The organism is Hoskinsella mucinilytica (genome assembly GCF_045223415.1).
Classification (GTDB): domain Bacteria; phylum Bacillota_I; class Bacilli_A; order Erysipelotrichales; family Erysipelotrichaceae; genus Hoskinsella; species Hoskinsella mucinilytica.
Map to the genome: position 1 here is coordinate 1 of NZ_JBEQZJ010000020.1, position 57671 is coordinate 57671.

General features: G+C 37.3%; 59 protein-coding genes, 1 riboswitch and 2 other annotated features (1 of these 62 running past the window's edge). Of the genes, 55 read left to right on the forward strand and 4 right to left on the reverse strand.

Annotated features, from left to right (window positions below):
* Positions 1 to 73: 73 nt before the first annotated feature.
* The 42 genes from mnmA (at position 74) to ruvB (ending at position 42326) form a co-directional block, all read left to right on the forward strand.
* On the forward strand, positions 74 to 1234 hold the full coding sequence (gene mnmA / locus UGRO018_RS08560) for a tRNA 2-thiouridine(34) synthase MnmA (protein WP_416326065.1): 1161 nt from the start codon (positions 74 to 76) through the stop codon (positions 1232 to 1234).
* 147 nt (positions 1235 to 1381) lie between these two features.
* Complete coding sequence (gene recD2 / locus UGRO018_RS08565) at positions 1382 to 3556, forward strand: SF1B family DNA helicase RecD2 (RefSeq protein ID WP_416326066.1); 2175 nt, start codon at positions 1382 to 1384, stop codon at positions 3554 to 3556.
* Positions 3557 to 3600: 44 nt separating this feature from the next.
* Positions 3601 to 3777 carry a hypothetical protein gene (locus tag UGRO018_RS08570; protein WP_416326067.1) on the forward strand — a complete coding sequence of 59 codons (177 nt, stop codon included), beginning with the start codon at positions 3601 to 3603 and terminating at the stop codon, positions 3775 to 3777.
* Between the two features lie 23 nt (positions 3778 to 3800).
* Positions 3801 to 4901 carry an AI-2E family transporter gene (locus tag UGRO018_RS08575; RefSeq protein ID WP_416326068.1) on the forward strand — a complete coding sequence of 367 codons (1101 nt, stop codon included), beginning with the start codon at positions 3801 to 3803 and terminating at the stop codon, positions 4899 to 4901.
* 43 nt (positions 4902 to 4944) lie between these two features.
* Positions 4945 to 5145, forward strand: a binding site (T-box leader).
* A 36-nt stretch (positions 5146 to 5181) separates the two neighbouring features.
* The gene (alaS, locus tag UGRO018_RS08580; protein ID WP_416326069.1) at positions 5182 to 7809 is read left to right on the forward strand and encodes an alanine--tRNA ligase; all 2628 of its coding nucleotides are present in this window, start codon (positions 5182 to 5184) and stop codon (positions 7807 to 7809) included.
* A 60-nt stretch (positions 7810 to 7869) separates the two neighbouring features.
* On the forward strand, positions 7870 to 8127 hold the full coding sequence (locus UGRO018_RS08585; protein ID WP_416326070.1) for an IreB family regulatory phosphoprotein: 258 nt from the start codon (positions 7870 to 7872) through the stop codon (positions 8125 to 8127).
* Complete coding sequence (ruvX, locus tag UGRO018_RS08590) at positions 8127 to 8540, forward strand: Holliday junction resolvase RuvX (protein WP_416326071.1); 414 nt, start codon at positions 8127 to 8129, stop codon at positions 8538 to 8540. Before UGRO018_RS08585 ends, ruvX begins: the two co-directional genes overlap by 1 nt.
* A 36-nt stretch (positions 8541 to 8576) precedes the next feature.
* Positions 8577 to 8837, forward strand: a complete 261-nt coding sequence (locus tag UGRO018_RS08595; protein WP_416326072.1) for a DUF1292 domain-containing protein — start codon at positions 8577 to 8579, stop codon at positions 8835 to 8837.
* Positions 8815 to 9885 carry an endolytic transglycosylase MltG gene (mltG, locus tag UGRO018_RS08600; protein ID WP_416326073.1) on the forward strand — a complete coding sequence of 357 codons (1071 nt, stop codon included), beginning with the start codon at positions 8815 to 8817 and terminating at the stop codon, positions 9883 to 9885. The genes UGRO018_RS08595 and mltG overlap by 23 nt, the downstream gene beginning before the upstream one ends.
* Before the next feature lie 9 nt (positions 9886 to 9894).
* Positions 9895 to 10527, forward strand: a complete 633-nt coding sequence (gene udk / locus UGRO018_RS08605) for a uridine kinase (protein ID WP_416326074.1) — start codon at positions 9895 to 9897, stop codon at positions 10525 to 10527.
* A gap of 29 nt (positions 10528 to 10556) precedes the next feature.
* A complete protein-coding gene (greA, locus tag UGRO018_RS08610) occupies positions 10557 to 11033 on the forward strand; it encodes a transcription elongation factor GreA (RefSeq protein ID WP_416326075.1) in 477 nt (158 codons plus the stop codon).
* 74 nt (positions 11034 to 11107) lie between these two features.
* Positions 11108 to 11572: a ComEA family DNA-binding protein gene (locus UGRO018_RS08615; protein ID WP_416326076.1), complete on the forward strand. Its 465-nt coding sequence runs from the start codon at positions 11108 to 11110 to the stop codon at positions 11570 to 11572.
* The gene (locus UGRO018_RS08620; RefSeq protein WP_416326077.1) at positions 11569 to 13512 is read left to right on the forward strand and encodes a ComEC/Rec2 family competence protein; all 1944 of its coding nucleotides are present in this window, start codon (positions 11569 to 11571) and stop codon (positions 13510 to 13512) included. The genes UGRO018_RS08615 and UGRO018_RS08620 overlap by 4 nt, the downstream gene beginning before the upstream one ends.
* Before the next feature lie 10 nt (positions 13513 to 13522).
* Complete coding sequence (gene holA / locus UGRO018_RS08625) at positions 13523 to 14476, forward strand: DNA polymerase III subunit delta (RefSeq protein ID WP_416326078.1); 954 nt, start codon at positions 13523 to 13525, stop codon at positions 14474 to 14476.
* Positions 14477 to 14482: 6 nt separating this feature from the next.
* Positions 14483 to 15688, forward strand: a complete 1206-nt coding sequence (locus UGRO018_RS08630; protein ID WP_416326079.1) for an L-serine ammonia-lyase, iron-sulfur-dependent, subunit alpha — start codon at positions 14483 to 14485, stop codon at positions 15686 to 15688.
* An 18-nt stretch (positions 15689 to 15706) separates the two neighbouring features.
* Positions 15707 to 16213, forward strand: a complete 507-nt coding sequence (locus UGRO018_RS08635; protein WP_416326080.1) for a flavodoxin family protein — start codon at positions 15707 to 15709, stop codon at positions 16211 to 16213.
* A 10-nt stretch (positions 16214 to 16223) separates the two neighbouring features.
* Positions 16224 to 17051, forward strand: coding sequence for a hypothetical protein (locus tag UGRO018_RS08640; RefSeq protein WP_416326081.1), 828 nt, complete (start codon positions 16224 to 16226; stop codon positions 17049 to 17051).
* A gap of 110 nt (positions 17052 to 17161) precedes the next feature.
* Positions 17162 to 20104, forward strand: a complete 2943-nt coding sequence (locus UGRO018_RS08645) for a chromosome segregation protein SMC (RefSeq protein WP_416326082.1) — start codon at positions 17162 to 17164, stop codon at positions 20102 to 20104.
* On the forward strand, positions 20104 to 21081 hold the full coding sequence (gene ftsY, locus UGRO018_RS08650) for a signal recognition particle-docking protein FtsY (RefSeq protein ID WP_416326083.1): 978 nt from the start codon (positions 20104 to 20106) through the stop codon (positions 21079 to 21081). The genes UGRO018_RS08645 and ftsY overlap by 1 nt, the downstream gene beginning before the upstream one ends.
* Positions 21074 to 21388 (forward strand): YlxM family DNA-binding protein, encoded by a 315-nt coding sequence (gene ylxM, locus UGRO018_RS08655; RefSeq protein ID WP_416326084.1) that lies wholly within the window; start codon positions 21074 to 21076, stop codon positions 21386 to 21388. The genes ftsY and ylxM overlap by 8 nt, the downstream gene beginning before the upstream one ends.
* A 14-nt stretch (positions 21389 to 21402) precedes the next feature.
* Positions 21403 to 22599, forward strand: coding sequence for an acetate/propionate family kinase (locus UGRO018_RS08660; RefSeq protein WP_416326085.1), 1197 nt, complete (start codon positions 21403 to 21405; stop codon positions 22597 to 22599).
* On the forward strand, positions 22599 to 23543 hold the full coding sequence (locus UGRO018_RS08665) for a DHH family phosphoesterase (RefSeq protein WP_416326086.1): 945 nt from the start codon (positions 22599 to 22601) through the stop codon (positions 23541 to 23543). The genes UGRO018_RS08660 and UGRO018_RS08665 overlap by 1 nt, the downstream gene beginning before the upstream one ends.
* Positions 23544 to 23580: 37 nt before the next feature.
* On the forward strand, positions 23581 to 24225 hold the full coding sequence (locus UGRO018_RS08670) for an HAD family hydrolase (RefSeq protein WP_416326087.1): 645 nt from the start codon (positions 23581 to 23583) through the stop codon (positions 24223 to 24225).
* A gap of 109 nt (positions 24226 to 24334) precedes the next feature.
* Positions 24335 to 27406: a DNA polymerase III subunit alpha gene (gene dnaE, locus UGRO018_RS08675; RefSeq protein ID WP_416326088.1), complete on the forward strand. Its 3072-nt coding sequence runs from the start codon at positions 24335 to 24337 to the stop codon at positions 27404 to 27406.
* Entirely contained in the window at positions 27406 to 27891 is a 486-nt protein-coding gene (locus UGRO018_RS08680; protein WP_416326089.1) for a GNAT family N-acetyltransferase, read from the forward strand. Before dnaE ends, UGRO018_RS08680 begins: the two co-directional genes overlap by 1 nt.
* A gap of 82 nt (positions 27892 to 27973) precedes the next feature.
* Positions 27974 to 28047 (forward strand) — a sequence feature (ribosomal protein L21 leader region).
* 14 nt (positions 28048 to 28061) lie between these two features.
* On the forward strand, positions 28062 to 28373 hold the full coding sequence (rplU, locus tag UGRO018_RS08685; RefSeq protein WP_416326090.1) for a 50S ribosomal protein L21: 312 nt from the start codon (positions 28062 to 28064) through the stop codon (positions 28371 to 28373).
* Between the two features lie 5 nt (positions 28374 to 28378).
* Positions 28379 to 28693, forward strand: a complete 315-nt coding sequence (locus UGRO018_RS08690) for a ribosomal-processing cysteine protease Prp (RefSeq protein WP_416326091.1) — start codon at positions 28379 to 28381, stop codon at positions 28691 to 28693.
* Between the two features lie 2 nt (positions 28694 to 28695).
* Positions 28696 to 28980, forward strand: a complete 285-nt coding sequence (gene rpmA, locus UGRO018_RS08695) for a 50S ribosomal protein L27 (protein ID WP_416326092.1) — start codon at positions 28696 to 28698, stop codon at positions 28978 to 28980.
* Positions 28981 to 29047: 67 nt separating this feature from the next.
* A complete protein-coding gene (gene obgE, locus UGRO018_RS08700) occupies positions 29048 to 30337 on the forward strand; it encodes a GTPase ObgE (RefSeq protein ID WP_416326093.1) in 1290 nt (429 codons plus the stop codon).
* Positions 30338 to 30437: 100 nt separating this feature from the next.
* On the forward strand, positions 30438 to 31190 hold the full coding sequence (locus tag UGRO018_RS08705) for an exodeoxyribonuclease III (RefSeq protein WP_416326094.1): 753 nt from the start codon (positions 30438 to 30440) through the stop codon (positions 31188 to 31190).
* Between the two features lie 47 nt (positions 31191 to 31237).
* Positions 31238 to 31340: riboswitch (purine riboswitch) on the forward strand.
* 55 nt (positions 31341 to 31395) lie between these two features.
* Positions 31396 to 32709 (forward strand): uracil-xanthine permease family protein, encoded by a 1314-nt coding sequence (locus UGRO018_RS08710; RefSeq protein ID WP_416326095.1) that lies wholly within the window; start codon positions 31396 to 31398, stop codon positions 32707 to 32709.
* A complete protein-coding gene (locus tag UGRO018_RS08715; RefSeq protein WP_416326096.1) occupies positions 32699 to 33217 on the forward strand; it encodes a nucleoside-triphosphatase in 519 nt (172 codons plus the stop codon). Before UGRO018_RS08710 ends, UGRO018_RS08715 begins: the two co-directional genes overlap by 11 nt.
* Complete coding sequence (locus UGRO018_RS08720) at positions 33214 to 34212, forward strand: ABC transporter substrate-binding protein (protein ID WP_416326097.1); 999 nt, start codon at positions 33214 to 33216, stop codon at positions 34210 to 34212. The genes UGRO018_RS08715 and UGRO018_RS08720 overlap by 4 nt, the downstream gene beginning before the upstream one ends.
* Before the next feature lies 1 nt (position 34213).
* A complete protein-coding gene (locus UGRO018_RS08725; RefSeq protein WP_416326098.1) occupies positions 34214 to 35182 on the forward strand; it encodes a FecCD family ABC transporter permease in 969 nt (322 codons plus the stop codon).
* The gene (locus UGRO018_RS08730; RefSeq protein WP_416326099.1) at positions 35179 to 35994 is read left to right on the forward strand and encodes an ABC transporter ATP-binding protein; all 816 of its coding nucleotides are present in this window, start codon (positions 35179 to 35181) and stop codon (positions 35992 to 35994) included. Before UGRO018_RS08725 ends, UGRO018_RS08730 begins: the two co-directional genes overlap by 4 nt.
* The gene (locus tag UGRO018_RS08735) at positions 35951 to 36724 is read left to right on the forward strand and encodes an FAD binding domain-containing protein (protein WP_416326100.1); all 774 of its coding nucleotides are present in this window, start codon (positions 35951 to 35953) and stop codon (positions 36722 to 36724) included. Before UGRO018_RS08730 ends, UGRO018_RS08735 begins: the two co-directional genes overlap by 44 nt.
* Complete coding sequence (locus UGRO018_RS08740; protein WP_416326101.1) at positions 36721 to 37185, forward strand: (2Fe-2S)-binding protein; 465 nt, start codon at positions 36721 to 36723, stop codon at positions 37183 to 37185. Before UGRO018_RS08735 ends, UGRO018_RS08740 begins: the two co-directional genes overlap by 4 nt.
* Complete coding sequence (locus UGRO018_RS08745; protein ID WP_416326102.1) at positions 37182 to 39458, forward strand: xanthine dehydrogenase family protein molybdopterin-binding subunit; 2277 nt, start codon at positions 37182 to 37184, stop codon at positions 39456 to 39458. Before UGRO018_RS08740 ends, UGRO018_RS08745 begins: the two co-directional genes overlap by 4 nt.
* Positions 39459 to 39462: 4 nt before the next feature.
* Positions 39463 to 39999 carry a nucleotidyltransferase family protein gene (locus UGRO018_RS08750; RefSeq protein ID WP_416326103.1) on the forward strand — a complete coding sequence of 179 codons (537 nt, stop codon included), beginning with the start codon at positions 39463 to 39465 and terminating at the stop codon, positions 39997 to 39999.
* A gap of 81 nt (positions 40000 to 40080) precedes the next feature.
* Positions 40081 to 40641 carry a hypothetical protein gene (locus UGRO018_RS08755; RefSeq protein WP_416326104.1) on the forward strand — a complete coding sequence of 187 codons (561 nt, stop codon included), beginning with the start codon at positions 40081 to 40083 and terminating at the stop codon, positions 40639 to 40641.
* Between the two features lie 86 nt (positions 40642 to 40727).
* Positions 40728 to 41309 (forward strand): Holliday junction branch migration protein RuvA, encoded by a 582-nt coding sequence (gene ruvA, locus UGRO018_RS08760; protein ID WP_416326105.1) that lies wholly within the window; start codon positions 40728 to 40730, stop codon positions 41307 to 41309.
* Between the two features lie 3 nt (positions 41310 to 41312).
* The gene (gene ruvB / locus UGRO018_RS08765) at positions 41313 to 42326 is read left to right on the forward strand and encodes a Holliday junction branch migration DNA helicase RuvB (protein ID WP_416326106.1); all 1014 of its coding nucleotides are present in this window, start codon (positions 41313 to 41315) and stop codon (positions 42324 to 42326) included.
* Here ruvB and UGRO018_RS08770 read toward each other — a convergent pair.
* Entirely contained in the window at positions 42323 to 42679 is a 357-nt protein-coding gene (locus tag UGRO018_RS08770; protein WP_416326107.1) for a DUF3792 family protein, read from the reverse strand. The two genes, ruvB and UGRO018_RS08770, sit on opposite strands and share 4 nt — an antisense overlap.
* Before the next feature lie 61 nt (positions 42680 to 42740).
* Here UGRO018_RS08770 and UGRO018_RS08775 point away from each other — a divergent pair, with 61 nt between their 5' ends.
* On the forward strand, positions 42741 to 43403 hold the full coding sequence (locus UGRO018_RS08775) for a DUF421 domain-containing protein (RefSeq protein WP_416326108.1): 663 nt from the start codon (positions 42741 to 42743) through the stop codon (positions 43401 to 43403).
* Here the strand turns inward: UGRO018_RS08775 and UGRO018_RS08780 are convergent.
* Complete coding sequence (locus UGRO018_RS08780; protein ID WP_416326109.1) at positions 43384 to 44685, reverse strand: oligosaccharide flippase family protein; 1302 nt, start codon at positions 44683 to 44685, stop codon at positions 43384 to 43386. The two genes, UGRO018_RS08775 and UGRO018_RS08780, sit on opposite strands and share 20 nt — an antisense overlap.
* A 187-nt stretch (positions 44686 to 44872) precedes the next feature.
* Between UGRO018_RS08780 and UGRO018_RS08785 the strand changes: the two genes are divergently transcribed.
* The 7 genes from UGRO018_RS08785 (at position 44873) to UGRO018_RS08815 (ending at position 53182) form a co-directional block, all read left to right on the forward strand.
* Entirely contained in the window at positions 44873 to 45163 is a 291-nt protein-coding gene (locus UGRO018_RS08785; protein WP_416326110.1) for a post-transcriptional regulator, read from the forward strand.
* The gene (gene secD, locus UGRO018_RS08790) at positions 45160 to 47448 is read left to right on the forward strand and encodes a protein translocase subunit SecD (RefSeq protein WP_416326111.1); all 2289 of its coding nucleotides are present in this window, start codon (positions 45160 to 45162) and stop codon (positions 47446 to 47448) included. The genes UGRO018_RS08785 and secD overlap by 4 nt, the downstream gene beginning before the upstream one ends.
* A 113-nt stretch (positions 47449 to 47561) precedes the next feature.
* Positions 47562 to 49172 carry a single-stranded-DNA-specific exonuclease RecJ gene (locus UGRO018_RS08795; protein ID WP_416326112.1) on the forward strand — a complete coding sequence of 537 codons (1611 nt, stop codon included), beginning with the start codon at positions 47562 to 47564 and terminating at the stop codon, positions 49170 to 49172.
* Positions 49173 to 49226: 54 nt separating this feature from the next.
* Entirely contained in the window at positions 49227 to 49742 is a 516-nt protein-coding gene (locus tag UGRO018_RS08800; RefSeq protein WP_416326113.1) for an adenine phosphoribosyltransferase, read from the forward strand.
* Positions 49743 to 49783: 41 nt separating this feature from the next.
* Positions 49784 to 51985 (forward strand): RelA/SpoT family protein, encoded by a 2202-nt coding sequence (locus UGRO018_RS08805; protein WP_416326114.1) that lies wholly within the window; start codon positions 49784 to 49786, stop codon positions 51983 to 51985.
* Positions 51982 to 52491 (forward strand): GNAT family N-acetyltransferase, encoded by a 510-nt coding sequence (locus tag UGRO018_RS08810; protein WP_416326115.1) that lies wholly within the window; start codon positions 51982 to 51984, stop codon positions 52489 to 52491. The genes UGRO018_RS08805 and UGRO018_RS08810 overlap by 4 nt, the downstream gene beginning before the upstream one ends.
* A gap of 172 nt (positions 52492 to 52663) precedes the next feature.
* Positions 52664 to 53182 (forward strand): helix-turn-helix domain-containing protein, encoded by a 519-nt coding sequence (locus UGRO018_RS08815; RefSeq protein ID WP_416326116.1) that lies wholly within the window; start codon positions 52664 to 52666, stop codon positions 53180 to 53182.
* Positions 53183 to 53217: 35 nt separating this feature from the next.
* Here the strand turns inward: UGRO018_RS08815 and UGRO018_RS08820 are convergent, their stop codons facing one another.
* Positions 53218 to 53784, reverse strand: a complete 567-nt coding sequence (locus UGRO018_RS08820; RefSeq protein ID WP_416326117.1) for a YdcF family protein — start codon at positions 53782 to 53784, stop codon at positions 53218 to 53220.
* Positions 53781 to 54857 carry a tRNA(Met) cytidine acetate ligase gene (locus UGRO018_RS08825; RefSeq protein WP_416326118.1) on the reverse strand — a complete coding sequence of 359 codons (1077 nt, stop codon included), beginning with the start codon at positions 54855 to 54857 and terminating at the stop codon, positions 53781 to 53783. Before UGRO018_RS08825 ends, UGRO018_RS08820 begins: the two co-directional genes overlap by 4 nt.
* A 101-nt stretch (positions 54858 to 54958) precedes the next feature.
* Here UGRO018_RS08825 and UGRO018_RS08830 point away from each other — a divergent pair, with 101 nt between their 5' ends.
* The 5 genes from UGRO018_RS08830 to nusA all read left to right on the forward strand — a co-directional run.
* Complete coding sequence (locus UGRO018_RS08830; RefSeq protein ID WP_416326119.1) at positions 54959 to 55891, forward strand: alpha/beta fold hydrolase; 933 nt, start codon at positions 54959 to 54961, stop codon at positions 55889 to 55891.
* A 150-nt stretch (positions 55892 to 56041) separates the two neighbouring features.
* Positions 56042 to 56560, forward strand: coding sequence for a YceD family protein (locus tag UGRO018_RS08835; RefSeq protein WP_463667555.1), 519 nt, complete (start codon positions 56042 to 56044; stop codon positions 56558 to 56560).
* A gap of 15 nt (positions 56561 to 56575) precedes the next feature.
* Positions 56576 to 56746 (forward strand): 50S ribosomal protein L32, encoded by a 171-nt coding sequence (gene rpmF, locus UGRO018_RS08840; protein ID WP_416326121.1) that lies wholly within the window; start codon positions 56576 to 56578, stop codon positions 56744 to 56746.
* Positions 56747 to 56944: 198 nt separating this feature from the next.
* Positions 56945 to 57412: a ribosome maturation factor RimP gene (locus UGRO018_RS08845; protein WP_416326122.1), complete on the forward strand. Its 468-nt coding sequence runs from the start codon at positions 56945 to 56947 to the stop codon at positions 57410 to 57412.
* 15 nt (positions 57413 to 57427) lie between these two features.
* Positions 57428 to 57671, forward strand: the 5' end (the start) of a protein-coding gene (gene nusA / locus UGRO018_RS08850; protein ID WP_416326123.1) for a transcription termination factor NusA. 1424 nt of this gene lie beyond the right edge of the window; the window shows 244 of its 1668 coding nt (coding positions 1–244); the start codon lies at positions 57428 to 57430; its stop codon lies beyond the right edge, outside the window.

Genomic DNA, 57671 nt, shown 5'->3' on the forward strand with positions numbered 1-57671 from the left:
TCATTATGAGAATAAAAAAAATCTTTAGTTTCTTTTTTTTATTGAATAGGATATAATAAGCAAGGTGATAAGTATGAAACAAAAAGTATTGTTAGGTTTATCAGGTGGTGTGGATTCGGCTGTAGCTGCCTATATATTAAAAGAACAGGGATATGATGTTTCCTGTGCCTTTATGCGTAATTGGGATTCTTTTGCGAACAATGATATTCTTGGAAATCCAACAATTCAAGATGACATTTGTCCACAAGAACAAGATTATGCAGACGCAAAAGCAGTAGCGGATGCTTTAGATTTACCACTTTATCGAGTGGATTTTGTAAAAGAATATTGGGATCATGTCTTTACTTATTTTATCGAAGAATATAAAAAAGGAAGAACCCCAAATCCAGATATTTTATGTAATAAATATATAAAATTTGATGCTTTTTTTCAATATGCAAAAAATATGGGATTTGATACTGTTGCGACTGGTCATTATGCGCAAGTAGAGCATGGTGAAAAGGAAAGTAAGCTGTTAAGAGGTGCAGACAATAATAAGGATCAAACATATTTTCTTTGTCAGATGTCAAAAGATGCTTTGCGTCATACCTTATTTCCAATCGGAAATTTAGAGAAACATGAAGTAAGAGCAATTGCAGAAAAACTACAATTATCAAGTGTAGCGACAAAAAAAGATTCCACTGGTATCTGTTTTATAGGAGAACGTAATTTTAGAGATTTTCTAAAGAATTACATTCCTAGCCAAGATGGAGATATCATTGACATTGAAACACTGGAAAAAGTAGGTCAACACATTGGGGTCATGTATTACACGATCGGACAACGAAAAGGACTTGGTATTGGTGGAACAAAGGGACCTTGGTTTGTTGTTGGTAAGGATGTAAATCGAAACATTCTTTATGTTACCAATGGAAATGAGAGTGACTGGTTGTATACTGATAGCTGTATTGTTAGTGGTGTTAACTGGTTTCCATCAGAGAAACCAAAAGGTGCTTTGCAATGCACTGCGAAATTCAGATATCGCCAAGCGGATAATGAAGTATCATTAAGATTTATAGATGATACGACTGTCTTTTTAAGTTATCCTCAAGGGGTTTCTAGTGTGACATGTGGACAAGAAGCTGTTTTTTATATGAATGAGGAATGTTTAGGTGGCGGCGTCATTGAGGATGTTTTTAAAGATAAGGAAAGTATGCAACAAAGAATCTTAAACAAAGGAATTCAACATTCATAAAATTTTATTTTATCATAAATTTGATAAAGCTAGAAATAGGTTGTCCAACCGTCTATGATAAACAACATACGTTTGGAAAGTCAGCTATATTTTTTGTATTCTAATAGATAAAGTACAATGTTATGATAATAGGAAAAGGAGGCTGTAATGGAAGAAAAACTTGTGTTAGAAGCAAAACATTTATTTACCATTTTTCGCAATGAAGATAATGGATATACGGTCGCTAAATTTGTAACTTATGATTCCAAAGAGGAAGAATTTACAGCCACCGGAATTTTCAAGGAGTTAGTGGAAGAGGAGCGATATCGTTTAAAGGGGGAATATAAAGAACATGCACGTTATGGAATGCAGTTTCAGGTATTTGGATATGAAAAAATGATTCCTAACGATGAAAGTAGCTTGATACGGTATTTTTCTAGTAGCCTTTTTCCTGGAATCGGGAAAAAAAGCGCAAAACAGATTGTGGATGTGTTAGGCGAGGATGCTTTGGAAAAAATAAAAGCAGATATTCATGTTTTGGATCAAGTGCCTCAAATGAACGAAAAAAAACGCAATGCGATTATGCAAGGAATCAGAGATCATGGAGATTTAGATGATTCCATCGTCTTTTTTTCACAACACGGTATCGGAATCAAGCATATCATGAAAATAGAAGCGGCATATGGAGAAGATGCGGTATCTGTGATAAAAGAAAATCCTTATCAAATGGTCGAGGATATCGATGGTATTGGGTTTCAAACAGCAGACAAACTTGCCATGGAACTATCTTTTTCATCCGATCATCCTTATCGTATTAAAGCTGCTGTTTTATCCAGCATCTTAGATTTGTCAATGTCTAGTGGAGATACGTATACAAACGAAAAAAGTATTCAAAAGGAATTGAAAAAACGATATGGTGTTGAAGTATCTTGTTTGTCTGATCATCTAGAGGCATTACGTCAAGAACGTCTTATTTTTATTGAAGAAGAGCGTATCTATCATGCAAATCAATATGATGCAGAAAAAGGTATTGCACAGTTTTTAAGTGATTTTCCATATGAAGAACAAGAGCAAATAGATTTACATCATCTATCTGATGAAATCGTTAAGATGGAACAATCATTACATATACAGTATGAAGAAAGACAAAAAGAAGCAATTTTAAGTTTTTTTCATCATCCGTTTTCTATCATAACAGGAGGGCCGGGGACAGGCAAAACAACCATCGTACAAGGGATTCTTTCTTTGTATCAGCAATATTATCCCAATGACATCATTAGCCTTTGTGCTCCGACAGGACGAGCAGCAAAGCGTCTCAGTCAACTTAGTGATGGACGTGCAACTACGATCCATGCGCTTTTGAAATGGGATCTGGAAAGTAATACTTTTTTGGTGAATGAAGATGAACCTATTCAAGCTGATGTGTTGATCATAGATGAATTTTCTATGGTAGATCAATGGCTGTTTTATAATCTTTTGCTTGCTTGTAGAGATGTGAAAAAAATCTTGTTGATTGGAGATGAGGATCAGCTTGCCAGTGTCGGACCTGGGTGTGTGTTAAAAAATCTCATAGAAAGTGAATGTTTCCCATTGATTCGCTTGGCAAAAATTTTCAGACAAAAGCAGGGAAGTGGCGTTGTCACTTTGGCACATGATATCAAAGATGAAATAGAGCCCGATTTAGATTCATTACAAGATGTGGCATATTTTCAATGTGAAAATTTCGAGGTCAGGACTTTGGTAAATCAGGTTGTAGCCAATGCGCTACAAAAGGGCTATGAGGCCAAGGATATTCAGGTATTGGTACCAATGTATCAAGGAGTTGCGGGAATTGATGCTTTAAACAATGCACTTCAACAAATGATCAATCCACCTGATCCATATAAAAAAGAATTAAAAATCGGCTATCGTACCTTTCGAGAAGAGGATAAGATCCTACAGTTGAAGAATCAACCAGATGATCAAGTGAGCAATGGTGATATCGGCGTATTGAAAGAGATCATTTATGCAGATGAGGATATTCAGGGAAAACATCGAATTAGAGTAGAATTTGATGATCATATCGTGGAATATAGTGGAGATTCCATGTTTCATATCACACATGCCTATTGTATTTCCATCCATAAAAGCCAGGGAAGTGAATATCCTATCGTAATTATGCCAATTGTAAAAGATTATCGCTATATGTTACAAAAGCGCTTGATTTATACAGCGGTTACACGTGCGAAAAAAAGTCTGGTCTTACTTGGAGATAAGGAATTATTTTATCATGCCATCCATGTAGAGGATCGCCATATCAGAAAAAGTACTTTGAAACAAAGAATTCTATCTGTTTTTGGATAATTTGTGTATATCATTCCATGCTAATAGCGATAGGAGTGATATATATGAATAAATACATGGTATCGGCTGCCTTAGGTATGGTTCTGGGAATTTATATCGGGTATAGCCAAGAGGAAGAGCTAGAAGATTTTTGTCATAAATCAAAGAAAACGAAAAAGAAAATGATGAAAAAACTTCACCATGCAACAGATACGATTTGTGATTGCATGGATCTGGATTAACCCCATACAGGGGTTTTTCTTTTATGAAACTACTTGAGTGTTTGCGTATTTATGCAAAAAAGCTTCTTCCTCTTTTTATATGTTGTCTTGTTTTGATTTTGATTTTAAAACAGACGCAATTATTTGAATGGCTGCTCTCTTTATATCATAGTTTTGTACCGGTATTTGGAGGAATTGTCATTGCTTTATTTTTACAGCCTTTTATCGATAAGTTGAAACGACATTGTTCAACTAAGTTATCTGTTTTCATTGTATATACAGCTATTATCATATTCTTATTGGTGTTTGCGATTGGTATGATTCCTTTACTTTATCATCAACTTATGGATTTTGTGACGATACTTCCTTCCTGGATTGCTCGATTAGAAGACTTTTTAGATCACTATCATATTGCTTTTGGTAATATCGAAGATTTTAAAAACAAATATATGCAAGAAGGTTATGTATTGGTCATTGATTCTTTGAAAACAACGATGAGTACCTTTACGGATTATGGTATTGCGTTTTTTACAGCGTTTTTCTTATCATTAGATTTAGATTATTGGAAGCGTAGCGCAAAAAAACTTTGGAAAGACTACAAACGTTATGCGAATTTTTATCACACGATGAGCAATATCGTCTATCAGTATCTTTGTGGTACTCTATTAGATTTGTTGTTTATCACATTAAGTGTCGGCGTTGTTTTATATATATTTGACTTTCCTAATGCAATCTTATATGCCATTATACTTGCTTTGTTGAATCTATTTCCGTATATTGGCGCTACCCTTGGATTGATTTTGATCGCCATTGCAGGAGCATTAAGCTATAAAGAATTTCCTTGGCTTGCCTTTGGTATCGTATGGTGTATTCAACAATTAGAAAGTAATATCATTCAGCCTCTGATATTTAATCACACTATGAATGTTCGTCCTATTCTATCTTTCATTTTCATCTTCATAGGAGAAGCGTTATTTGGAGTTGTCGGTGTGATTTTATCTCCAATTTTTGCTAGTATCGCTCAGATTGCCATTCGAAGTTATCTGCATGCGAAAACCAGTGATCAACTAGGAGAATGGGAAGATATTTGGCAGGATTTTGATGAAGTTATGAAAGAAGAGAAAACGAATGCATACAGAAAATAAAACCTTGTAAATAAATATAAGATTTGTTATAATTGAAACGCATAAAAACACGAGGAACAAGAGGAGTACATGAAAGATTCAGCTTAGAGAAAAAGCGGTTGGTGAAAGCTTTGTGATGAGATCATGGAAGGCTGCTTGGGAGTGGTTACGCGGGTCTTCGGCGTTAATGAAGAAATTAAGGTGTACTCAACAAATGAGTGAACTAGGATGGTACCGCGGTAAGAGAAAATCTATCGTTCCTATGATTGGAACGATTTTTTTATTGTAAGGAGGATGTTTAATGAAACAATTAACAGGAAGTCAAATCAGACAGCTATTTCTAGATTATTTCAAATCGAAAGGTCATATGATCGAACCAGGTGCTTCTTTGGTACCACATGATGATCCAACTCTTTTATGGATCAATGCAGGAGTTGCGGCTTTGAAAAAGTATTTTGATGGTAGTGTCAAACCAGAAAGTCCTAGAATCGCAAATGCACAAAAATCTATTCGTACCAATGACATTGAAAATGTAGGGAAGACGGCACGTCATCATACATTCTTTGAGATGCTAGGTAATTTTTCTATCGGCGATTATTTTAAGGAAGAGGCGATTCCATTTGCTTGGGAATTTCTAACAAGTCCAGAGTGGATCGGTTTTCCTAAAGAAAAACTATATGTATCAGTTTATACTGATGATGCAGATGCATATCGCATTTGGACCGAAGTATGTGGTGTAGATCCATCTCATATCTTAAAGACATATGATAACTTCTGGGAAATCGGAGAAGGTCCAGGAGGCCCTGATAGTGAGATCTTCTTTGACCGTGGACCTGCGTATGATCCAAAAGGTCTAGGGGAGCGTTTGTTCTTTGAGGAAATGGAAAACGATCGATATATCGAAGTGTGGAATGTAGTTTTCTCACAATTTGATTGTAAACCGGAATTGCCTAGAAATGAATATAAGGAATTACCACATAAAAACATCGATACAGGTATGGGATTAGAACGTTTGGTATGTCTTGTACAAGGTGGTGAAACCAATTTTGATACAGATCTATTCTTACCGATCATTCATGAAGTAGAGCATTATACAGAAAAACGTTATGGTGATCCTGAATATAAAATGGCATTTCGTGTGATTGCGGATCATATTCGTACCGTGACATTTGCACTTGCGGATGGTGCTTTATTTTCAAATGAAGGGCGTGGCTATGTTTTACGTCGTGTCTTACGTCGTGCAGTGCGTTTTGCGAAAAAGTTAAAAATCGAAGGAGCTTTTATGTATCGATTGGTTCCAACCGTTTATGAGATCATGAAGGATTATTATCCTTATCTTGAGGAAAAATTGGATTATATCGCAAAATTGGTAAAGGCAGAAGAAGAGCGTTTCCATGCGACTTTGGTAGATGGTGAAAAACTATTGAAAGATGTTATGGTACAAAATGCCGATACGAAGACGATCGATGGTGTGACGGCCTTTAAATTATATGACACCTATGGCTTCCCATTAGAACTAACGATAGAAATTGCTTTGGAAAGTGGCTATCAAGTAGATGAAGATGGCTTCCATGCGGAAATGGAGAAACAAAGAGAGCGTGCAAGAAATGCACGTGAAGATGCACAATCTATGTCATCACAATCAAAGGATCTTATGGAGTTTGTCGCAGAAAGTAACTTTATCGGATATGATCAAAGAGAAACAACGGCGCACGTGATTGCATTGTTTAAAGATGGTGTCAGAGTAGATGTGTTGGATGATGAGGGCGATGTGGTAGTTGATCAAACGGTATTCTATGCGGAAAGTGGTGGTCAGATCGGTGATAGTGGTATCATGGAAAATGACCAAGTACACGCATTAGTTTCAACGACAAGCAAAGCGCCACATAAACAGCATCTACATAAGGTGAAGATTGCATATGGTACATTAAAAGAGGGCGATGAGCTAACGTTAAAGGTAGATCATAAAAAACGTGATATCATCACACATAATCACTCTTGTACCCATTTGCTTCAAAGTGCATTGAAACAAGTAGTTGGAAGCCATATTCAACAGGCAGGAAGTTTTGTCAGTGATGAATATCTTCGCTTTGACTTCACTCATTTTGAAAAGGTAAATAAACAACAGCTTAAAGAAATCGAGATGTTGGTCAATCAATATATTGCTGCACATTATGTGGTTTGTAAGGAAGAAATGCCAATTGAAGAAGCCAAACAAAGTGGCGCAACAGCCTTATTTGATGAAAAATATGGTGATGTGGTTCGTGTCGTTACGATGGGAAATGTTTCTAAGGAATTCTGCGGAGGGTGTCATGTCAATAATACGCAGGAAATCGGTGTATGTAAAATCATAAGTGAGGAAAGCATCGGTTCTGGTGTAAGACGAATTACTGCAAAAACAGGATATGATGCATATCAAGAATTTGCGAAAGAAAATGACACTTTACATATGATTGCGACTGATCTTAAAATGAAAGGCATCGCTCATGTAGAAACTAAGGTTTCTGCCATGTTAGATGAAAATGCAAGTTTGAAAAAAGAATTAGCAACACTTCAAGCTAAGATGTTCTCGCTTCAAGCAAATGATATGATAACTCATTTAAAAGAGATGAATGGAAGAAATGTATTATTAGAGCGTGTAGATGGTTTGGATGCCAAAGCAATGAAGGATATCGTTGCGACCATCAAATCGCAAAAGGAAAATGTGGTTGTATTTTTAGCGAGCGTTGCACAGGATAAAGTGGTATTTGTTGCCGGTGCAGATGAACTTGCCGTTCAAAGTGGAGTAAAATGTGGTGATTTGGTAAAACAGGCTGCTTTGCTTTGTGATGGAAAAGGCGGAGGTCGAAATGATATGGCACAATCCGGTGGAAAGGATACTTCAAAAATTGACGCAGCAATGAGTGAAATTGCAAATATGCTGTCATAAGGGTTTTCTTTTAAGGTAAAATAAGCTAAAATAAGGTTATAGACAAAAGGAGGTAATACGATGAAAGATGTTACGGAAACGATGTCTTTTAAATCAGATGATTTAAAACGAGACAATATCAAGCATGTATTACGCTTAGTAAAAGAAGCATTGGATGAAAGAGGCTATAATTCTGTCAACCAGCTCGCTGGTTATCTGATTAGTAATGATCCTGCTTACATTAGTTCACATAACAATGCACGTACGATTATTCAAAGTGTGGAACGATATGAGATTATCGAGGAATTGGTGAGAGCATATCTGGAAGAAGATAAATAATGCGAACATTGGGATTAGATTTAGGAAGTAAGACATTAGGGGTCAGTGTCAGTGATGCCATGGGCATGATCGCTCGTCCTGTTGAAACGTTAAGATTTGAAAGTGATGATTATGATTCCGCTTTTGAACAGGTACAAGCATACATCAAGGAATTTCAGATTACAACAGCTGTCTTAGGTTTACCAAAACATATGAATGGAGATGTTGGTATCCGTGGGGAAATCAGTTATGCATTTAAGGAAAAATTAGAAACGCTTGGCATTGAAGTTATCTTATGGGATGAACGATTGACAACCGTTGCAGCCGAGAAAATTTTGATTGCCGGAAATGTGTCACGTAAAAAGCGCAAGAAGGTCATCGACCAGATGGCAGCAGTTCAGATACTTCAAAGTTATTTAGATAGCAAATACTAGGGGCATAAAGCCCCTTAGCTTTTAGGAGGAAAAATTATGTTAGATTCAAGTAGTTTATATGTTACAGATGAAAACGGCAATGAAAAAAGAATGGAAATTTTATTCACATTTGAAGATGAAGCAAAGGAAAAGACCTATGTAGTATTTGAAGATCCTGATTCTGATACGGGTGAAGTATTTGCATCTCGTTATGATGAGGAAGGAAATTTATTGCCAATCGAATCTGATGAAGAATGGGCAATGGTTGAAGAAGTAATAGGAGCATTTGCTGAAGATGAAGAAGCTGTTGACGAATAAAAAGGTTTGGATTCCCTGTTTGATCGCAGCTATTGTTGTAGTGTTGGGATTGGGTGGATTTGTTTTTTATCAACAAAGCTTAAAGCCAATCAGCGCTACTAGCGAAAAGGTGAATTTTGAGATTCAAAGCGGAGAAGGAATGTCACTTGTGATATCAAACCTAAAAAAAGAAGGCTTGATAAAAAATGAGATGACGACTAAATTGTGTAGTAAGCTGAATGGTCTACAAGATGTAAAGGCAGGAAATTTTGTATTAGATAAAAGCTGGAGTACGCAAGAAATTTTGGAAGCTTTGAATGATGCTAATTTAGCAAAAGGTGATGAGGTCATGATCACCTTCAGAGAAGGTATTTGGGCTAAGGATATCGCTGTTGAGCTTCAAAAGAAAATGGGAATATCCGCAGAAGAATTGATTGCATTATGGAATGATGATGCCTATATCAAAGAATTGATGAAAACTTATCCGTTTTTAACGCAAGATGTATTAAATGATCAAACAAGGGTAAAACTGGAAGGGTATCTATTCCCTGAAACGTATACGTTTGCTAAAGATGCAGATGCAAAAGAAATTACCAGTACCTTTTTAGATCATTTTCAAAGTATTTATGATAAGCATAAAAAAGATATAGATCAAAGCAACATGAGCATTCATGAACTTATGACATTGGCCAGTATCGTACAATACGAGGCAAGCAAGCCAGAGGATATGAAGCTTATTGCGGGAGTTTTCTATAACCGTTTAACTCAAGATATGAAATTAGACTCCAGTGTAACTGTTTGTTATGCAATGTATGATAAATTAAGTGATCCAGAGGATTGTGAGGTAAATACAAACATTGATTCTCCTTACAATACATATGTACATAAAGGATTACCGATCGGTCCAATTGAAAATCCCGGTGAGGATGCAATCGAGGCTGTGCTTCATCCGACCAAGAGCGATTATCTTTATTTTGTAGCGGATATTTATGGAGATGGTAGTGTCTATTATTCTAAAACATTGGATGAGCAAGAGGCTAATATCGATAAGTACAATCTACGAAAATAAGAGGTTAGTATGAAAAAGACGATCATAATAGGGATTGCCGGAGGCAGTGCATCAGGCAAGACTAGTATCAGCAGACAATTAAAAGAAGCATATGAACATACAAAATCAGTTTCTATCATTCGTGAGGATGATTATTACAAGGATCAAAGCGATAAAACGATGGAAGAACGTGTCAAAACCAATTACGATCATCCCTTTGCCTTTGATCATGATTTATTGATTCTGCAACTCAAGCAGTTACTTCAAGGTATCGCTGTTGAAAAACCGGTCTATGATTTTGTGGAGCATACAAGGAGTCATGAAGTGGAATGGATGGAACCAAGTGATGTTATTGTGGTCGAGGGATTGTTTGTACTTGAGCAGGAAGCATTAAGAGAGCTTTGTGATATTAAAGTGTTTGTCGATACCGATGCGGATATCCGCTTTATTCGAAGATTGAAGCGAGATGTAAAAAAACGAGGAAGAACATTGGATTCGGTTGTGGATCAATATACGATGACGGTTCGTGATATGCATAATCAATTTGTGGAGCCAAGCAAACGATATGCGGATATCATCATACCTGAAGGTGGACACAACATGGTCGCAATTGATCTTCTGATTACAAAAATTAGTAGTATAATAGAGAAAAACATGGTATAATACCATGCGATAGGAGTGAAATATAAACTATGGCTGAGGAAAAATTTTTAGTTACACAAGAAGGTTATGATGAATTAGTCAAGGAACAGGAAAATCTAATTCATGTCGTTCGTGATGAGGTTATTAGAGAACTGCAAGAAGCCCGTGCACAGGGTGACTTGAGTGAGAATGCAGATTATGACGCTGCACGTGATCACCAGGCCCGTGTAGAAGCAAGAATTCGTGAATTGGAAGCAATGATTGCCAAAGCTGAGATCATCAGTGAAGATAAATCCGTTTCTAATAAAACAGTTTCCTTAGGTTCAACTGTGACCATTAAGGATCTGGAAACAAATGAAGAAGAAACTTATACGATCGTTGGTTCTATCGAGGCTGATCCTATGAATGGTAAGCTTAGCAATATCACCCCTTTGGCTGTCGCTTTGATGGATAATAAGGCAGGAGATACGGTGCGTATTGAGAATGTAGAAGAACCATATGATGTTAAAATTATCTCATTAAAATAAAAAATCCGAAAAAATCGGATTTTTTTTAGGATTTTTCACCTCTTTTTACGTAGTAAATATATAGAGGTGATTTTATGAAAAAATTAGGATTGGTAGTTTTCTTCCTTCTTTTGCTTTGTTCAAGATATTCTTTTGTGGATATGCGGCAATATGAAACAAAACAAAAGACAGTAGAGGTAAAGGGTGAGGTGTATCATCCAGGTACCTATGAGGTAGCGGTGCATGCGAGCGTAGAAGAAATTCTACAGTTAGCTGGCGGTTGTAAACAAGATGCAGATATATCAAGCATCAACCTGGCAATGGATATCGCCAATGAAAGTGTATTGGTCATACCGAAACAACAAGAGGAAGTCAAAATTTCAATCAACTCAGCATCGTTAGAAGAATTGGATTCGCTTCCGGGTATTGGGCCATCTATTGCACAACGTATTATTGATTATCGAAATCAGACCCCGTTTAAAACGATTGAAGATATCAAAAAGGTAAAGGGAATCAAAGATGCCCTGTTTCACAAAATTCAGGATAGGATCTGCCTATGAAGCAAAGTTGGCTATTTTTTGCGTTGGCACTATGGGGTGCTGTTTACATGAATTCGCTGTTTGTCTGCGTATTGATCTTCTTGGTCATAGGATATTTTCATATTCGTCATTTTTCAAAAGGACATGGATTATTTTTGATCTTTTTGCTGTTGGCGTTGATTCGTATTCAACCAAGACAGCCGACACTACCTACGAATAAGGTCATCGTGATACAAGAAATCAAAAGTAATTATGTGGTTGCATCATGTGATGATCAGAAAGTATTGGTATATGGTGTGAAGGATGTTTCCTTATCTGATGTCATTGAGGTTCAAGGGGATTTTGAGCGTATCGATGGAGTACATAATCCACCTGGATTTTATTTTCCCGATTGGTGCAGTAGAAGAAATATTTTCTATGGTATCCAAGTGGAATCCTATAAAGTTAAGCAACAAGGGAAAGGCTTGGCTCATGATTTGTATTCCTATATTCAAACACAGCCTACAGAAAAAAAGCAGATATTGAATGAATTGCTTTATGGTATCCATGAGGAGGATGTCAGTTATATGATAACTTCCAGTGGAATGCACATTGTAACCTTTTGGCAAGTCATACGATCTATGCTTTCTATCTTCTTTTCTAATTCTGTATTGGAGGTCGTTTGTTTTATCGGTATGGGCATCCACGCTTATCTAACTGTATTCTCTTCAACGATGTTGAGGATTTTGAGTTTTCAGCTCATTCGTTTTCTATGTCCTTCTTTGGATACCAAAGATCGATTGGGATGCAGCATGGTATTGATCCTTATGGTTGCTCCTTATATGGCGTATGAGTTGTCTTTTATCATTCCGGTAGCATTTCAATTAGTATCCATCTTTGATCTTGCCCACATCAAAAAAAGAGTTATTTCGTTTTTGGTGCTCATTCCCATTCAGTTCGCTTGTTTACAACAAGTTGATATGTTATCCATTGTTTTCTTTCCTATGCTTAGGAAGCTTTACGCTGTGCTTTATGCTTCAGCTCTTGTTATACTGATAACGCCGTTTCCTGTATCTATGGTACTTGGGTATCGTAATATACTGGAACAGCTTTCAGCAAACAACATGGTATGGGTGTATGCTCCTACGATGTTATGGATCGGATATTGGATCTTATTCTTAAGCAGATACTTGACTGAAAAAAAGAAGCGCTATGTGGTGCAATTGATGCTCATGCTGTTATATACTCAAGTATCTTGTTATCTTGATCCTTTTGGTGAAGTCTATATGCTGGATGTTGGACAAGGCGATTGTACGATCATCACGCTTCCTTTCCATCAAGGTGTCATCATGATCGATGCTATGGGTAGTCTTTATAAAGATATACCAAAAGATATCATCGTCCCCGTATTGAAGAAAAAGCATATCGATCGTATTGATCTTTTGATCGTGACCCATGATGATTATGATCATAGTGGAGGTGTAGAAGAGCTAACACATTTGGTTGATGTAAAACAGATCATTACAACAAAGCAATCAGAGGATATCTATGTAAAAGGTGTCCCGATTCATTTTCTGAATGCTGATTTTGAAGGTCAAGATGCCAATGAAAATAGTATCGTTACCTATTTTGAAATGTATAATACAGGATTTTTATTTATGGGAGATGCAGGGTATGAAGCGGAATCACACATTTTACAAACTTACGCTGATTTGAAAGTAGATGTACTAAAAGCAGGACATCATGGTTCAAAGACATCTTCTTCGCCTGAATTTCTACATCATTATCAACCAACATTGGCATTGATCTCCGCAGGAAGAAACAATCGTTATGGACATCCTCATAAAGAAGTGATGCAATTATTGGAAAAAGAACGTGTGTATCCTTTGGTTACCTCTGTTCATGGTGGTGTATCTATTCGTTTTTGTAAATTTTTTCGTTTTTTCAAGACGGCAGACAATGATTTTGGTATAATAGAGTAAGGTGATAAGAATGAATTATGTACTTTATGGCGAAGAACAATACGAGCTGTCTCAAACACTAAAAAGAATATTAAAACAATATCATATGGATGAACAGGATCTAAATGTAATTACATATGACGCTCTTCAAAGCGATATGCAAACCATCATAGCAGATGCGACAACAATTCCTTTCTTTGCTGAGCAAAAGATCATTCTTATTCGAAATGCCAATTTTCTTTCTACCAACAATGATACTGATTTAGATATGACGATATTAGATCATTATTTGGATGCTCCGATGGAGTCTACCATTTTGATCTTTATGGGAAGCTTTGAGAAATTAGATGCGAGAAAGAAAATCGTGAAGAAGGTACAGAAATGTTGTAAAGTGTTACAGTTTCATCGTTTAGATACGCTAGGGAAAGAAAACTATATCAAAGAAGAAATACAACGTAGAAATCTTGAAATAGAGCCAAGCGCCGTTCAGGAGTTAAATCAACGATTGCCTTATGATATTCGTTCTATCAAAGCTGAAATGGAAAAATTAGAACTTTATGGAGAAGTCATTACCACTGTAGTCGTGGAAAAGTTGGTCACCAGACCACTTGAGGATGATGTTTTTCAATTGGTGAATGCCGTTGTAGATCGTGATCTGAAAAAAGCTTTTACACTATGGCAAGATTTATGTGTATTGAATAAAGATGCTATCTATTTGATTGCTTTACTAGCAGGACAGTTTCGCTTTTTATATCAGGTCAAAGTTCTCATGGATCAAGGAGCAGGTAAAGATATGATCGTATCACGTCTTGGTGCTCATCCTTATCGGGTTCAATTGACCATGCAAAGCGCAAGAAAATTATCGGTATCCTATTTGCTTTCTATCCTAGCAAAACTTGCGGCATTGGATCAGAAATTAAAAGGCGGTTTATTAGATAAAAAATTAGGATTTGAATTATTCCTATTGGAATTACAAGGAGCATAGTATAAAATGAAATCATTAAAAGAGTTATATCGTATTGGACCTGGTCCCTCTTCTTCACATACCTTAGGTCCTCAAAGGGCTTGTAGGATATTCAAAGAAGAGCATCCCCAAGCAGATCATTTTGAGGTGGAACTATATGGTTCGTTATCCTTGACCGGAAAAGGCCATTTAACGGATTACATCATCATCGAAACGATGAAACCGAAACCTTGTATGGTATTCTTTAAAACTGGTCATGATTTAAAGCATCCAAATACGATGAAGTTGATTGCTTTTGATCATGAAAATCATCGTTTGGCAGAAGACATTGTCTATTCGATTGGTGGAGGTGCGATACGTTTTGAAGGAAAAGAAAACAGTGAAGGTGCAGATGTTTATCCCCATCATACCTTAAAAGATATATTGGAATATTGTCATCAGCACGATATGGAGCTATGGGAATACGTGAATAAATTTGATGCATTAGATGACTATATGGATGAAATCATGCAGACAATGATCGAAACAGTGGATCGAGGTCTAAGCAAGTCAGGGGAGCTTCCAGGAAATCTTCATTTATTAAGAGTCGCAAAGGATCTGAAGCGAAAAGCAGATTTGTGTAGACAGGCAGTAGAAAAAGAAAAACTATTGTTAAGTGCTTATGCATATAGTGCCAGTGAGGAAAATGCCAGTGGCAATACCACCGTAACAGCACCTACCCTTGGTAGTAGTGGTATCATGCCGGCGCTGGTATATTATTATCACTTGGACTTAGGTTATTCCAAGGAATGTATTCGAAATGGCTTGAAGATTGCGGGATTACTTGGTAATCTTATCAAAGAAAATGCGACGATTTCAGGAGCACAGGGTGGATGTCAGGCGGAAATCGGTGCGGCGGTTAGTATGGGCGCAGCTATGGTTGCATATTTCCATGGACTAAGAAATGAACAAATAGAATATGCAGCGGAAATCGGTATCGAGCATCATTTGGGTTTGACCTGTGATCCGGTAGGTGGATATGTTATGATACCTTGTATCGAACGAAATGCGGTAGGCGTCATGCGTGCAATCGATGCCGCTATATTGGCAAAAGGATTGAGTGGTATCAGAGATCATAAAGTTAGCTTTGACATGGTGGTAAACACCATGAATTATACAGGAAAGAAGCTTGCCATTGAATTGAAAGAAACAAGTCTTGGAGGGCTAGCAACGATCGTTCCTGTAAAATCATAGAAAGGAAGCGAAGTAGTTATGAAAACACTGATCATTTATTCATCTCTAACAGGAAATACAAAGAAATTAGCTGAGGCTATGGCAAGGGAGTTAGAGGACGCAGAGTTGATTCCAGCTGATCAGTTTCAAGTGTCTCATTTACAAAATTTCGACTGTTTTATGATCGGCTATTGGATCAATAAGGGGGATTGCGATGAGTTGAGTCAACGTGTCATTGCACATATGCAAGGGAAAAAACTTGTGTTATTCGGTTCTTTAGGCGCAAAAGAAAATTCTGCTTATTATGATATGATCAAACAGAATGTAGAAAAGCATGTTCATGATGCTCATCTTCTTGGTCATTTCCTTTGTCAAGGCAGTGTAGGTGAAAAAACCATCGAACGATATCAAGAGATGCTTGCGAAAAATCCCGAGGATATTCATTTAAAAGCGCAACTTGAGGCATATGAAGAAGGTATCCATCATCCAAACGAGCAGGACATTCAAAATGCGATCACTTTCATTAAGACGATATTAGGTTCTTAAGGTTTTCAATATGAAAAAAGAGATACATAACAAACAGATTCCATGGTTGAAAGAGTTAGAAACCAATTGTAAGCAGTGCAGCGGATTATGCTGTACTGCCTTATATTTTTCTAAGATCGATGGCTTTCCATACGATAAGCCAGCACAAACCCCTTGCCAGCATTTACAACGTGATTTTCTTTGTGATATTCATGAACAATTACGAGAAAAGGGATGTCAAGGATGCCGATCTTATGATTGTATTGGTGCCGGAAACGAGGTAACAGCTACCATTTATCGTGGTAAATCATGGCGTGATGATGTAAAGATGCAAAGAGAGATTTTTGATGTATTTGTGATCGTTTCTCAATTGCATCAAATGCTGTTTTATCTTTGGGAAGCTTTAACAAATGGACCTGAATCAGTACTACAAATCGCCATAGAAGAAAAAATCAGTCAGCTTCAAGCCATCAAACAACAGGAACCTAAATTATTGCGATGTTTCGATATGGATAAGATCAGAGAAGAGGTCAATCCGTTATTGAAACAAAGTTGGCTTAGACAGTTGCCTAGTCATAGCAACATGCAGAAAAAAAGTTTTTATCGATTGAATGAAAAACGAAGGAAACAAAATCTTAAATATGAAGATTTCAGTATGTCTTTTTTGATAGGCTCTGATTATTCAGGAAGTGATTTATACGGTGCGTGCTTTTTAGGAAGCGATGTTCGTGATGTTAAGGTGTTTGATTGTGATTTATCAAACTGTATGTATTTGACACAGGCACAAGTCAATGCGATGCAAGGAAATAAAAACACAAAGTTGCCATGGTATCTAAAACAACCAAATGATTGGAAGTGAAGGTTACTGACTTGCTATCCTTTCCATAAATCAATACTTCTTTCAATAGTGAAACTATGGTATAATAACTTGGAATTAGCAGGTCAGATGACAATGAAAGGAAGATCCGAATGTTTTTAAAGCGGATAGAATTACAAGGATTTAAATCCTTTGCGGATAAATCAGTAATCAATTTTGATAGTGATGTCATTGGGATTGTGGGACCAAATGGATGTGGTAAAAGCAATATCAATGATGCGATTCGCTGGGTGCTAGGTGAGCAGAGTGTCAAATCTTTGCGAGGCAGCAGTATGAGTGATGTAATTTTCAGCGGTTCTACACAAAGAAAGGCTGTCAATATGGCAGAAGTCACCTTAGTGTTTGATAATACGAGCCATATTTTAAATGTAGATTTTGAAGAGGTTGAGGTCACAAGAAAACTACATAGACAAAGTGGTGAAGGGGAATACTTTATCAATAAGGCACCATGTCGCTTGAAAGACATCATCAATCTAGTAATGGATACGGGATTAGGAAGAGATTCGCTTTCCATCATATCTCAGGGTAACATTTCTGCTTTTGCGGATGCGAAGCCGGAGGAAAGAAGAGCTCTCTTTGAAGAAGCAGCTGGAGTTGCGAAATATAAAAAAAGAAAGAATGAATCCTTATCTAAATTGAATCGAACACAAGAAAACCTTATGCGCTTAGAGGATATCATCGTTGAATTGGAACGCCAGGTGAATCCATTAAAACGTCAAGCCAAAAAAGCGGAACAATATCTAGAAAAGAAGAAAGAGTTGGAAGTGATCGAGGTCAGTGTTTTGGTCGATGAAATCGAAAAATTAAATGGTGAAATCGACGAGCTGAAAAAGAAAGCTTTTGATCTTGATACACAAAAAGCAATGCATGAAACAACGATTCAAGTCGAGGATACCAAAAATAGTGAATTAAGAAATGAAATGTATCAATTAGATCGTGAAGTGAATCGTTTGCAAGAACAGTTCAGTAAGATCAATGAAGAATCTCGAATGTTGGAAATGCGTAAGATCGAGCTGGATGAAAAACGTAAATATGCATTAGAATCTGCGAGCAATGCAGAAAAGGCGAGAGAATTAAAGGCGATGGTTGATGAAGCTGCTTTTGAATATGAGGATCGAAAAAAAAGGTTAAAAGACTTAGAAATAGATCTATCTTTGAAAAAAGAGGAAATTATCAAGATAGAAAGTGATATCAGCTATAGTCAAAGTGAAAATCAACAAGCAAGTACCATTTTAAATCGTTTGGAAAACCGTAAGGATGTATTAGAAAATCTTGCACGTCAGCCATTCAATCATCAGAATGCGGTTCGTTCTATTTTAGAGGCAAAAAGTACCTTACCTGGGATATTAGGTGTTGTTTCCCAATTATTTAAGCCACAGATGAATTATGAAACGGCGATTTCCAATGCGCTTGCCGGTGCAATGTATCATATCGTTACGGCAGATGAAGCGAGTGCACGACACGCAATTGGTTTTTTGAAAAAGAATCAAAGTGGTAGAGCAACCTTCTTGCCTTTGACGGTCATGCGACCACATAGGATGATGAAGGAACATTATTTGCTTGCGAAAAACTTAAAGGGATTTTTAGGTGTAGCAAGCGAATTTGTAGAAAACGAAGAAACTTTTAACGATTTGAGAGATTCTTTGTTTGGTAATGTCGTGATCGTAGACAATTTGGTCAATGCCAATGAAATTGCGAAAATGTTAAAATACAATTATAAAATTGTGACCATCGATGGAGATATCGTCAATAAAGGCGGAAGTATGACCGGTGGTAAACAGAAAAACAATGCTACACCATTGACCATACAAAAAGAATTACATCAAGTTATGCAAAGTTTAGAAGGCCAGAAAATGAAAACAGATGGATTGAAACAACAACTGGCTTCTTTGCAAAGCAAAAAGGATCAATGCAATGCTGCTTTGGTACAACTACAAATTTCTATTGCGCAATTAGATCCTATCGTAAAAGCAAAATGGTCTAAGCTAGAGCATTTAAAAGAAGAATATGAAAGTGTTGCTCCTGACGCTGACAAAGAAACAGATAGCGAACTGTTAGAAGATGATTTGATCGTTCGATTAAGCAATGCACATAGCAAGATCGATGATATCAGTGCAACCATCAAGAGCAAACGTGAACGCCGTATGAAGGTCGGCAATGAGGTAGAGCGTAAGGAACAACAGATTCGAAGTCTTCGTCGTGATTTGAATATCGTGCAAAATGAGATGCGAGATATTGAGGTTGCACAAGCAAAAGCCGAAACACGTTTGGAAACAAGTATGGAACGATTGAGTTCAACCTATGAAATGACTTTCGAATATGCACAAGGACAAAAGATGGATGCTGATATGAGTGTTGCACGAGAACGTGTCAAAGAGTTGCGTCAAGAAATCGCAGGTCTAGGCAATGTCAATCTAGATGCTCCTGAGCAATATAAAGAAATTTCACAACGATATGAATTTCTAACCAAACAAAAAGATGACTTGAATGCGGCAAAACAAAAAATTCTAGTTGCGATCGATGAAATGGATGAAATCATGGTCCATCAATTTAAAGATATGTTTGATCGTATCAATAGCGAATTAAACGACGTATTTCAAGCTTTGTTTGGAGGAGGAAGTGCTAGATTGTTTTTGGTAGATCCTCAGGATATTTTAAATACGGGAATTGATATTGAAGTCAGACCACCCGGAAAGACCGTACAAAACATTCGATTATTCTCTGGTGGTGAAAAATCTTTGATTGCCATTTGTGTGTTGTTCTCAATATTAAAAGCAAGAACTATGCCTTTGTGTATTTTTGATGAGGTTGAGGCGGCACTAGATCAAGCAAATGTAGAACGATTTGCGAAATATATCACGAGATTTCGTGGAGAGAGTCAATTTATCGTAGTAACGCATAGACCTGGTACGATGGCGCAATGTGATGCTTTATATGGTGTCACAATGCAACAAAATGGTGTCAGTCAGCTATTGAAGGTAAAACTGCAAGATGCAATCAATATGGTAGATAAGAAAGAAGAGGTAACAGCGTAATGGGCATATTTTCTAAATTGAAAAAAACCTTTTCCGGTAAACAGGAAAAAGATCAGGATCGCTATTTAAGTGGATTAGATAAAACCAAGAAGTCCTTTTCTGAACGTATTCGAAAGTTGGCTTTGGGCTTTAGTGGCGTAGATGAGGAATTTCTTGAGGAATTGATGATCGTATTATTAGAGGCCGATATCGGAATTAAAACAGCACAAAAAATCGTAGATGAAGTAGAAAACAGAGCGATGGATCAGAAATTGAAGGACTTTCATGCAATCAGTGAATGTTTGATCGAAGTCATGCATGATATGTATTGTACAAAAGAAGATGAACCATTTCATGAAAATAGTGAAGGACCTACGGTAATCTTAATGGTGGGTGTCAATGGTAGTGGGAAGACTACAACAACGGCAAAATTAACTAAGCAATTTCAAGAAGAAGGAAAAAGCGTGGTCGTTGCGGCAGCAGATACCTTTCGTGCCGGCGCAATCGATCAGCTAGCTCAATGGGCAAACCGACTTAACGTTCCTTGTATCAAGGGAAGAGAAAACGGAGATCCAAGCGCTGCGCTGGTAGATGCATGTCGATATGCAAAAGAACATGATATTGATATCATGATCGGTGATACTGCCGGACGTCTTCAAAATAAGGCCAATTTGATGAAGGAATTAGAAAAGATGCGTCGAGTATGTGAACGTGAAATTCCTGATGCACCTCATGAGGTATGGTTGGTGCTAGATGCAACAACAGGTCAAAACGGAATCTCACAGGCACAGATATTCCTGGAAACGACCAATGTGACCGGAATCATCTTAACAAAGATGGATGGGACGGCAAAAGGCGGTATTGTCATTGCAATTCGTGATCTATTGGGATTGCCGGTAAAATATATCGGATTAGGTGAAAAGGAAGACGATTTACGTCCGTTTGATATCGATTCTTATCTTTATGGAATCTGTGAGGATCTGTTATCTGATGATTGAACAAACACAAGAAATGAATGCGCTATTAGATGCCTATGAGCCTTTGTTGACGCAGAAACAACAAGAGATCATGAATCTATATTTTAAAGAGGATTTCTCTTTATCAGAAATTAGCGAAACATTAGAAATCAGTAGGGCAGCAGTCAATGATCATTTGAAGCGAAGTGAGAGAATATTGTTGGATTACGAAAAAAAACTGCATCTTGTGAAGAATTATGAAACAAGAGCAAAGATTTATGATAAAATAAAGACGATTGGAAACAAGGAAGTCCGATCATTGATAGAAGATTTAGAAAATATCGAGTAAATTAGGAGGATATCATGTCAAAAATTATTTCAGTGAACGCAGGAAGTTCATCTTTAAAGTTTCAGCTATTTGAAATGCCAAGTGAAGAGGTATTGACAAGTGGAATCGTAGAAAAAATCGGTTTTGAAGATGCTATTTTCACGATTAAGGTAAATGGTGAAAAAATCAAAAAAATCTTACCGATCCCTGATCACACAAAGGCTGTTTCATTATTGCTGGAAGCATTGGTAGAATATAAAGTTGTAAACAGTTTGGATGAAATTGTCGGTGCAGGTCATCGTGCAGTTCATGGAGGGGAAATCTTTAAGGAATCTGTTCCTGTAACAGATGAGGTAGTTGAACAATTCGCATCATTAAATGAGTTGGCACCTTTACATAATCCAGCAGGTTTGGTCGGTTATAATGCTTTCAAAGAAAATTTGCCAAACTGTAAGCATGTATTTGTATTTGATACAGCATTCCATTCTACAATGCCGAAAGAAAGCTATATTTACGCACTTCCTATGGAATACTACGATAACTATAAAATTCGCCGTTACGGCTTCCATGGTACAAGTCATAAATATGTATCATTACGTTGTGCAGAATTGATGAATAAAGATATTAAAGATACAAAGATCATCACATGTCATTTAGGAAACGGAGCAAGCATTACAGCGGTAGATGGAGGAAAATCTATCAATACTTCTATGGGCTTTACTCCTTTGGCAGGTGTTATGATGGGAACACGTTGTGGAGATATCGATCCTGCAATCGTAACGTATATCATGAAGAAAACAGGTGCTACACCTGATGAAATGGATGATATCATGAACAAAAAATCAGGTATGCTAGGTGTGAGTGGCATTAGTTCTGATGCTCGTGATATTGAAGATGGGTGTAAAGAAGGAAATCCAGCTGCTGTATTAACAGCTGAGGTATATGTCAATCGTGTAATCAATGTAGTAGGTGGTTACTATGCACAACTAGGCGGTGCTGATGCAATCGTATTTACTGGTGGTATCGGTGAAAATGATACTAATATGCGTTATATGATTTGTAATCGTTTGAAGGAAGCATTCGGTGTAGAATTAGATGAGGAGCTCAACGGTAAAACAAGAGGCAAAGAGGTATTGTTATCTACACCAGATAGCAAGATTCAAGTTTGGTTGATTCCAACCAATGAAGAATTAATGATTGCTCGTGATACTTACCGTTTGATGCAGAACTAATGAATTCTATTTTTGAACTCATCCAGAAATACGATATCATCACGATTTATCGTCACATCAGTCCTGATGCGGATGCGCTTGGTTCCCAATTCGGTTTAAAACAATGGATCATAGATTCTTATCCAGATAAACAAGTGTATGCATTGGGAAAGGACGATGGGAGCAAATGCTCTCATTTTCCTGGCAGTGATGTCGTTGACGATGAAACCATACGTCACTCTTTGGCTATTATTTTAGATACTGCCAATCAAGATAGGATCGATGATGCAAGATGGAAAACTGCTGCCTATCGTCTGAAAATAGATCATCATATATTCGTGGAAACATTTGCGGATGAAGAATATATTGATGATCGTTCTGGAGCTACCTGTGAAATATTGGGAACATTGTTAATGAACGAAGGTTACCATATTTCATCCACTGCTGCTCAGTATATATACAGTGGTTTGATTGCGGATACCTTACGCTTTTCTATTCCTACAACAACATCTCAGACCTTAAGAACCGCAGCTTATCTTTTGGATCATGGAGTAGATGTACAAAAGTCAAATGAAGAAAATTTTTCAACATCCATGCAACAATTTCAATATGAAAATTATCTACGAAGCAGTTGTAAAGTGTTGGGTGGGAAAATTGCATACAGTATTGTTCATAAAGAAGACTATGAACAGTTTGGACTGAGCTTTAATGAAGCCAAAGAAAAGGTGTTCGTGTTTGGTGGGGTTCATGAATTTAAAGCTTGGGCTTTGTTTGTGGAGAAAGAAACGGATGAACAAGGAATGCTTCGTTATAATGGAAGCCTTCGTTCTCGGAATACCACGATCAACGACATTGCCATGAGATACAATGGTGGCGGACATCGATTTGCTTGTGGCGTAAAAAATCTTAGTGATAAGGATATTGAGTGCATTTTACAAGAAATTTTAAATAGAATTAACGAATAAAAGGGTGAAGAACCCTTTTATTGTATAAGGAGAATATATGAAACCAGTATGTTTGTTTGATTTAGATGGAACATTAACGGACCCTAAAGAAGGAATTACAAAATCAGTAGCATATGCGCTTGGAAAATTTGATATTGAAGTAAAACATCTTGATGATTTAAAAGTGTTTATCGGACCACCTCTGCAAGATAGCTTTATGAAATACTATTCTATGGATGAAGAACAAGCTCAACAGGCTATCCAATATTATCGTGAATATTTTTCAACAACAGGCATTTTTGAAAATAAGGTATATCCCGGTATTGCCCAGATGTTACAACAATTAAAAGCACAAAACAAGAAAGTTCTGGTTGCTACAAGTAAACCGGAAGGTTTTGCTCGACAAATCATGGAACATTTTCAGTTAGCTGATGATGTTGACGATGTTTGCGGTGCAACTATGGATGGAAGCCGTAGTAAAAAAGGAGATGTTATCGCCTATGCATTAAACAAGCATCATGTTCATGAAATGGATGCGATTATGGTAGGTGATCGTGAACATGATATCTTAGGCGCAAAAGAAAATCATTTACCTTGTATAGCAGTGCTTTACGGTTATGGATCCAGAGAAGAATTTGAAAAAGCCGGTGCTGATATCATTGTAGAAAGTGTTTCTGAATTAACAAATTATCTTATGAAATAAGTTCTGAAAGTAGGCATAGTTGCCTGCTTTTGTTTTAGGATAAAAAATCTCATGCGTTCTATGCGGCATGAGGGTAGAAAATATGATAAAATAAGAGAGAGGTGAAGGCATGAGCGTACATTTACATGTTAGAAGCTGCTATACATTATTAAAAAGCACGCTGACAATTGAAAAGATTATAAAAAATACAAAAAAACATGGCTATACTGCAGTAGCACTTACAGATTTTGGAGTGTTTCATGGCGCTATGGCATTTTATCATGCCTGTCAAAACGAGGGAATCAAGCCGATTTTCGGAATGGAATTAAATGTAACAGAAGATGGGGAACTCTATAACTTTGTTGCGCTTGCGAAAAACGATACAGGATATGTATCCTTGTTGAAACTATCCACTTATTTAAACACAGAAGAGCATGGAACCATCAGTATTGAAGAATTAAGCTCCTATACCAAAGATTGTGTGGTCATCAGTGGAGGAGATAGCGATGCTTTGGAAGCTATGCTGTTACAAGAACAAAAAGATCGTTTGATTGCACATCTATCTTTATGCGCAAACTATTTTTCTACTTTCTATGTGGCGATTGCAAAAAATGATGCCGGATTATTAGAAAAGAAAAATGCATTTTTAAAAGGGATATGTAAACAGTTGGGGATTCACACAACAGCACTTTCCAGAATTTATTATGAAGATGAAAGCGATGAAGAAAGCTATCGTACCCTATGTGCAATTGATCAAGGCTTGTCCATCGATGATAAGACCTTAAATTGTAGTACTGGAAGATATTTTCGCTCACAAGAGGAAATGAAAAAGCTATATGATGAGGATGACCTGGAAACAACAGAAGAAATTGCGGATTTATGTAACGTAAAAATGCAATTGGAAAAAGCGGTGTTACCTAAATTTCATAATAAATATGGTATCAGCAGTGAAGTCTTTTTACGCCAACTATGCCATAAAGGGTTACAAAAACGTATGAATTATCAATCAATACCAAAGGAATATGTAGATCGATTAGAATATGAATTAGATGTCATCATATCAATGAAATACGCTGATTATTTCTTAATTGTTTGGGACTTTATCCGTTTTGCGAAAACAAAAGACATTTATATTGGTCCTGGTAGAGGTAGTGCGGCAGGTTCGTTGGTAGCATATTGTCTTGGTATTACGCACGCAGATCCCATTCAATATCACTTGCTATTTGAACGTTTTCTAAACCCCGAGCGTGTTTCCATGCCGGATATCGATACGGATTTCCCGGATAATCGTCGTGATGAAGTTATAGAATATGTCACTTCTTTGTATGGAAACACAAGAGTTGCTCATATCATTACCTTTAATACCTTGGCGGCAAAACAAGTATTGCGTGATGTAGGAAGAACCATGGATTTCACCGTGAGAGAAATGGATAGCTTATGTCGTTTGGTACCTAATCGAACTAAAATTACGTTGAAAGCAGCGTATGAAGAACGAGCTGCTTTTAAACAAAAAATCAATTCTGGAGAAAAGTATAGGAAACTGTTTCGTGTTGCGTTAAGATTAGAAGGACTACCAAGGCATGCATCATTACACGCAGCAGGTATCATTCTTTCCAATGAAGACATTGATCAGGTATGTCCTTTGATCGATGTAGATGAAGGAGTCAGAGCAAGCCAATTTACGATGGAGTATCTAGAAGAACTTGGCTTGATCAAAATGGATTTCTTAGGATTAAGAAATTTGACCATCATAGATGAAATCGTACATCATATCAATGAAACACAAGATACAAAATTGGAAATCATGAAAATTCCTTTGGATGATAAAAAGACATATGACTTGATTCGAGATGTCGATACCATTGGCGTATTTCAATTAGAAAGCGAAGGAATGAAAAATCTTATCAGAAAGATCAAACCTACTTGTTTTGAAGATATCGTTGCGACCATTGCGTTATATCGCCCGGGTCCAATGGAAAATATCCCAGAGTATTTAGAAAGAAGATCACATCCTGAAAAGGTGGATTATATCCATCCTAGTCTTAAGCCGATTTTGATCAACACCTATGGTATTATGATCTATCAGGAGCAGGTCATGCAGGTCGCAACGACCATGGCTGGTTTTTCTTTGGGAAAGGCAGACAATCTTAGAAAAGCAATCAGCAAGAAAAAAGGCGATCAATTAATCAAGTTGAAAGAGGAATTCATACAAGGTGCATTAAAGAAAGGATATGCGCAAGCACTGGCAGAGCATGTCTATGATCTGATCATGAAATTTGCCAATTATGGATTTAATCGTTCCCATAGCGTTGCATATGGTATGGTAGCTTATCAGCTCGCTTATTTAAAGGCCAATTATCCATTGTATTTTTTCATGAGTCTATTAAATAGCGTCATTGGTTCCGACTCTAAAACCAATGAATATGTATTTGAAGCAAAAAAACGTAGTATTCAGATCTTATTGCCAAGTGTGAATGATAGCTTATTGCATTATCGAATTCAACATGATGCATTAAGATTTCCATTGTTAGGCATCAAAGGAATCGGTAGAGCCATTGCATTACCGATCATAGAAGAAAGAGAACAACATGGACCTTATTTAGACTTCTTTGATTTTGTTGCACGTATGGCAAAATATCGAGTAGCCAAAAAAACAATGGAAACATTGATCTATGCAGGTGCATTAGATGAGTTTCGTATCAATAGAGTATCCATGATAGCAAGCTTAGATGATGCCATTCGTTATGGTGATCTGGTGAAAATCGAAGATCAAGATCAAATCTTATTGGATTTCGATTTGGTGAGCAAGCCGGCCATGACATCATTGAAAGAAAACGCAAGTTTACGTGCTGAAAAAGAAAAGGAATGTTTGGGATTTTATCTGACAACACATCCAATCGAAGCATTAAGAAACAAACTAGATGCTAATTTACGACCTCTTGTGTTTTTAAAAGAAGTTCGTGGCTATGTGAAATTTATTTGTCAGATTGAAAAATGTAAACCGTATCGTACAAAAAATGGGCATATGATGATGTTTGTTTTAGTGAATGATGAAACCAGCAAGTTTGATTTGGTATGTATGCCTAATATTTATGAAATACATGAAAAAGATCTTGTCAAAGGAAATTATCTTTACATCGAAGGTGTGATCGATAAAGAAAATTCCTGCTTGGTCAAGAAGCTTACGAAGATAGAAAGGTAATGGATATGATAAGACATGCGAGAATGGATGATATCGATCAGCTAGTAGAACTGGAAGCAAGCTGTTTTCCTTTGGCTGAAGCCGCAACAAGAACAGCTCTTGCACAACGTATCCAAATTTTTCCACACAACTTTTTGGTAATGGAACATGAGGGACAAATCATTGCGATGATCAATGGATGTGTTTGTGATCAGGAAAGAATGAGTGATGATTTATATGAAAATGCTCAACTACATAAACCTACAGGAAGTTATCAAGCTGTGTTTGGCTTGGATGTACATCCGGCATATCGTCATCTTGGTTATGCCAAAGATATGATGCAAGCCTTGATCAAACAAAGCATAGAAGATCAAAAAACAGGTATGTTTCTAACTTGTAAACAACATTTGATCGGTTTTTATGAAAGCTTTGGTTATGTCAATATGGGAATCAGTGCATCTATTCATGGAGGCGTTACTTGGTATGATATGTTGTTAACGTTTTAGAAGGTAGAAGTAGTGAAAAAAGCAAATACTTTATTGCTTTCTGTAAAAAAATATGGTATCATACTACGTGTTGTATGTCCGATTGGATTTACAACCGCTCATCATAAGGTTTAAGTATGGTATTCATCACCTTATTTGGCGAGTCTTAAAAACAAGAAGGAGGTGCGATTATGTACGCAATTATCGAAACAGGTGGAAAGCAGATCAAAGTTGAAGAAGGATCTGTAATCTTTGTTGAAAAACTAGATGCCCAAGAAGGGGATACTGTAGTATTTGACAAAGTAGTAGCTTACTCAAACAGAACAACTCGTGTTGGAACTCCATATGTAAAAGGTGTGAAGGTTAACGCTAAGGTTGAAAAACAGGGAAAAGCGAAAAAAATCATTGTTTACAAATACAAAGCTAAAAAAGGAAGTTCTCACCGTAAACAGGGTCACCGTCAGCCATATACAAAATTAACTGTTGAATCTATCGAGGCTTAATTTCTATGGTAAAGGTCACTGTATTGCATCAGCATCAAAAAATTGTTCATATGACGATATGTGGACATGCAGGATATGCCGATAAAGGGCAAGATCTAGTATGTGCAGGTGTTAGTAGTATAGCGATTGGGATGATGAATGCATTAGACCAGATGGAACCTGATACCTGTGATCTTTCTATGAAAGACGCAGATGTTGAAATTCAGGTAAATAAGGTTACAGAGGGAAATCAACTTCTATTAAGAGGGATGATCATTCAACTGCAGACCTTGAAAGAAACTTATAAAAAATATGTTCAGATAAACGAACAGGAGGTGTAATTATGAAGTTTGTATTAGATATTCAGTTATTTGCATCTAAGAAGGGTGTTGGTTCTACTAAGAACGGACGTGATTCTGCTGGTAGACGCCTTGGAGCAAAACTAGCTGATGGACAGAAATGTCATGCTGGTTCAATCATTTACCGTCAGCGTGGTACAAAAATTCACCCAGGTACAAATGTAGGTAAAGGTGGAGATGACACATTGTTTGCGAAAGTAGATGGTGTTGTTAAATTTGAGCGTTTAGGTAAAGACAAGAAAAAAGTGTCTGTATATCCAGTTGCTTAATGATAGAAATCCCCGTTTGGGGATTTTATTTTTGAACAGAATATATCATAGTAAGGAGGTGTCGTGAATGTTTGTAGATAGAGTCAAGGTGCATATAAAAGCAGGAAAAGGCGGAGACGGTATCGTTGCTTTTCGAAGAGAGAAATATGTTGCTTATGGTGGACCAAGCGGTGGAGACGGCGGTGCAGGCGGTGATATCGTGTTTATGGTTGATGAAGGCAAGACAACGTTATTGGATTTACGCTATAATAGAAAAATGGCCGCAGAAAATGGTGGTAATGGAAAAACCAAAAAGATGCATGGCGCAGATGGTGGTGACTGCATCATTAAGGTTCCTTTGGGGACTTTGGTGAAAGACGCCAAAAGTGGTAGGATCATTGCGGATCTAACACGAAAAGGTCAAAAGGAAATCATTGCGAAAGGTGGCAAAGGCGGTCGAGGAAATTTTCACTTTAAATCAAGTAAAAATACTGCGCCACAATATAGTGAACTTGGTGAACCTGGTCAAGAACTGGATGTTCAAGTTGAACTGAAAGTATTGGCTGATGTTGGCTTGGTTGGTTTTCCTTCTGTAGGTAAGTCAACATTGTTGAGTGTTGTATCCAAAGCAAAACCGGAAATTGCAGATTACCATTTTACCACGATCGCACCAAATCTTGGTATGGTTCAGGTTCCGGACGGAAGAAGTTTTGTTATGGCAGATCTTCCCGGTTTGATTGAAGGTGCCAGTGAAGGGAAAGGTTTAGGACATCAGTTTTTAAGACATATTGAACGTTGTCGAGTGATCATCCATGTCGTTGATATGGGGGCCAACGATGGAAGAGATCCGTTAGAGGATTATCGTATCATCAATGAAGAACTTAGCAATTATGAATATCGTTTGATGGAACGACCTCAAGTTGTGTTAGCAAACAAGATGGATTTGGATCATGCACAGGAAAATCTGAAGCGCTTTAAAGAAGCTTATCCTGATGTTGAAGTATTTGAAACCACGACCATCATTGCGGAAGGACTAGAACCTGTGCTATATCGTGCAGCTGATCTGTTGGAAACAACACCACAATTTCCTTTGTTTAATGATGAAGAAGTGGATGCGGAAGCTGAAGGTGTCTTATATAAATTCGAACCAGAACAACCTTCCTTTGAGGTTCATAATCTAGGAAACGGTCAATGGGAGCTAACTGGTGAGGAATTAGAAAAAGCATTTAAGATGAGTAAACTTGATAATGAAGAAGATATCATGCGATTCGCAAGAAAAATGCGTAAGATGGGTATCGATGAAGCATTACGTCAAGCAGGATGTCAAGATGGAGATAGTGTTGCCATTTGTGATATTGAATTTGAATTCGTAGAATAAAGCCCAAATCGGGCTTTTTTTATATCATGTATCAAAATCAATTTACTGGTATTTCTTCATCAAATCCGTTATGATTATAGTAACAATGGAGGTAGATAGAATGAAGATGGTATCATGGAATGTCAACGGAATACGTGCATGTATGCAAAAAGGATTTATGGACTTTTTTCATGAGGTAGATGCAGATATTTTTTGTTTACAAGAAACCAAAATGCAACCGGGGCAACTTGAAATAGAAACACCCGGTTATATGCAATATATGAACAGTGCTGAGAAAAAAGGATATAGTGGAACGATGGTTTTTACCAAAAAAGAGCCATTACAAGTAACCTATGGTATCGGAATAGAAGAGCATGATCATGAAGGACGTGTCATTACCTGTGAATATGAGAATTTCTATCTTGTGACAGTTTATACACCGAATTCTAAAGATGGCTTATTAAGATTAGATTATCGTATGATTTGGGAAGATGATTTTAAAGCTTATTTACATAAGCTCAATGAAAAAAAGCCAGTGATCGTTTGTGGTGATATGAATGTCGCTAAGGAAGAAATCGACTTAAAAAATCCCAAAACAAATCGTAAAAATGCAGGTTTTAGCGATGAAGAAAGAGATAAGATGAGAGCGTTGTTAGCGAGTGGATTTACTGATAGCTATCGATATTTATATCCGGATCGTGTGGAGTATTCTTGGTGGAGCTATCGTTTTAAAGCAAGAGAGAAAAATGCAGGTTGGAGAATCGATTATTTCCTTGTCAGCGATGATAGCAAAGAGAACATTCTAGAGGCAAAAATTCATACTGATGTATTCGGAAGTGATCATTGTCCTGTATCACTTGAAATCAATATCTAAGGGTAACCTTTATCTTTTGAAAAAAATGGTAGTGTTTTCTTACATTTTATGATAAAATTTCGTTGTTTCGTATAAATTCACTGACAGGGAGTGAATTGTTTCTACCCTTGAACCAATGTTTCGAGGACTATGAATCAACGTTTTTTTATTGTTCGTTGATTCTCGTAGAAATACGAGAATTTTTTCATGAAAGATAGGAGAAAGTATGGAAGAAAAAAAGAAAGATAGCATCTATGAATTAGATGGAAAGGTTCCTTTAAAGAAAGCATTGCCATTAGGTATTCAACATATCCTAGCGATGTTTTTGGGTAATGTATCACCATTGATCATTATTTGCGGTATGTTGGAAATGAGTGGTGCATTAAAGATGACATTGATTCAAAATGCAATGTTTGTAGCAGGGGTAGCTACCTTATTTCAATTATATCCATTTTGGAAAATCGGTAGTGGACTTCCTATTGTTATGGGTACAAGCTCAGGCTTTATCGGTACGGCAAAGGCAATCGGTGCTGCATTTGGATATGGCTCATTGATGGGGGCAAGCATCATAGGCGGTCTTTTTGAAATGGTGATGGGTTATTTCATCAAACCACTTCGTAAATTATTTCCACCGATCGTAACAAGTTTGGTCATTGTATCCATTGGATTATCTTTGTTGCCGGTTGGTATCAATTATTTTGGTGGTGGTAACGGTGCAGCGGATTTTGGTAGCATCCAACATCTTATGGTTGGTACGTTTGTCATCATCGTGATCTTGATCGCAAAACAATTTAAAGGCTTTGTGAATAATGCATCTATTTTGATTGGTATCTTGGCAGGATATATACTTGCGATTGTTTTAGGAATGGTAGACTTTACACAGGTCAAAGAAGCGGCTTGGATTGCTATTCCAAGTTTTATGCCGGTAGCCCTTGAATTTCATCCTCAGGCAATCATTGCAATGGGTATCATGTTCATTGCCACAACTGTAGAAACCATCGGAGATACAAGTGGGGTAGCCAATGGTGGTCTTGGAAGAGAAGCAACCAATGAAGAATTACAAGGTAGCGTTATGGCAGATGGTTTGGGTAGTGTGATCGGTGCATTGTTTGGTGTATTGCCAAATACATCTTTTTCTCAAAATGTCGGTTTGGTCGCAGTGACTAAGGTCGTGAATCGTTTTGTTATCATGACAGGTGCTGTTTTCTTGATCTTATGTGGCTTTTGTCCAAAGTTAAGCGCATTATTTTCTGTTATGCCTCAATCTGTATTAGGTGGTGCTGCAGTCATTATGTTTGCGATGATTTTGGTGAGTGGTATTCAATCTTTAGCAAGATGCAACTTGAATGAACGTAATGGTTTGATCATTGCACTTGCGATTGGCTTAGGTGTCGGTATTGGAAATGTACCAGCTGTTTTAGATCAGCTTCCTACTTGGGTAGGCAATATCTTTGCGCAAAATGGGATCATCATGACCTTTGTGATCGCTACGGTATTGAATTTGATCTTGCCTAAGGATAAAGAAGAACGTGAAGAATAAAAAGATTTTTTTGACTGGAGATAAAGGGGTAGGGAAATCTACTTGTATCAATGAAATCATCAAGGAGTGTCAGTTAAGCACATGTGGCTTTCAGACACTTCCTTTTTATGAGCATGGTATCAGAACGGGATTCTATTTACATGCGTTGTTACCAATAGAGGAAAACGATCAACGCTTTTCCATTCAACATGACGGTTGGAATGAAACCATACCAGGAGTGTTCGATGACTTTGGTGTTACTGTTCTCAAACGCAGTATGCAACAAAAGGATCATGTACTCATCATGGATGAAATTGGTAGATTAGAGAAAAAAGAAACCTTGTTTATCGATACCTTGTTTCAAAGTTTAGAAGAATGTAAGAATATACTTGGTGTTTTAAAGAAATGTGAGATACAATATATACAGGATATCAAACAAAGAGAAGATATCATCTTGTTTGATTTTGATGAGATGAATTATGATGCAATCAAAACATCAATCATAACGTTATGGAAGGAGAGCATATGAAACATAAATTAAAAGGATTAATGGTATTGATCTTATGTTTATTCATTAGTGGTTGCACGATGGAAAAAGAGGTCAAAGATGAAACAATCACAATAACAGATCAAGCAGGAAGAGTAGTGACGTTAGATCAACCTGTGGAAAAAATCGTAAGTGGATATTATATTGCTACTACAACACTGATTGGATTAGGTCAAACGGACAAAATTGTCGGTGTAGAAATGAAAGCAGATACCAGAGCAATCTATCAAAAGGCAGCTCCTGAACTATTAGAGTTACCGGCTATGGGCAATAAAAAGTCATTTAATGTAGAAGAATGTGCAAAGGCACATCCTGATGTTGTGTTTTTACCTGTTAGTTTAAAAAGCTATGTCGATAAATTAGAAGATCTTGATATGAAGGTGATTTTGTTAGACCCTGAAACAATGCAGGATTTCAATGAAGCGGTGGATATCATTGCGAATGTTTGTGGTGCACAAGAACGTGCTCAAACATATAAAGATTTTCAACAAAGACTTCAGACAACCTATGTAAGAAGTCAAAAAGATGAAAAGGAAACCATCTATTTTGCAGGAAGCGATATCTTACAGGCTAGCGGAGAACACATGTTTCAAGGAGAACTCATTAAGAATGCAGGTGCGAATAATGCAATCACAGATACCACAAGTACTTCTTGGTTCAATATCAACAAAGAAGAATTATTAAAAGCAGATCCATCTTATATCTTGATCGAACAAGCGGGTGCAGATATAGAAGCTGTAAAAAAGGATGCGTCTTTACAAGCATTACAGGCGATAAATCGTAACCATATATATGAGTTTCCAAGTGCTTTAGAAACGTGGGATACGCCTAACTTATCTTATTGTCTGGGAGAGCTTTGGTTAAAGTCGATCTTAGAGCCAGAAAGTATTTCTATGGATCAGGTGTTAAAAGAAGCACAGCAATTTTATCAAGAGTTTTATGGAATTGAGGTAACTGCTGAGGACCTTGGCATTTAGTATGAAAAAAACATACGGTTTATGTGTCATTGTGATCCTACTTGCTGGCATTGGCCTGTTTATCGGCAGATATGATACCTCTGTTTATGATATCATTCAAGCTCTTATTGGCAATGGAGATCATATGACACATAGTCTGGTTTGGAATATTCGATTGCCCAGAATTATGTTGGTGTTATTAAGCGGAGGAGCACTGGCGTTATCCGGTGTCGTTTATCAAACTGTCTTTAAAAATCCTTTGGCATCCGGTGATGTCATAGGTGCAAGTTCAGGATGTTCCCTTGGCGCTATGATTGCGATCCTTTGTGCAGGGGATTTATGGATGATTGTGGGGTTTTCTTTTATCGGAGGGCTTATTATCGTTTTATGTACCATCTTGCTGGCATCTAAGGTGAAAGGAAATCGCATATTGAATTTGGTGATTGCTGGATTGATTCTACAAGCGGTAGCGACCAGTTTTATGATGATCATAAAACTTCAGGCAGATCCTTTTCGTGAATTGGCGAATATTGAATATTGGCTCATGGGAGGCTTTTCTGATGCGTCTTGGTCACAGGTATGGTTTGTATCCATTCCCATCCTATTGTGTTGTGTTTGCTTGTATGCACTTCGTTGGCAAATACAAATGCTGAGCTTTGGTGAAGAAGCAGATACCTTAGGTGTTCCTGTGAAAAGAGTAAGACTTTTTGCTTTATTGCTAGCGACATTGTTGATATCCTCTGTGATTTCGATTGCTGGCATCGTTAGTTGGGTTGGTCTATTAGTACCACATATCATCAAAATGTTGTATCATCAGCCGTTATCGAAGAGTTTTGGCTCCATCTTCCTATGTGGTTCCTGCTTTTTGTTGTTATGTGATACATTGGCAAGAAGCTTGTTTGTGATAGAATTGCCCATTAGTGTGTTAACTAGCTTGTTTGGTGCTTTGTTTTTGATTCTATTATTTTTGAAAGGAAGGCTTCCTTTATGATAACCTTACAAAAGGTCAGTGTTTCTTTACACGAAAAAGAAATCTTAAAAGATATCAGTTTTGTGATTCCACAATCTCGCATCGTGATGATATTAGGAGAGAATGGAAGTGGTAAAACAACTTTGATCAAAAGTATGCTAGGTAAGCTTGCTTATGAAGGAAGTATTGCTAAGAATGGGGTAGAAATCAATACCTTAAAAGAAAAAGAAAGGGCAGCTTTATTCAGCTATGTGCCACAAATAAAAGAATTGGCGCTTGATATGCGAGTAGAAGATTGTGTGGTTGCCGGTTGTTCCAGAGAGCTTTCTTTCTTTCAAACACCAAGAAAAAAAGACTATGAGAGAGCAGAAGCTATCATGAAACAGTTTCATTTATTCCACTTAAAGGATAAGCTATTACATGAAATCAGTGGGGGAGAACTTCAGATGTGTTATGTAGCCAGAGCCTTTTTACAAGATGCAGAAGTCATGATGATGGATGAGCCTTGTACGTATCTAGATTATCAACGACAACACTTGTTCTTGCAGGAAACCAAGCGTTTGTGTACCAAAAAGAAAAGTATTCTTATTAGCATTCATGACCCGAATTTAGCTCTACAATATGCAGATGAGATCCTCTTGATTCATCATGGACAATTGTTAGCACATTTGTGTAAAGAAACGCATGATATGCAAAAAGAGTGTGTTAGGTATTATAATGAAATATATGGCAGCCATTTTACATTGGCTGATAAAGAAGATCAGTTTTTGATCTGGAAGGAGAAAACGTATGTTGCAGATACAGCAATATGTCAGAGCGAAGAGCCTAGATGAGGCGTATGAGCTATTGAACAAACATCGTAACAATCAGATTCTAGGAGGCATGATGTGGTTGAAGATGCAGAATCGTAACATTCCCATTGCCATCGATCTGTGTGAACTTCCACTACAAGGCATAGAAGAGACAAAGGATCATTTCGTGATTCAAGCGATGACATCACTTCGAGATATCGAAACGCATGAAGGTTTACAAAGATATTTTAAATCGATGTTTACAGATGCCTTATCTGATATTGTAGGTGTACAGTTTCGTAATATGGCAACCTTAGGTGGAAGCTTGTATGCAAGATTTGGTTTTTCTGATGTATTGACGTTATTATTGGCTTTGGATTGCGAGGTATATCTACATCATCATGGGAAAATGTCGATCAAGGAATATGCGGCTTCAACCCATTATGAAAGAGATATTTTAACGCATATCACGATAAAGAAGGAAACACTGCAAGGGGTATTTTTATGCATGAGAAATTCAGCGACCGATTTATCAATATTGAATATGGCGGCAGTGAAAACAAACACCGGATATCGCTTTAGTATTGGGGCACGACCAAAGCGTGCCGTATTATATGAATTTGCTCATGAGGATAAAGAAAAGATGATAGAGGAAATCCAAAATACGATTGTTTTGGGAAGTAATATGCGTGGTAGTCAAGAATATCGAGAACGTTTGTTATCGGCATTCATTGAGAAGGCATTCTATCAGTTAGGAGGTCCATCGCTATGAAGGTAAACATTAAGGTCAATGATATCATGATTCAAGATGAGATTGCAGCAGATGTCTTGCTGTTGGATTTCTTAAGGGATCATGGTTACTATAGTGTAAAAAGAGGCTGTGAAACAAGCAACTGTGGGTTATGTACGGTTTGGATGGATGAAAAACCTATTCTATCATGTGGCATGTTGGCAGCACGTGCAAATGGACATCATATCACGACTCTAGAGGGAGTCGAAGAACAAGCACATGAGTTTGCCCATTATATGGCGAGCATTGGCGCAGAGCAGTGTGGTTATTGTTCACCGGGACTCATCATGAATGTACTGGCAATGGAGAAGGAATTGGATCATCCAAGTGTTGAGGAAATCAATACTTATTTGGCCGGAAATCTATGTCGATGCACTGGATATATGGGACAGTTGCGTGCCATTGAAGCGTTCCTTCAAAGAAAGGATGAAGAGCTTTTATGAAATATATCAATCAACCAGTGGTAAAAAAAGATGCCTACGCATTATTGAGTGGAAAGCCTGTTTATTGTGATGATCTGGCATTAAAAGATTGTTTGATCATTCAATTGTTACGCTCTCCTCATGCTTATGCGAAAATAAAATCCATCCATACAGAAAATGCCAAAAAAGTAGCGGGCATAGAAGCAATCTATACATATGAAGATGTACCAAAATCACGTTTTACATTGGCAGGACAAAGCTATCCAGAGCCATCTCCTTATGATCGTTTGATATTGGATCAAGTTGTACGCTATGTGGGAGATGAAGTTGCCATCGTTGTCGGAAAAAATGAGGCTTGTGTACAAAAAGCGATGAAGCTCATTCGTGTAGAGTATGAAGTACTTACCCCTTTATTAGATTTTACCAAAGCAATTGATCACGAGGTCATTGTACATGAAGAAGAGGACGATCGTGTTTTATGTGAGATCGGTTATGATCGTAAACGTAATATTTGTTCTCAGGGAGAAAGTGTTGTGGGGGATGTTGATGCTGTTTTTGAAGAATGTGATGTCATACTTGAAAAAGATTATCATACCAAAGCCAATGCACAGGCAATGATGGAAACTTTTCGTTCTTATGCCTATGTCGATGCTTTCGACCGTTTGAATGTGGTAAGCTCTACTCAAATACCATTTCATGTAAGACGTATCTTATCTCATGCTTTGGAAATACCGAAAAATAAAATACGTGTCGTAAAACCGAGGATCGGTGGAGGCTTCGGAGCGAAACAAACCGCTTGTTGTGAAATCTTTGCGGCCTTTGTTACTTGGAAATTAAAAAAGCCAAGTAAGATCGTTTATACAAGAGAAGAAACCTTTTCTTCTAGTAATTCTCGACATGAGATGAAAATGCATGTGAAGATCGGTGCCAAAAAGAATGGTGAAATTCTTGCGATTGATTTACATACGTTATCGAATACCGGAGCTTATGGGGAGCATGGTCCTACTACCGTAGGATTATCAGGGCATAAATCGCTTCCTATCTATAATCATGTCAAAGCAAGTCGCTTTACCTATGACGTTGTTTATACCAATACGATGACTGCAGGGGCATATCGTGGTTATGGAGCTACGCAAGGGCAGTTTGCAATCGAATCTGCCGTGAATGAATTGGCTGAGCAACTGAAAATGGATCCATGTGAGTTACGTTTAAACAATATTGTCCAAGAGGATGAAGTCATGTCTCAATACTATGGAGAACATTTAAATGCATGTGCCTTGGATCGATGCTTGAAAAAAGCGATGGATATGATCGATTGGAAGCATAAGGGAATCAGACAGGATGTAGGCGATAAGGTAAGAGGCCTTGGAGTCGCTTTATCTATGCAAGGAAGTGGCATTGCCAATGTAGATATTGCCGGTGTCATCATTAAACTTCAGGATGATGGCTTTTATACCTTGGCGATCGGTGCAACGGATATGGGAACCGGTTGTGATACCATTTTGGCACAGATGGCCGCAGAATGTTTGGAATGTGAGGTAGAGCAAATTGTAACACAATCTGTAGATACCGATGCTTCTCCATATGATACCGGATCCTATGCTTCTGCCACGACCTATGTGACCGGAATGGCAGTTGTAAAGGCTTGTGAAATCTTAAAACAACAAATCATTCAAGAAGCGGCTATATTACTAGAGGTAGAAGAAGAACATATCACCTTTGATGGTCAACAGATCATTGCTATGGAAGATCATAAACAGATGTCATTGGCTGAATTTGCCAACACTTGTTTTGCCGGGGGAAAAGGCGCATGTTTAATGGCCACAGCTTCCCATTGTTCTCCGATTTCGCCACCACCTTTTATGGCAGGTATTGCCGAAGTAGAGGTTGATAAGTTAACGGGAAAGATCACATTGCTTGATTATGTCGCTGTGGTAGATTGTGGTACTGTGATCAATTCGAATCTAGCAAAGATACAGGTAGAAGGAGGCATTGCACAAGGCATCGGTATGGCTCTTTATGAAGATATTTCTTATTCGAATACGGGAAGGATGAGAAATTGTTCCTTCCTTCAATATAAGATACCTACAAGAAAAGATGTCGGTACGATTCGTGTGGATTTTGAAAGCAGTTATGAAAACAGTGGACCTTTTGGCGCTAAATCCATTGGTGAAGTTGTCATCAATACACCGGCTCCGGCCATTGCATCTGCAGTGGCACATGCGACAGGTGTGCATGTTCGTACCTTACCGATTACAGCAGAAAAGATTCTTCTACAAAAAGATGAAGATTAACTTAGTGGTACTGGCAGCAGGGTATAGTACACGGTTTCTATCAAATAAATTACTTACTACGCTACAAGGAAAGCCAATGATTCAACATACCTTTGATCAGATCGATTCGACCCTGTTTTCCAAAGTAATCGTTGTGACACAATATGAAGAAATCAAAGCGTTGGCAGATACCTATGGATTCACATCTATGCATAATCCTAATCCAAAGCTGGGGATTTCTTCTTCCCTTCGATTAGGGTTACAACAATCCCTTGATAGTGATGGTTGTATGTTTCTGGTTGGTGATCAACCTTATCTCAAACAAGATAGCATTACTAAGGTATGCCTAAGGTTTGATGGACAACATATCACTTGTGCAGCAAATCAAGGACAACTTCGCCATCCTGTGATATTTCCAAAACGGTTTTATCCAGAATTGTTAACCTTATCAGGAGATCAAGGAGGAAGACAACTGATTCAAAAATATCCAAACGCATGTATATTTGTGGAAATACCATGGAATGAAACACAAGATATTGATACACCTCAACAACTAGGATAAAGCTATTTAAGATTTCTTCATTTTTTTAAAATGATGTTAGCATAAAATTATGTTATCATAAAACAAATGAGGAGGTATGGAATGGTTAATTTTGCGAACAAACGATATGTTTATCTTGATGAATATGTTGTGTTAAGTCCTTATGCAGAAGTCTTGTTAGGAGAGTTTGCGCATCGTCATATCAACATGATATTGTGTGTAGATACCATCATGGATTACCAAAGAATAAAAACAGAACCTAATGTTGGGTATATGAGTGATGTTTTATACGGAAAAGCGAATGATACGATTGTAAAACATATGCAAAAGAAGAAGTGGAAGGATCATCACACCATGGTGATAATGAAAGAGATATTACCATTTTCAAATACTATGACAAGCATAGGAATAGAAGATACATATGGTGATCTTTGTGCCTTTATCAACGCAAAGAATCGTTATGATCAAATCTTAATGGCTGCTTTGATCGGTATGAATGGCATAATGATTGCTTTTGTGTGTTATATGGTGTTTGTGAGTCATGCAATGCCACTTGGCTATATCATGGCTTGTATCATTTTGATCGCCATTTCTATCTTTATCGCAATCAGTAAAGGACTGTTTCGTGGATGGGATGTGGTCACAGCTTTATTGGATATGTAAAAAAAGCCTGAAATGGCTTTTTTTTGCTTTGTCTTTATCTAGTCTAATAGCTGGCGATGTGATACAATAAAGGACAGGTGATAAGTATGATAGCTTTTATAAAAGGTATGATTCACAGTTATACCAATGATTCATTGATTATTGAAAACCATGGTATGGGGTATCGAGTTTATGTTTCCAATGTAGCGGCAGTTCAATTGAACACGGAAATTACGTTATATACCTATATGCATGTTCGTGAGGATGCTTTGACACTATTTGGTTTTCCAAGTATGGAGGAGCATGATTTATTCTTACAATTGATTTCAGTCAAAGGCGTGGGTCCTAAGACCGCTTTGACAATGCTTGGTGTATGTCCTGCACAGCAGATGATCATGGCAATTGAACAAAATGATGTGAAGACATTAAAATCTTTGCCTGGTATCGGCGCAAAGACCGCAAGTCAGATCGTATTAGATTTAAAAGGTAAATTGGTACAGGAAGTAAGCGAAATCGAAGTCGAAGAAAATATAGAACTAAGTGATGCTTTAGAGGCTTTGAAAGCTTTAGGGTATAAGAGCACAGAGTTAAATAGTATCAAAAAGGAATTGTCTTTGATGGAACATAAAAGCAGTGATCAATATGTAAGAAGTGCTTTGACCATGTTAGCAAAGAGAAAGGGAGTCTAGCATATGGAGCGAGTGGTATCAAATGAAGAACAAAGCTTTGATGAAGAGGCATCTTTACGTCCGCAAAGCTTAAAAGAATATATTGGGCAAAAGCAGTTAAAGGAAAATTTATCTATTTTCATCGAGGCTGCCAAACAGCGTAATGAAGCGTTGGATCATGTATTGTTATATGGCCCACCAGGATTAGGGAAAACCACGCTTTCTTATATTCTGGCAAATGAAATGGGAGGAAGTATCAAAACGACCAGTGGACCTTCCATTGAAAAAAGCGGCGATCTTGCCGCTATCTTATCTACCTTAGAAGCAGGGGATGTACTTTTTATTGACGAAATACATCGTTTGCCAAAGCAGGTAGAAGAAATTTTGTATCCTGCCATGGAGGACTATTGTATCGATATCGTGGTTGGAAAAGATAGTGCATCCGTACGTAGCATACGATTGGATCTACCACCCTTTACCCTGGTTGGAGCTACCACACGTGCTGGTGATTTGACCGCACCATTAAGAGATCGTTTCGGCATCGTTTCGCAACTAGAATTTTATACGTTAGAAGAATTGATGCAAATTCTAAGAAGAACCGCTAGGGTCATGGATACCAAGATCGAAGAAGAGGCAGTCATAGAGATTGCCAGAAGAAGTCGTGGTACGCCACGTATCGCAAATCGATTGTTCCGCCGTGTTAGAGATTTTGCACAGGTCATGAATGATGGAGAGGTTTCTATCGATATCGCCAATATGGCTTTAGATAAGCTGAAAGTAGATCATTTGGGATTGGATGCAGTCGATCATAAATATCTAAAAGGAATCATAGAACGCTTTAAAGGCGGTCCTGTAGGTCTGGATGCCATTGCCAGTAGCATAGGAGAAGAAACCATGACACTGGAAGATGTGTATGAACCATATTTATTGCAGATCGGATTCATTAACCGAACCCCACGAGGAAGAGTGGTAACGGAAAAAGCATATCAGCATCTTGGCTATGATCTTCGTGAAGGATTGTTTGTGCTAGAAGATTAGGCTTTCTTTGTTTTGGTATATGCAAGCATACAACCAATTAGAAAGAAAAGACACTTGCTGATGGTTTTAAGAATTGCCATAAATTGATAATTAGGTGTTAGTAGCATGGAGCATACAAATAACAACAATACCAATACAAAAGCGTGTAAGAGCGCTTTTTTTTGTGCAAGCATGCCTAATAAAACACCACCTGCCGCAAAGCTAATGATCCCACATATCCAATTTGCGATATGGAAGGTCGAAGTGGATATCAATAGAAAATAGTATAATAAAGCAAAAATCAGAGAAAATAACAATGTGGATGCGCATAGGAGTGCTAACGACTCCAGAGATATTTTACATATCTGTTTCATAAAGCTTCACCTCAATGTATTCTATGAGAGAAAATGAATAACTATGCAAGGAGGAAATCAAATGCAAGAATATCTTTCATTAATGGTCAAATGCTTTGTTGTATATTTTGTGATTATCATAGCACTTCGTTTGATGGGGAAAAGAGAAGTAGGGGAATTGAGCGTATTTGACATTGTTATTTATTTGGTTATGAGTGAGCTATTGGCGATCAGTATTACGGATGCACATGAAAGCATCTTTAAATCCTTGGTTCCTATATTTACGCTGGCAGTGTTGCAGATCGTCATTTCATGGGTGTTATTAAAAAGCAAAAAAGCCAGAGATGTATTTGATGGAAAATGTGTGATATTAATACATAACGGACATATCAATCAAAGGGAAATGCAGAAAAATCGTTACAGTATGGATGATTTAATGAGTCAAATTCGAAGTAAAGATCTATGTACCCCGGATGAGGTTGCTTTCGCTATATTGGAAAATAATGGACAGCTAAGCGTTCTTGCGAAAGATAAATGTAAAGTAAAACATCCTGATCCTTTGGTGAGTGATGGTACCATCAACCAAAAAGCTTTGAAGGATCTAGATAAAGATGAGGTATGGCTGAAAGCATCTTTAAAACAAGAGGGGATCGAAGATGTCAATGATGTGTTTTTATGCTTATGGCAAAAAAATGGTTTTTTTGTTGTAAAGAAAGAACTGAATTCTAAGAATTCTTTTTTCTAAATGCGAAGCTTAAACGAATAGCATGTAGGATCGTTGTCACCAGCATTCCAAGGGTGATGCCGATGATCAATGCTTTTGCGCCAAGTATTTTAGATAGGAAAGCTACACTGATGATCCTTGTCAAAGAGCCTAATAAGGTATCCCATACCGTAGATTTGGATAAGGAAAGTGCATGTAACATACTAGATAAGGGCGGTTGAAGTGCATAAAAGGCAAAGGGCCATGCCATTTGTTTTAACAAAAGGGCTCCCTTGTCAGTATGATAAAAGAGTTGTAATAACTCTTGATTAAAGAAATAACAAAGTATACTACAGCCGATCCCCACTAGAAAACAACAACTTAATATGGTCGTAAATAACTTTTTTGCTTGGGCATCGTGATGACGAGTATAATGGTAGGTAAAAGAAGGCAGCAAAAAATTGCTCAATGTGATGGTTAAAAAAGATGGCATGGTAATGATGGGTAGGATATATCCGTTGATAGAGCCATAGGCATTAATCATCATATCAGCTTGTAAACTGCTTAATCCATAAACCATAACGATCGGTTCTAAAAAATAAGTTAAAGATCCAATCAAACGACTACCTGTCATAGGAATGGATACTCGTAATACTTCATCAAAATGGATGCGGTGAAGATCTTGAAAAAGTGCTGGTGCTTTTATCAGTACCTTTTTTTTGCGTGTTAAAGCAAAAAACATATAAGCAGAGCTAAATAATTCACCGACACTTACTGATATCATCGCAAGTTTTGCCATTGTGACAGCGTCCATGTTTGGATACATGGAAAATGTAATAAGAAGAAACAGGATACGACTGCCTTCTTCAAATATTTGACAAGCCGTCGCAGATAGATGCTTTTGAATACCAAAAAGATATCCCTTTAACAGACCGGAAATGGTTACGATCGGTAGTAAAGGAAGAATGGCATACAATACAGGAAGGATGACATCTTGTTTTAAGATGGCATGCGCAAGAAATGGTAATAATACAGTAAAGATGGCAACAATGATAAGATTATTGAGGACAGATAATAAAATGGCTGCTTTTAATGGCTTATGGGGTGTTTTACTTTGTGCGATTACTTTACTTAAGGCATTTGGAATTCCCATTTGAGCAAGCGTAATCATGAAGACCATGGTAGGAGAGGAAAGAGAATAATAGTTCATGGCACTTTCTGACAATGTTCTCGCCAATAGAATGCGTACAGTAAAAGATAGTATCTTAGCAATCACTGAAATAACGATGAGATAAAAGGTAGAACGAATGACGGTTTTTTTCATCATGCACCTGCTTTCTTTTTCAGTATATGTGAGAGAGGCATAAAATCATTCCAGCTAAGAAAAGATATGCATAGATCATCTTATGAAAGATGAGCAGATCCTTGGATTTATGTAAAATTTAAAAAAAGATTGTGAAAGCTTTTAAAATGATGATATAATACTTCATAGCGATATTGAGGAGGAGACCATGAAGAATCAGAGTGAAATCGATGATAAATATCTGAAGCTGGCAATTACCCTGAAAACCAGCGAACTTCAAAGAAAGCAGTTGTCTTCTTTAACGTATCAGCATGTAGAACGTGCATTGCTTGCTAAATGGAAATTTCAGAAGCCGAAAAGTTTTTATGATGCAATCAATGATGTCATGAGCATTGATGCCTCAGAGGTCGTCGCTTATTTATCGACAGAGGCGATGATTACTGGAGCAAAAATGAAACTCAATGACTTTGAAGATTTGTTTGGAGGAGATAAACGATGAAAAAATCCCGTTTGGTAATCTTTGGCATCAGTATCGTTACGGTCTTAGTAATGATGCTATGTGGTAGTCCATGGATTGCAAAAAATATGAGACTAGGATTAGATCTACAGGGAGGATTTGAAATCCTGTATAAGATCACACCATTAGAAGGAAAAACACTACCGGATATGTCGGCAGTAGCTGAATCTATCAATAAACGTATTGACGTGCTAGGTGTCAATGAACCTGAAATCACTGTAGAGGGTGATGATCAGATTCGTGTGCAATTAGCAGGTGTAAAGAATGCAGATGAAGCTAGACGTATCATCTCAACAACTGCCAATTTGTCTTTCCGTGATGTAGATGACAATCTATTGATGGATGCAGATGTATTACAAGAAGGTGGTGCATCTCTTGGTACAGATGAATATGGTCGTTATGTGGTCAATCTGAAAGTAGCAGATACGACAAAGTTTTATGAAGCTACTAAAAAAGTCGCAGCCAAAGGCAGCGGTCAGAATTTAATGGTAACTTGGCTTGACTTCGATGAAACAAAAGACTCCTATGCTGCCGAAAAGCAGAAAGAAACACCTAGCTTTATTTCTGCGGCAACTGTAAAAGAAGGCTTGAATAGCTCAAGTGTACAGATTTCAGGGAACTTTACAAAAGAAGAAGCAACAGAATTGAAAGATCTGATCAATTCTGGATCGTTACCTGTGAAAATGAGTGAGGAATATACCAATGCAGTAACTGCTGATTATGGCATGAGTGCTTTCTCTTCTACAATGATGGCAGGCGCAATCGGTGTAGCCTTGATCATGTTGTTCATGATCGTGTATTATCAATTACCTGGTATTATTTCCGCAATCACGATTGCAACCTATGTGTTTGTGGTATTCTTGATTTATAACCTTATGGGTGGTGTCTTTACATTGTCTGGTATTGCTGCTTTGGTTCTTGGTGTTGGTATGGCAGCGGACTCCAACATCTTGACTTTCGAGCGTATCCGAGACAGCTTGTATTCAGGAAGAAGTGTAAAATCAGCCTTCTACGAAGGGACAAGTAAGTCTTTTATCACCATCTTTGATGCACAGTTTACAACCTTTATTTCTGCCTTGATCTTATATTTGTTAGGAACAGGAAGTGTCAAAGGTTTTGCGACTGTATTGATGGTTTCTACGATTTCTACTTTATTACTTATCGTGTTCGTAGCTAAATTCTTCTTGAAGATGTTAGTAGATAGCGGTTGTCTGGATGGAAAACTGAAACTATTCGGTGTAAAAGAAAGTCGTGTGCCTGATGTAAACAAGGGGCAAGAACGTTTCTATTATGGCAAATTTGCTCAATTTGATTTTATCGGAAAAGCAAAATATTTTATTACGATCACCATGAGTGTACTTGTGATCGGGGTAGGCTTTATGGCATACAATGGTTTCAAGGGAAATGAAGTCTTGAATTTAGGTATTGATTTTACCAGTGGTACTAAGATCACGGTAGTTGGTGATACTGAAATCAAAGCTGATGATCTAAAGGCTCAATTAAAAGAGCTGGGTGTCAATGCAAGCAGTATTAAAATCAATGGAAAAGGTAATAATACAGCAACTGTATTTGTAAAGGAAGCAATTGAAACCGAGAAAATGGATCAGGTAAAAGAAAATCTGAAAAAAACGTATAACCATGATGTTAATGACAATACCGTAACTCCGGTGGTTGGTAAACGCTTGGTTAAAAATGCATTCTTGATATCTATTTTGGCATGGATCGGTATTATGATCTATATCTCCATTCGATTTAAATGGGATTATGCAATCAGTGGTATCGTCGCATTGATTCATGACTTATTTGTTATGATTGCATTCTGTGCTATTCTTCGTTTGGAAGTCAATACCGAAATCATTGCGGTCTTATTGACGATCATCGGATATTCCATCAATAACTCAATCGTTGTATTTGACCGTATCCGAGATAACGTAAAAGCAAATAGACATGAAGTAATCACAAAAGAAAAATATCGTGAAATTGTAAACGATGCATTACAGAAAACAGCAACTCGTTCTATTCTTTCCACTTTAACGACCATGTTGCCAGTCATTTGCTTATTGGCTATGGGAAGCGGTGCGATTTCTACCTTCTGTTTGATGTTGTTTATCGGATTATTATTCGGAGCTGGATCTTCTTTGTTCGTCGCAGCACAGCTGTGGTATCAAATTAGAATTCATCACAAACCAAAGAAAAAATCCCATAAAAAGTCAAAGAAAAAAGAAGACCTTGAGGAAATGATCATTCCAGGAATGAACGATTATTAATCACATAAAAAGAAGAGCTCGTCTCTTCTTTTTATATAATTAGAAAGAAAAAATATTTGCATAAGGAAAGGACTTTATCTATTTTTATGTTAGAATATACAAGGTGATCATTTATGAATATAACATTACAAGATGTTTCAAATACAGAAGAGATTCAGAAAACATTATCTTTGTCTCATTTATGTGCAAAGGTATTGGCAGCAAAAAATTTAACGTATCCACAGATATCAGAGATATTATCTGCACCTGTACTTCAAGATCCCATGAATGCTTATCATATGAAAGAAGTCGTGATGCGTATTCAACAGGCGAAAAAAAACAATGAAAAGATATTGGTGTGCGGAGACTATGATGCAGATGGTATTTGTGCGACCACGATTTTATTTGACGCCTTACAAAGGTATGGAGTGACTTGTGGCTTTTACATACCCGATCGTTTTAAACAGGGCTATGGTCTTCATCCGGATACGGTAAAGATGGCAGATGAAAAAGGCTATACCTTATTGATTACGGTAGACAATGGAGTCAAAGCTTTTGATGCTTTGAAAGAAGCCAAACAAAGAGGTTTGGACGTGATCGTAACAGATCATCACGATATGGAAGAATCAGATATAGACGCATGGATTGTTTTGCATCCATTTACCATGGGAGAAGAGTTTCAATATTTGAGTGGTGCAGGGGTTGCATTAGAGATTTCTCGTGCACTCTTACATGATGTCAAAGAACATATCATCTTGGCTTGTATCGCATCCATTGCGGATGTGATGCCGTTAAAAAAGGAAACAAGAGATATCGTAAGACTAGGTATTTTTTATTTGAAACAAGGGTTATGTAAGCCGATTCAAGCTTTGGCCAATGATCGATATCCCAAATGGGATGAAACGATGATTGCTTTTCAGATCGTGCCAAAGTTAAATGTGATGGGAAGACTTGCGGACATGGTCAATGTCAATAATATGGTACGTTTTCTTTTGTTGAAACGAGCTGATGAAATCCAAAGAGTAGCAACTCAAATACATGACTTAAACAATCATCGTAAAAAAATGAGCAATGAGATGGTAGAAACAGCCAAATCATTGGTTCATCCGGAATATAACTTTCAAATGCTGTATCATGAATCCTTTCATGAAGGTATCGTAGGCTTAGTAGCCGGTAAAATTGCAGAAGAACTGCATCAACCTGTCATGGTATTGAGTCGCCATGATGAGATATTAAAAGGAAGCATTCGTTCTCAAGGATACCTAGATTTGACGACGTTCTTTGACGGTTGTATGGATGTGCTTGATAGTTATGGGGGACATAAGGCTGCCGCAGGTATTGGCTTTTCTCTTTCGCATAAGCAAAATGTACAAGATTATATGAATGAACATGCGAAAGAATACGTAACAAAAGCAGAAGCCGAATATGATGTGATCGATACTTTGCTTTCAGAACTTAGCATTCAAGAAGTAGAAAGTCTACAAGCATTGGCGCCTTTTGGTGAAGGCTTTGATGAACCCTTGTTTTATTTACAAAATGTGGAAGTCAAACAAATCAAAACGATGGGAAATGGAGCACACGTGAAATGGGTGTTAAGTGATGAAGTTGAGGCAGTGCTGTTTCATGACATACAAGCATATGAAACCTTTGCGGATAGAAAAACGATGAATTTCATCGCAACGATAGGTATCAATCGCTTTATGGGAAGGAAAAAAGTCAATCTTTTTGTAAGGGAAGCATTTTAAACAGAGATAAAATTTGCTATAATGAAGAAGAACTTTAAGGAGGCTCTTAAGCTTATGGATTATAAAGAGTATATTGCTGATATTCCTGATTTCCCTCAGGAAGGTATTCTGTTTCGTGATATTACGCCTTTGATGGCAGATGGAGAAGCATTTAAAAAGGCATGTGATGAAATCATCGCTTTTGCGAAAAAAGTGGATGCACAAGTTGTGGTAGGACCAGAATCCAGAGGATTCATCTTCGGTTGTCCGGTTGCATATGACCTTGGTATCGGATTTGTTCCGGTACGTAAACCAGGAAAATTGCCTAGAGAAACTGTAAGCGTTTCTTATGATTTAGAATATGGAAGCAATGAACTTCATGTACATAAGGATGGAATCAAAAAAGGTCAAAAAGTATTGATCGTAGATGATTTACTTGCGACCGGAGGTACCGTAGATGCCACCATTCAAATCGTAGAAGAGTTGGGTGGAGAAGTTGTTGGCTGTGCGTTTTTGATTGAACTGGCTGATCTAAAAGGCAGAGAACATTTGAAGGATTATCCTGTATTTTCTTTGATGTGTTACGAATAAAAAGGGGAGTTCCCCTTTTTTAGAATGTGGGTGATAAATGTATGGTAAGTAGTCAGGTGGTAACTTTTGATGAGATGATGAAAGAAATCAAAAAGTACATCAAAAAAGAGGAGAATATTGATCTTATCACAAGAGCATATTTATGTGCGGAAAAAAATCATACAGGACAATATCGCAAGAGTGGAGAACCATATATCATTCATGCGATCCAAGTTGGATATATATTGTCTTTGTTAAGAACCGGACCTAAAACCATTGCGGCCGGTCTTTTGCACGATGTAGTAGAGGATTGTGATGTTACGCTAGATGAAGTCAGCGAAGTGTTTGGTGAAGAAGTTGCCTCACTTGTAGACTCCGTCACAAAAATCGGTAATTTAAAATTCAAAGATGAGAAAGAATATCTAGCAAGTAATCATCGTAAGATTTTTATTGCAATGGCAAAAGATGTTCGAGTTATTTTGATTAAGTTGGCAGACCGTTTGCATAATATGCGTACCTTGCAATATATGACACCGGAGAAACAAAAGAAGATTGCAAGTGAAACATTAGATGTTTATGCTCCGATTGCCCATCGTTTAGGTATCAGCGATATTAAAAATGAGCTTGAGGATTTATCTTTTCAATATCTGAACAAAGAAAAATATTATGAAATCGCTAAACTGGTAGAAAAACGAAAAATCGAAAGAGATGAACAAGTACAGACGATGATTCAAGAAATCAGTACTTTATTAGATGAAAATCATATCCAGTTTAGAATCTTTGGAAGAAGCAAGCACTTATATAGTATTTATAAAAAGATGAAAACAAAAAATAAGCGCTTTGAAGAAATCTTAGATTTGTTGGCGATCCGTATCATTACAGATAGTGATACAGCATGTTATGAAATCTTAGGATATATTCATGCAAAATATCGGCCGATTCCAGGGCGATTTAAAGATTATATCGCAATGCCTAAGATGAACATGTATCAGTCTTTGCATAGTACGATCGTAGCAGATGATGGAAATATTTTTGAAATCCAAATACGTACTGAGGCTATGGATGAGGTTGCGGAACAAGGGATTGCGGCACACTGGCGTTACAAGGAAAATATGAATGGTGGACGAGAAGTAAACCAATCTGAAATCGAAGAACAACTGCATTGGTTAAAAGATTTCAGCGTGATGAGTGATGAAGTAGAAGATGATTCTATGGAGTATATGAATTTATTACAGAAAGATATTTTTGAAGCTAATGTGTATTGTATGACACCTAAGGGTAAAGTAATTGCATTACCTAACGGTTCTACACCAATCGATTTCGCTTATAGAGTTCATACTGAAGTTGGGCATCATACAGTAGGTGCTACCATCAATGGAGTCTTGATGCCATTAAATACAAAATTAAAGACTGGCGATGTCGTATCCATTCGAACAAGCAAGCAATCTCCTGGTCCAAGCGAAGACTGGATCAAGGTTGTAAAAAGTGCACATGCTCGAAACAAGATTCGCTCTTTCTTCCAAAAACAGGAAAATGAACGTCGTACCTTAGATATCAAAAAGGGCGAAGAGTTGCTGGTAGAAGAATTGAAAAAACGAAACCTCGATGTCGATACTTACATGGATAATAAAAAGGTAGAAAACATTGCAGGTAGCCTAAGCTTTAATTCCTATCAAGATTTGATGTTTGCCATCGGAGTAAAACAAGTATCCTTGCCAGCTGTCATTGATCGTTTGGTGAAGCATAAAACAAGTGTGCCACTTCAAAATGATGAATTGGTAAAAATGTTTAATCGCCAAGATCGCAAGAAAAAAGTGAGCAGTACCGGTATTCGAGTTGCTGGCATTGAGTCTATGAAGATCACATTAGCAAACTGCTGTTCACCTGTACCGGGAGATGAAATTGTCGGTTATATCACAAAAGGTGCCGGAGTTAAGGTGCACCGTGTTGATTGTCCAAATATCATTCATGAACACCAGCGTCTCATCCCTGTAGAATGGGATGAAAATCTGGAACAAAAAACATATGAGGTCAAGCTTATCATTAAGTCAAGTGATCGTAATTTCTTGCTAAGTGATATTGTTACGGTAGTTTCTCAATGTAAAGCAGGACTTCAACATGTGGATTCCACAGTAGATGAGGATCGCATCAGTGCGACAACTAAAATGACTGTGGTAGTAGAGGATGCAGAACATCTTCGTAATCTGATCGTTAATTTACGTAAGGTAAATAGTGTGCATAGTGTAGAAAGAGTGATACAATGAGTGAATTAGTAATTAGAAAAGCAAAAGAGAAGGATATTATAGGAATTGAGGAAATGTATCGAAAACGTGTAAGCTATAACGATGCACATGGGATACACCAATGGGATTATGATCAAGTAACATGGGAATGTTTCCGACAATTATATACCATCAATGATTATTATGTAGGATTTCTAGACCAGACGATCGTTTGCGGATGCTTTATTGTTGATGTTGACCATCTTTATTGGCCGGATGAAAAAGCCGGGGCTGCCTTATATCTACATAAGATCGTAGTAGATCCAGATTACGGTGGACATGGTTATGCAGATGAATTGATTCGCTTTTTTAAGGAAAAAGGAAAAAGTGAGGGATATCCTGAAGTACGTATTGATGTACGAGAGAAAAAAACAAAGCTTCGCCAAATGTATGAAAGAAATGGTTTTCAGCTTGTAAAGATAGACCAATTTGTACCGGAATTTACAACTGCACTTTATCATTGCACATTTCAGACACCGTCAAAATGATGGTGTTTTTTTATTCTTAAAATGAATGAATCACAACAGTTCATGATCATAGTCTTTGGTGAAAGCTATGATCTGAAAGAAAAGAGCTTTTGTATACGAAAAGTAGCGTAATTTATACAAATCGTAGCAGACAAAAGAGAAAAGGAATGCTATTATTTTACCGGTGATGAAAATGGAATTTAAAGAAAAACTAAAAAGAATGAGAATAGAAAGGGGATTGTCGCAAGAAGCGTTGGCAAACCGATTGCATGTATCTAGACAAGCAATAGCAAAATGGGAATCTGGAAACGGAATGCCAGATTTAGATAATCTAAAAGCGATTGCTGATTTATTTGAAGTGAGCTTAGATGCTTTGCTTCGTGAAGAAAACATGAAAACCCCATCTTCAAAGCAGGAAAGCATAGCGTTTGGATTAGCCGGAGCAAGTATAGGTGCGATTTTAGGACTTGTGATTCGAGGGGAGTTTTTTACGGAGACTCTTGCAGGTGCAATGATTGGTATCATCATAGCTCATTTGTTGTTCGTGGTACAACATCCACAAAATCAAAAATATCTGAGTTTGAGCGAGGTTTATCATAGGTGGCAAAGCTATTGGACAACTTTAGATAAAACACAACTGATGATTTTGATTATATCCGCAAGCATTGGAGGACTGATTGGATTATACTTATGGAATCAAGGGTGGATATAAAAAAGGGATCTTTCAAAAAAAATAAGACATTCGTCTTACTTTTTATGAGCTAATTGATATTCTATGCGTAAGGTATTCCACATTCTTACATATTCAGCAAGATAATGCTTTGCTTTTTCTTTATCATCTGTAGGACACATGGCATAGGTGGTAAAGAATTTTTTTACGAAAAAATTACTCCTTCGAATATGAAATCTACTAGTGACGACAATGACACGTTTCCATTGATTCTTTTCACAAATGGTACTGGCGAAACGAAGATTATCAAAGGTGTTTTGTGCTTCTTTTTCCAATAGGATATCCTTGAAAGGTACACCATGTCGTATGGCATAATCAGCCATGATATCTGCTTCGACAAAATGATTTCTGACACCTGCGCCACTGATAAGCAGTTTATGTGTTTTGTGTTGCTTATATAATTGAATCGCTTTATTCATCCTACTTCGTTGCATTCTTGATACCTTGCCATCCTCTCTTGCAGGACAGCCTAATATGATACATATATCATAAGGATCATGATCCATCACAGGAGCCTTAGGAAAGTAATACAAGAGGGGAAGTGTTAATATACCTAACAAAAGAATCAGTAAAATGATGATCATACATTCACCACCAAAGGCGCACTCAGCTCTTTTTTTAATAAAGTCAATCGTTGTGTCGGAGTCAATGGAATGCCATAGGCAGCCACCGCCTTCAAATCCAAACAGCGATAGCATTCAGGAATTTGGTTAAATTTACTGGCAATCCATCGATCCTTTTTCTTCAATTCTTTTAGATAAGCTCTGCCGGTTTGATTAAAGGCCAGTATGCGAATATGAGATAATTGAGGTAACTCTTTCATTTGTTGCTTACTGGTTTGAGTAATAAGGTGAATGATCGTTCGTTGAATTCTTACACGTGTATAGCGTTTGGAAATACAACGATCCACAAAGCTTTTCATGTCGGGACAAAGCTTGGCACTTTCTATCATTCTGTTTTCCAGACCTTCTTCCATAAGGAAATAATGAGATAATACAGATGGTTCCATCGTCAAAAGTAACATCTGTAGATGAGGGTAATAGAATTCCATTTGAAATCGCTCATTTAATTGCTCATACATCGGAGTGAGTTCCTTAATACTTTCTTTATGAAGAAAGCGATGACGTATGGCTGTTGCACTGGCAATATGGTTTTGAACCTCAAGGTCATGATAACCATTGGTGCGTTGAATCGTATAAGGAATGATATTCGTGTTTTTTAATGCTTTGATATATGCAACTCCCAAGATGTCATTGCTTTTTACATCATAATCTTGTGCCATGGAGCGTGTACAGTTTTTAGGTGTTGTTGTTTCAGCCAATGCTTTTAAGGTTGTGATATCATTGCTTTCACTACCAAAGACGATTTGGTTAGCATCCGCAAGCTGTAAAGAAGTGATAGCACCATAAGCAAATCCATCCGCACTTTGTACTGCATAAGGAAATGGTAACTCAATGACAAGATCGCACCCCTCTAGAATAGCGGTTTTTGCCCGACTCCATTTATCAGCGATAGCAGGTTCGCCACGCTGTACAAAGTGTCCGCTCATGACATTGATCAAAACATCACAATGAGTAAGTTCCTTGGTTTTATTTATATGATATCGATGTCCGTAGTGGAATGGGTTATATTCGCTGATAATACCACATATATTCATACAATTCCTCCAATCTGTCTGGTTCTATGATACCACAGTTATGGGAATTTATATCATAAGTTTTTTAAATATGTTACAATGAAGAAAAGGAGGTTAGCAAGATGACGATAAAGAAAGAATTCACTTTTTTTAGTGCAATGGATCAACTTGAAATTTCATGTATCGCACTACTACCTGAAAAAGAATACGTCGGTATCATTCAGTTTGTACATGGCATGGCAGAACACAAGGAACGTTATTTGGATGTTATGGAATATATGGCAAACGCCGGTTATCTTTGTGTGATACATGATCATAGAGGACATGGAAAAAGCGTGAAGACACAGGAAGATTTAGGCTATATAAATGGGAAACATGCGGACTATATGATTGAGGATATCTATCAATTGGGACAATATGTAAAACAAAAATATCCAACGCTACCTTTCTTCTTGTTTGGACATAGTATGGGCAGTCTTTTGGTAAGGGCTTTTTGTAAACGATATGATCATGAAATAGATGCATTGATCGTATGTGGATCTCCAAGCAAAAATGCTGCAGCTAGTGCAGGTAAAATGGTTGCACACTGGATGAGTAAGATCAAAGGAGAGCATTATCGAAGTGCATTGATCCAACATATGGCATTTGGTAAACACAATAATGGATTTAAAGAAACGATGAGTGATAATGTTTGGCTTTGCAGTGATATGAACGTTGTGAAAACTTATGATGCAGACCCCTTGTGTGGGTTCGTATTCACCTTAAATGGTTTTGAAAATCTATTTGATTTGATGGTCGATGTATATGATCCTAAGGGATGGCAGATGAAGCATACGAGCTTGCCGATTCGCTTTATCGCAGGTAGTAATGATCCTTGCATTATGAGTGAAACAAAATTTAAGGAAGCTGCCGGATTTATGAAAACATGCGGTTACATGAATGTAAGTGCTCGTTTATTCGAAGGAAAACGTCATGAAATATTGAATGAAGATAATAAAACAGAAGTCTATCAAGATATTCTTAATTTCTATGAAAAGGTAAGAAACGAAATGTGAAGGAAAAATCAAAGAAATTATGAAAAAATGAAAAAAAGGCTTTTCTTTGGGCTCTTTTTATGGTTTAATATATAAGCTAGCCTATGTATATGCGAAATGAGTTGACTTTATGCCAGATTTTCCTTATAATAGGATAGGTCAGACAACGAGGTGATTCTTTTGAGATGGAGCAAGGCGGAATTATTACAGGCGAAAGATGGTGTCATCAATATTGAAGATACAATTTCGTTTGAACCTGAAGTATTCGCTAAGATGCATCAAATCAGAGGATTACAAGATGTTACGGTATCAGGAAATATTCATTACGATACAGAAAGTGATCGGGTGTTTGCAGATCTAGATATCAGTGGAGTGATGATAGTACCGTGTTCTATTACCCTTGAGGATGTAGAATATGATTTCCATACAAAATCTTTAGAAGTGTTCTCTTTTGAAAAATCAGATGATGAAGATGTACATGAAGTTAAAGGTGATGTCGTAGAGTTATTACCGGTGATCTTTCAATTGATACTGATGGAGGTTCCTTTAAAGGTTGTCAAAAAGGGATTGAAACAGTATCCTAAAGGTGACGGTTGGGAAGTTGTCAAAGAGGAAGACTATGAAAAAGCGAAAAGCGATGAAATAGATCCTCGTTTAGCAAAGTTGAAAGAATTCAAATTGGAAGATTAAGTAGGAGGTGCTAACATGGCTGTACAACAGAGAAGAAATTCAAAAACTAGAAAAGCAAAACGTAGAACTCACTATAAATTAGCTGCACCTACATTGGTAAAATGTCCAGTGTGCGGTGAGTACAAACAATCACACAAAATGTGTGCATGTGGTGAGTACAACGGTAAAACAATTGTAGAAAAATAGTGAGAAGACCGGGTAAGCCGGTTTTTTTCATGTATTTTGGAAAATATGATAAAAAAACAAAACCTGATAGAAATGAAGCAGGAAATTGATGAAAAAACGTTGAAGTATTTTCATAAACGTGGTATATTATCTACAGATACTTCAAACGGAGTGGGTTAAAGCCCACTCCTTCATTATGTTTGTAAAGGAGGTAACATGATGGACCAGATACAAAGAATCAAAGAACTGGTGATGCCGATACTGGAAAAGGAAGAGATACAGCTGTATGAAGTGCTGTGGCATTCTGAAGGAAAAAACCGTATTCTGCAGATTTCAATCATGAGAAATGATGGAAGTATGGATATTGACACCTGTGCAGATATGTCTGAGAAGATTTCCACATGTCTGGACGAAGCAGACCTGATCACAAGTGAATACTTCCTGGAAGTATGTTCACCAGGTGCGGAACGTGAATTAAAGGATGAGGTACAGATACAAAAAGCAATCGGAGAATTCGTTTATATCAAATTGAAAAATCCAAAAGCGGGACTTGACGAGGTCAAGGGGTATCTTAAGGCAATGGAAGACCATGCCGTACTGATAGAATATATGGATAAGGCTGTAAAAAAGAAGGTGTCTATTGAATTAGACAATCTGGCACTGATTCGTTTATCTGTGAAAATTTAGAAAGGAAAGTAAAAGATGAAGTTAAAAGATTTTATGGCTGCTATGCAGGCAATCGAAAGTGATCGCAAGTTATCTAAGGAAATCGTAGTAGAAGCATTACAGGAAGCTTTATCGAAAGCATACCGTAAGCATATTGAGATTCCTGATGCCTTGGTACGTGTTGATATCAATGAAAAAAATGGTGATATCAAAGTGTTTCAACAAAGAACAGTTGTGGAAACCGTTGAAGATGATGAATTAGAAATTTCCTTAGAGGATG

Coding starts and splice junctions, on each gene's coding strand:
- mnmA (WP_416326065.1), top strand. CDS start 74: ATGAAACAAAAAGTATTGTTAGGTTTATCAGGTGGTGTGGATTCGGCT.
- recD2 (WP_416326066.1), top strand. CDS start 1,382: ATGGAAGAAAAACTTGTGTTAGAAGCAAAACATTTATTTACCATTTTT.
- UGRO018_RS08570 (WP_416326067.1), top strand. CDS start 3,601: ATGAATAAATACATGGTATCGGCTGCCTTAGGTATGGTTCTGGGAATT.
- UGRO018_RS08575 (WP_416326068.1), top strand. CDS start 3,801: ATGAAACTACTTGAGTGTTTGCGTATTTATGCAAAAAAGCTTCTTCCT.
- alaS (WP_416326069.1), top strand. CDS start 5,182: ATGAAACAATTAACAGGAAGTCAAATCAGACAGCTATTTCTAGATTAT.
- UGRO018_RS08585 (WP_416326070.1), top strand. CDS start 7,870: ATGAAAGATGTTACGGAAACGATGTCTTTTAAATCAGATGATTTAAAA.
- ruvX (WP_416326071.1), top strand. CDS start 8,127: ATGCGAACATTGGGATTAGATTTAGGAAGTAAGACATTAGGGGTCAGT.
- UGRO018_RS08595 (WP_416326072.1), top strand. CDS start 8,577: ATGTTAGATTCAAGTAGTTTATATGTTACAGATGAAAACGGCAATGAA.
- mltG (WP_416326073.1), top strand. CDS start 8,815: ATGAAGAAGCTGTTGACGAATAAAAAGGTTTGGATTCCCTGTTTGATC.
- udk (WP_416326074.1), top strand. CDS start 9,895: ATGAAAAAGACGATCATAATAGGGATTGCCGGAGGCAGTGCATCAGGC.
- greA (WP_416326075.1), top strand. CDS start 10,557: ATGGCTGAGGAAAAATTTTTAGTTACACAAGAAGGTTATGATGAATTA.
- UGRO018_RS08615 (WP_416326076.1), top strand. CDS start 11,108: ATGAAAAAATTAGGATTGGTAGTTTTCTTCCTTCTTTTGCTTTGTTCA.
- UGRO018_RS08620 (WP_416326077.1), top strand. CDS start 11,569: ATGAAGCAAAGTTGGCTATTTTTTGCGTTGGCACTATGGGGTGCTGTT.
- holA (WP_416326078.1), top strand. CDS start 13,523: ATGAATTATGTACTTTATGGCGAAGAACAATACGAGCTGTCTCAAACA.
- UGRO018_RS08630 (WP_416326079.1), top strand. CDS start 14,483: ATGAAATCATTAAAAGAGTTATATCGTATTGGACCTGGTCCCTCTTCT.
- UGRO018_RS08635 (WP_416326080.1), top strand. CDS start 15,707: ATGAAAACACTGATCATTTATTCATCTCTAACAGGAAATACAAAGAAA.
- UGRO018_RS08640 (WP_416326081.1), top strand. CDS start 16,224: ATGAAAAAAGAGATACATAACAAACAGATTCCATGGTTGAAAGAGTTA.
- UGRO018_RS08645 (WP_416326082.1), top strand. CDS start 17,162: ATGTTTTTAAAGCGGATAGAATTACAAGGATTTAAATCCTTTGCGGAT.
- ftsY (WP_416326083.1), top strand. CDS start 20,104: ATGGGCATATTTTCTAAATTGAAAAAAACCTTTTCCGGTAAACAGGAA.
- ylxM (WP_416326084.1), top strand. CDS start 21,074: ATGATTGAACAAACACAAGAAATGAATGCGCTATTAGATGCCTATGAG.
- UGRO018_RS08660 (WP_416326085.1), top strand. CDS start 21,403: ATGTCAAAAATTATTTCAGTGAACGCAGGAAGTTCATCTTTAAAGTTT.
- UGRO018_RS08665 (WP_416326086.1), top strand. CDS start 22,599: ATGAATTCTATTTTTGAACTCATCCAGAAATACGATATCATCACGATT.
- UGRO018_RS08670 (WP_416326087.1), top strand. CDS start 23,581: ATGAAACCAGTATGTTTGTTTGATTTAGATGGAACATTAACGGACCCT.
- dnaE (WP_416326088.1), top strand. CDS start 24,335: ATGAGCGTACATTTACATGTTAGAAGCTGCTATACATTATTAAAAAGC.
- UGRO018_RS08680 (WP_416326089.1), top strand. CDS start 27,406: ATGGATATGATAAGACATGCGAGAATGGATGATATCGATCAGCTAGTA.
- rplU (WP_416326090.1), top strand. CDS start 28,062: ATGTACGCAATTATCGAAACAGGTGGAAAGCAGATCAAAGTTGAAGAA.
- UGRO018_RS08690 (WP_416326091.1), top strand. CDS start 28,379: ATGGTAAAGGTCACTGTATTGCATCAGCATCAAAAAATTGTTCATATG.
- rpmA (WP_416326092.1), top strand. CDS start 28,696: ATGAAGTTTGTATTAGATATTCAGTTATTTGCATCTAAGAAGGGTGTT.
- obgE (WP_416326093.1), top strand. CDS start 29,048: ATGTTTGTAGATAGAGTCAAGGTGCATATAAAAGCAGGAAAAGGCGGA.
- UGRO018_RS08705 (WP_416326094.1), top strand. CDS start 30,438: ATGAAGATGGTATCATGGAATGTCAACGGAATACGTGCATGTATGCAA.
- UGRO018_RS08710 (WP_416326095.1), top strand. CDS start 31,396: ATGGAAGAAAAAAAGAAAGATAGCATCTATGAATTAGATGGAAAGGTT.
- UGRO018_RS08720 (WP_416326097.1), top strand. CDS start 33,214: ATGAAACATAAATTAAAAGGATTAATGGTATTGATCTTATGTTTATTC.
- UGRO018_RS08725 (WP_416326098.1), top strand. CDS start 34,214: ATGAAAAAAACATACGGTTTATGTGTCATTGTGATCCTACTTGCTGGC.
- UGRO018_RS08730 (WP_416326099.1), top strand. CDS start 35,179: ATGATAACCTTACAAAAGGTCAGTGTTTCTTTACACGAAAAAGAAATC.
- UGRO018_RS08735 (WP_416326100.1), top strand. CDS start 35,951: ATGTTGCAGATACAGCAATATGTCAGAGCGAAGAGCCTAGATGAGGCG.
- UGRO018_RS08740 (WP_416326101.1), top strand. CDS start 36,721: ATGAAGGTAAACATTAAGGTCAATGATATCATGATTCAAGATGAGATT.
- UGRO018_RS08745 (WP_416326102.1), top strand. CDS start 37,182: ATGAAATATATCAATCAACCAGTGGTAAAAAAAGATGCCTACGCATTA.
- UGRO018_RS08755 (WP_416326104.1), top strand. CDS start 40,081: ATGGTTAATTTTGCGAACAAACGATATGTTTATCTTGATGAATATGTT.
- ruvA (WP_416326105.1), top strand. CDS start 40,728: ATGATAGCTTTTATAAAAGGTATGATTCACAGTTATACCAATGATTCA.
- ruvB (WP_416326106.1), top strand. CDS start 41,313: ATGGAGCGAGTGGTATCAAATGAAGAACAAAGCTTTGATGAAGAGGCA.
- UGRO018_RS08770 (WP_416326107.1), bottom strand. CDS start 42,679: ATGAAACAGATATGTAAAATATCTCTGGAGTCGTTAGCACTCCTATGC.
- UGRO018_RS08775 (WP_416326108.1), top strand. CDS start 42,741: ATGCAAGAATATCTTTCATTAATGGTCAAATGCTTTGTTGTATATTTT.
- UGRO018_RS08780 (WP_416326109.1), bottom strand. CDS start 44,685: ATGAAAAAAACCGTCATTCGTTCTACCTTTTATCTCATCGTTATTTCA.
- UGRO018_RS08785 (WP_416326110.1), top strand. CDS start 44,873: ATGAAGAATCAGAGTGAAATCGATGATAAATATCTGAAGCTGGCAATT.
- secD (WP_416326111.1), top strand. CDS start 45,160: ATGAAAAAATCCCGTTTGGTAATCTTTGGCATCAGTATCGTTACGGTC.
- UGRO018_RS08795 (WP_416326112.1), top strand. CDS start 47,562: ATGAATATAACATTACAAGATGTTTCAAATACAGAAGAGATTCAGAAA.
- UGRO018_RS08800 (WP_416326113.1), top strand. CDS start 49,227: ATGGATTATAAAGAGTATATTGCTGATATTCCTGATTTCCCTCAGGAA.
- UGRO018_RS08805 (WP_416326114.1), top strand. CDS start 49,784: ATGGTAAGTAGTCAGGTGGTAACTTTTGATGAGATGATGAAAGAAATC.
- UGRO018_RS08810 (WP_416326115.1), top strand. CDS start 51,982: ATGAGTGAATTAGTAATTAGAAAAGCAAAAGAGAAGGATATTATAGGA.
- UGRO018_RS08815 (WP_416326116.1), top strand. CDS start 52,664: ATGGAATTTAAAGAAAAACTAAAAAGAATGAGAATAGAAAGGGGATTG.
- UGRO018_RS08820 (WP_416326117.1), bottom strand. CDS start 53,784: ATGATCATCATTTTACTGATTCTTTTGTTAGGTATATTAACACTTCCC.
- UGRO018_RS08825 (WP_416326118.1), bottom strand. CDS start 54,857: ATGAATATATGTGGTATTATCAGCGAATATAACCCATTCCACTACGGA.
- UGRO018_RS08830 (WP_416326119.1), top strand. CDS start 54,959: ATGACGATAAAGAAAGAATTCACTTTTTTTAGTGCAATGGATCAACTT.
- rpmF (WP_416326121.1), top strand. CDS start 56,576: ATGGCTGTACAACAGAGAAGAAATTCAAAAACTAGAAAAGCAAAACGT.
- UGRO018_RS08845 (WP_416326122.1), top strand. CDS start 56,945: ATGGACCAGATACAAAGAATCAAAGAACTGGTGATGCCGATACTGGAA.